This is a genomic window from Salegentibacter sp. UBA1130 (assembly GCF_002311535.1).
Taxonomy (GTDB): domain Bacteria; phylum Bacteroidota; class Bacteroidia; order Flavobacteriales; family Flavobacteriaceae; genus Salegentibacter; species Salegentibacter agarivorans.
In genome coordinates this window covers 1-57,671 of the sequence record NZ_DCAP01000018.1, presented here as the reverse complement: position 1 = coordinate 57,671, position 57,671 = coordinate 1, and the positions used below count along the sequence as shown (strand labels likewise).

At 36.9% G+C, this 57,671-nt stretch carries 38 protein-coding genes (1 of these 38 running past the window's edge); 21 read left to right on the top strand and 17 right to left on the bottom strand.

Annotated features, from left to right (window positions below):
• Positions 1–1,367 carry the 3' portion of a histidine ammonia-lyase gene (gene hutH, locus B4F31_RS05340; RefSeq protein ID WP_286760797.1) on the top strand. It extends 142 nt beyond the left edge of the window, so only the last 1,367 of its 1,509 coding nucleotides appear in the window; its start codon lies beyond the left edge, outside the window; the stop codon is at positions 1,365–1,367.
• Here hutH and B4F31_RS05335 read toward each other — a convergent pair.
• Positions 1,364–1,738 carry a hypothetical protein gene (locus B4F31_RS05335; RefSeq protein WP_286760796.1) on the bottom strand — a complete coding sequence of 125 codons (375 nt, stop codon included), beginning with the start codon at positions 1,736–1,738 and terminating at the stop codon, positions 1,364–1,366. The two genes, hutH and B4F31_RS05335, sit on opposite strands and share 4 nt — an antisense overlap.
• Before the next feature lie 117 nt (positions 1,739–1,855).
• The gene (locus tag B4F31_RS05330) at positions 1,856–4,417 is read right to left on the bottom strand and encodes an ATP-dependent Clp protease ATP-binding subunit (RefSeq protein ID WP_286760795.1); all 2,562 of its coding nucleotides are present in this window, start codon (positions 4,415–4,417) and stop codon (positions 1,856–1,858) included.
• Between the two features lie 251 nt (positions 4,418–4,668).
• Here B4F31_RS05330 and gyrA point away from each other — a divergent pair, with 251 nt between their 5' ends.
• The 3 genes from gyrA (at position 4,669) to B4F31_RS05315 (ending at position 9,931) form a co-directional block, all read left to right on the top strand.
• Entirely contained in the window at positions 4,669–7,200 is a 2,532-nt protein-coding gene (gyrA, locus tag B4F31_RS05325; RefSeq protein WP_093306582.1) for a DNA gyrase subunit A, read from the top strand.
• A gap of 22 nt (positions 7,201–7,222) precedes the next feature.
• Complete coding sequence (locus B4F31_RS05320) at positions 7,223–8,461, top strand: tetratricopeptide repeat protein (protein ID WP_286760794.1); 1,239 nt, start codon at positions 7,223–7,225, stop codon at positions 8,459–8,461.
• A gap of 252 nt (positions 8,462–8,713) precedes the next feature.
• On the top strand, positions 8,714–9,931 hold the full coding sequence (locus tag B4F31_RS05315) for a cation:proton antiporter (protein ID WP_286760793.1): 1,218 nt from the start codon (positions 8,714–8,716) through the stop codon (positions 9,929–9,931).
• Positions 9,932–9,968: 37 nt separating this feature from the next.
• Here the strand turns inward: B4F31_RS05315 and B4F31_RS05310 are convergent, their stop codons facing one another.
• Positions 9,969–10,970 carry a PAS domain S-box protein gene (locus B4F31_RS05310; protein WP_286760792.1) on the bottom strand — a complete coding sequence of 334 codons (1,002 nt, stop codon included), beginning with the start codon at positions 10,968–10,970 and terminating at the stop codon, positions 9,969–9,971.
• Between the two features lie 560 nt (positions 10,971–11,530).
• On the opposite strand from B4F31_RS05310, the gene cobA reads away from it, so the two are divergent.
• Positions 11,531–12,343 carry a uroporphyrinogen-III C-methyltransferase gene (gene cobA, locus B4F31_RS05305; protein ID WP_286760791.1) on the top strand — a complete coding sequence of 271 codons (813 nt, stop codon included), beginning with the start codon at positions 11,531–11,533 and terminating at the stop codon, positions 12,341–12,343.
• Positions 12,344–12,357: 14 nt separating this feature from the next.
• Here cobA and B4F31_RS05300 read toward each other — a convergent pair whose 3' ends face one another.
• The 10 genes from B4F31_RS05300 to B4F31_RS05255 all read right to left on the bottom strand — a co-directional run bounded on the left by B4F31_RS05300 (position 12,358) and on the right by B4F31_RS05255 (position 27,495).
• Positions 12,358–13,806, bottom strand: a complete 1,449-nt coding sequence (locus tag B4F31_RS05300; RefSeq protein ID WP_286760790.1) for a rubredoxin — start codon at positions 13,804–13,806, stop codon at positions 12,358–12,360.
• A 44-nt stretch (positions 13,807–13,850) separates the two neighbouring features.
• Positions 13,851–17,375 (bottom strand): nitrate reductase, encoded by a 3,525-nt coding sequence (locus B4F31_RS05295; protein ID WP_286760789.1) that lies wholly within the window; start codon positions 17,373–17,375, stop codon positions 13,851–13,853.
• A 114-nt stretch (positions 17,376–17,489) separates the two neighbouring features.
• Positions 17,490–18,890, bottom strand: a complete 1,401-nt coding sequence (locus B4F31_RS05290) for an MFS transporter (protein WP_286760788.1) — start codon at positions 18,888–18,890, stop codon at positions 17,490–17,492.
• Positions 18,891–19,107: 217 nt separating this feature from the next.
• A complete protein-coding gene (locus B4F31_RS05285; protein WP_286760802.1) occupies positions 19,108–19,776 on the bottom strand; it encodes a response regulator in 669 nt (222 codons plus the stop codon).
• Positions 19,777–19,824: 48 nt separating this feature from the next.
• Positions 19,825–21,642 carry an ATP-binding protein gene (locus B4F31_RS05280; RefSeq protein ID WP_286760787.1) on the bottom strand — a complete coding sequence of 606 codons (1,818 nt, stop codon included), beginning with the start codon at positions 21,640–21,642 and terminating at the stop codon, positions 19,825–19,827.
• Positions 21,643–21,645: 3 nt separating this feature from the next.
• A complete protein-coding gene (locus tag B4F31_RS05275) occupies positions 21,646–22,224 on the bottom strand; it encodes a DUF4202 domain-containing protein (protein WP_286760786.1) in 579 nt (192 codons plus the stop codon).
• An 11-nt stretch (positions 22,225–22,235) separates the two neighbouring features.
• Positions 22,236–22,613 carry a nitrite reductase small subunit NirD gene (gene nirD, locus B4F31_RS05270; protein WP_286760785.1) on the bottom strand — a complete coding sequence of 126 codons (378 nt, stop codon included), beginning with the start codon at positions 22,611–22,613 and terminating at the stop codon, positions 22,236–22,238.
• Positions 22,614–22,658: 45 nt separating this feature from the next.
• A complete protein-coding gene (nirB, locus tag B4F31_RS05265; RefSeq protein WP_286760784.1) occupies positions 22,659–25,169 on the bottom strand; it encodes a nitrite reductase large subunit NirB in 2,511 nt (836 codons plus the stop codon).
• A gap of 418 nt (positions 25,170–25,587) precedes the next feature.
• Positions 25,588–26,364, bottom strand: coding sequence for an NIPSNAP family protein (locus B4F31_RS05260; protein WP_286760783.1), 777 nt, complete (start codon positions 26,362–26,364; stop codon positions 25,588–25,590).
• Between the two features lie 165 nt (positions 26,365–26,529).
• Positions 26,530–27,495: a DUF438 domain-containing protein gene (locus tag B4F31_RS05255; RefSeq protein WP_075326662.1), complete on the bottom strand. Its 966-nt coding sequence runs from the start codon at positions 27,493–27,495 to the stop codon at positions 26,530–26,532.
• Positions 27,496–27,861: 366 nt separating this feature from the next.
• Between B4F31_RS05255 and nadA the strand changes: the two genes are divergently transcribed.
• Both nadA and nadB read left to right on the top strand, forming a co-directional pair.
• Positions 27,862–28,806, top strand: a complete 945-nt coding sequence (nadA, locus tag B4F31_RS05250; RefSeq protein WP_286760782.1) for a quinolinate synthase NadA — start codon at positions 27,862–27,864, stop codon at positions 28,804–28,806.
• Positions 28,807–28,809: 3 nt separating this feature from the next.
• The gene (gene nadB, locus B4F31_RS05245; RefSeq protein WP_286760781.1) at positions 28,810–30,342 is read left to right on the top strand and encodes an L-aspartate oxidase; all 1,533 of its coding nucleotides are present in this window, start codon (positions 28,810–28,812) and stop codon (positions 30,340–30,342) included.
• Positions 30,343–30,377: 35 nt separating this feature from the next.
• On the opposite strand, the gene B4F31_RS05240 is transcribed toward nadB, so the two are convergent.
• From B4F31_RS05240 to B4F31_RS05230, 3 genes are all read right to left on the bottom strand, one after another.
• On the bottom strand, positions 30,378–31,616 hold the full coding sequence (locus B4F31_RS05240) for an APC family permease (RefSeq protein ID WP_286760780.1): 1,239 nt from the start codon (positions 31,614–31,616) through the stop codon (positions 30,378–30,380).
• Between the two features lie 213 nt (positions 31,617–31,829).
• Complete coding sequence (locus B4F31_RS05235) at positions 31,830–32,498, bottom strand: LytR/AlgR family response regulator transcription factor (RefSeq protein ID WP_286760779.1); 669 nt, start codon at positions 32,496–32,498, stop codon at positions 31,830–31,832.
• Complete coding sequence (locus tag B4F31_RS05230; protein ID WP_286760778.1) at positions 32,491–35,532, bottom strand: histidine kinase dimerization/phosphoacceptor domain -containing protein; 3,042 nt, start codon at positions 35,530–35,532, stop codon at positions 32,491–32,493. The genes B4F31_RS05235 and B4F31_RS05230 overlap by 8 nt, the downstream gene beginning before the upstream one ends.
• Positions 35,533–36,927: 1,395 nt before the next feature.
• Here B4F31_RS05230 and B4F31_RS05225 point away from each other — a divergent pair.
• The 14 genes from B4F31_RS05225 to B4F31_RS05160 all read left to right on the top strand — a co-directional run bounded on the left by B4F31_RS05225 (position 36,928) and on the right by B4F31_RS05160 (position 56,757).
• Positions 36,928–37,746 carry a 3-keto-disaccharide hydrolase gene (locus B4F31_RS05225; RefSeq protein WP_286760777.1) on the top strand — a complete coding sequence of 273 codons (819 nt, stop codon included), beginning with the start codon at positions 36,928–36,930 and terminating at the stop codon, positions 37,744–37,746.
• A 30-nt stretch (positions 37,747–37,776) separates the two neighbouring features.
• Positions 37,777–41,163 carry a VCBS repeat-containing protein gene (locus B4F31_RS05220; protein WP_286760776.1) on the top strand — a complete coding sequence of 1,129 codons (3,387 nt, stop codon included), beginning with the start codon at positions 37,777–37,779 and terminating at the stop codon, positions 41,161–41,163.
• Positions 41,164–41,454: 291 nt separating this feature from the next.
• Positions 41,455–44,715 (top strand): SusC/RagA family TonB-linked outer membrane protein, encoded by a 3,261-nt coding sequence (locus B4F31_RS05215; RefSeq protein ID WP_245764382.1) that lies wholly within the window; start codon positions 41,455–41,457, stop codon positions 44,713–44,715.
• A 28-nt stretch (positions 44,716–44,743) separates the two neighbouring features.
• Positions 44,744–46,600, top strand: a complete 1,857-nt coding sequence (locus B4F31_RS05210) for a RagB/SusD family nutrient uptake outer membrane protein (protein WP_245764381.1) — start codon at positions 44,744–44,746, stop codon at positions 46,598–46,600.
• Between the two features lie 88 nt (positions 46,601–46,688).
• Positions 46,689–47,375 carry a 3-keto-disaccharide hydrolase gene (locus tag B4F31_RS05205; RefSeq protein ID WP_093305593.1) on the top strand — a complete coding sequence of 229 codons (687 nt, stop codon included), beginning with the start codon at positions 46,689–46,691 and terminating at the stop codon, positions 47,373–47,375.
• A gap of 54 nt (positions 47,376–47,429) precedes the next feature.
• The gene (locus tag B4F31_RS05200; protein WP_075326672.1) at positions 47,430–48,413 is read left to right on the top strand and encodes a formylglycine-generating enzyme family protein; all 984 of its coding nucleotides are present in this window, start codon (positions 47,430–47,432) and stop codon (positions 48,411–48,413) included.
• A gap of 18 nt (positions 48,414–48,431) precedes the next feature.
• A complete protein-coding gene (locus B4F31_RS05195) occupies positions 48,432–49,775 on the top strand; it encodes a Gfo/Idh/MocA family protein (RefSeq protein WP_286760775.1) in 1,344 nt (447 codons plus the stop codon).
• Positions 49,776–50,408: 633 nt separating this feature from the next.
• On the top strand, positions 50,409–50,540 hold the full coding sequence (locus B4F31_RS05190) for a hypothetical protein (protein WP_286760774.1): 132 nt from the start codon (positions 50,409–50,411) through the stop codon (positions 50,538–50,540).
• A gap of 138 nt (positions 50,541–50,678) precedes the next feature.
• Positions 50,679–51,137: a (2Fe-2S)-binding protein gene (locus tag B4F31_RS05185; protein ID WP_286760773.1), complete on the top strand. Its 459-nt coding sequence runs from the start codon at positions 50,679–50,681 to the stop codon at positions 51,135–51,137.
• 15 nt (positions 51,138–51,152) lie between these two features.
• Positions 51,153–53,429, top strand: coding sequence for a xanthine dehydrogenase family protein molybdopterin-binding subunit (locus B4F31_RS05180; protein WP_286760772.1), 2,277 nt, complete (start codon positions 51,153–51,155; stop codon positions 53,427–53,429).
• A gap of 16 nt (positions 53,430–53,445) precedes the next feature.
• Complete coding sequence (locus B4F31_RS05175; protein WP_286760771.1) at positions 53,446–53,784, top strand: winged helix-turn-helix domain-containing protein; 339 nt, start codon at positions 53,446–53,448, stop codon at positions 53,782–53,784.
• Between the two features lie 65 nt (positions 53,785–53,849).
• Positions 53,850–55,007 (top strand): cysteine desulfurase family protein, encoded by a 1,158-nt coding sequence (locus B4F31_RS05170; RefSeq protein ID WP_286760770.1) that lies wholly within the window; start codon positions 53,850–53,852, stop codon positions 55,005–55,007.
• Positions 55,004–56,158: an XdhC family protein gene (locus tag B4F31_RS05165; protein ID WP_286760769.1), complete on the top strand. Its 1,155-nt coding sequence runs from the start codon at positions 55,004–55,006 to the stop codon at positions 56,156–56,158. The genes B4F31_RS05170 and B4F31_RS05165 overlap by 4 nt, the downstream gene beginning before the upstream one ends.
• Positions 56,155–56,757 (top strand): nucleotidyltransferase family protein, encoded by a 603-nt coding sequence (locus B4F31_RS05160; RefSeq protein ID WP_286760768.1) that lies wholly within the window; start codon positions 56,155–56,157, stop codon positions 56,755–56,757. Before B4F31_RS05165 ends, B4F31_RS05160 begins: the two co-directional genes overlap by 4 nt.
• A 615-nt stretch (positions 56,758–57,372) precedes the next feature.
• Here B4F31_RS05160 and B4F31_RS05155 read toward each other — a convergent pair.
• On the bottom strand, positions 57,373–57,671 hold a 299-nt coding region (locus B4F31_RS05155), incomplete at its 5' end, for a VIT1/CCC1 transporter family protein (protein ID WP_286760767.1).

Here is a 57,671-nt window from a genome sequence, read left to right as displayed (position 1 = left end):
TTACAGAAAGTGATACCCCGGTGTATGGAATAAATACCGGTTTTGGAGCTTTATGTAATGTAAAAATAAGTCCGGGCAAATTAACCGAGCTTCAGGAAAACCTGGTAAAATCTCACGCCTGCGGAACCGGCGATAAAGTAAATAAAGAGATTGTAAGGTTGATGCTTTTACTAAAAATTCAGTCTTTAAGCTATGGAAATTCCGGGATTGCCCTGGAAACTGTTTTAAGACTTTTAGATTTTTACAATCAGGATATTTTGCCGGTGGTATATGAGCAGGGTTCGTTGGGAGCTTCGGGCGATCTCGCTCCATTGGCGCATTTGGCCTTACCTTTAATTGGTGAAGGAGAGGTTTATTTTGAAGATAAAATAATTAGTGGGGAAGAATTACTGAAAAACCAAAATTGGGAAGCTTTAAAATTGCAATCTAAAGAGGGTTTAGCTTTGCTAAATGGAACGCAATTTATGAGCGCTCACGCCGTTTATGCCTTACTAAAATCTTATAAATTATCTTACTTGGCCGACCTTATTGGTTCGGTTTCCATAGATGCTTTTGATTGTAACTTATCTCCATTTGATGAGTTGGTTCATCTGGCAAGGCCCCATCGCGGACAAATAAAAACTGCCGAACGTATTCGTAGATTTTTAGAAGATAGCCAAATTGCTAAGAGCGAAAAGGAAAATGTACAGGACCCTTATAGTTTTAGATGTATCCCGCAGGTGCACGGTGCAAGTAAGGACACCTTGAGTTTCGTTAGAAAAACCATTAAAACCGAAATCAATTCGGTTACCGATAATCCTAATATTTTTATTGAAGAAGATAAGATTATTTCTGGAGGTAATTTTCACGGTCAGCCTCTGGCCCTGGCAGTAGATTATTTAGCAATTGCATTGGCAGAACTTGCCAATATTTCAGAAAGAAGAACTTATCAATTGGTTTCGGGGCTTCGCGGATTACCGGCATTTCTGGTTGAAAATCCAGGTTTAAATAGCGGTTTTATGATTCCGCAGTACACCGCAGCAAGTATAGTAAGCCAGAATAAACAACTTGCAGTACCGGCTTCGGTAGATTCCATTGTTTCTTCTAACGGGCAGGAAGATCACGTAAGTATGGGTGCAAACGGCGCAACAAAGCTCTTAAAAGTTGTAGAAAATTTAAATAGTGTACTGGCCATTGAACTTTTTAACGCTTCTCAAGCTATGCACTTTAGAGAGCCGGCAAAAACTTCGGCAATTCTAAGTGATGTTTTAAATGAATTTAGAGCCGAAGTTCCAATATTACATACCGATGTAACGATGGCGCCTTATATAAAGTCGGCTAAATCTTTTCTTGAAAATTTTAATTTTACTGAAAATTTCTTCGATTAAATTTCGAATTGAATCCAATTTATTGCCTGGTCTAAATTATCAAAAACCTCAAAAGAATTCTGAGTTTTATAAAACTGGCGTTCTACTTTGTGCGCATTTAACCGAATAAGTTCATTTTCACTTACTACGGCAATAGCTTTTAAATTTTGGGCCTGGGCAGATTCCCGGTAAACCATAGGATCTACTGCATAAGAATTTTTTCGGAAAGAAATATATCCATAGTCTTTCCCTTTAAATACCTCTTTTCCAATAGCTAATAATTCTTTGTTATTTTCGGCGGTAAAGAGAAGACCTTCGTTTAATTCGGCAATTAGGATATTTTGAAAAATGCGCACCTGCCCAAATTTCAATTCCATTATATCAGTAGTCATTAATGTAGGGATTAATTCTGTGCAAATTTAATATATTTCAGGGAATATATTAAAAAAAGGCTATTTGAAATGATTCTTTCAAATAGCCTCTTATAAAACTAAAAATTATTTAAAGCTCTAAGATTCAGTTTCTTTAACTGCTTTATCAATTTTTATAGTTAATTCATTTTTCTCTTCATCGAGATCCATAAAAATCTTATCACCTTCAGCTAATTTTGAAGTTATGATTTCTTCAGCAAGAGCATCTTCTATATATTTCTGAATCGCTCTGTTTAACGGTCTTGCGCCATATTGTTTATCGAATCCTTTTTCAGCAATAAAATCTTTTGCCTTATCACTTAAAGTTAATTTATAACCAAGGCTTCCAATTCTACTGAATAATTTCACTAATTCAATATCAATAATCTTATGAATATCTTCCCGTTCAAGACTGTTGAAGATCACAACATCATCAATCCTGTTTAAGAATTCTGGAGCAAATGCTTTTTTAAGCGCGTTTTCAATTACACTTCTTGCATTTTCATCGGCTTGAGAACGCTGGGAAGCGGTACCAAATCCAACTCCCTGGCCAAAATCTTTAAGTTTTCTTGCTCCAATATTAGAAGTCATGATGATTATAGTATTTCTAAAATCTATCTTTCTTCCAAGGCTATCGGTTAAATATCCGTCATCTAAAACCTGAAGCAGCATATTGAAAACATCTGGATGGGCTTTTTCTACCTCGTCCAGCAGAATAACCGCGTAAGGTTTTCTGCGTACTTTTTCGGTAAGCTGGCCACCTTCTTCGTAACCTACGTATCCGGGAGGTGCTCCCACTAATCTAGAAATGGCGAATTTCTCCATATATTCACTCATATCTATTCGAATAAGTGAATCGTCATTATCAAATAACTCGCGAGCAAGTACTTTAGCCAACTGTGTTTTTCCAACCCCGGTTTGACCTAAAAATATAAACGATCCAATGGGTTTGTTTGGATCTTTTAGACCCGCACGGTTTCTTTGAATGGCTTTTACCACTTTTCCAACCGCATCGTCCTGGCCAATAACTTTTCCTTTAATTTTCTTAGGAAGTTCAACCAGTTTATTGCTTTCGGTTTGGGCAATACGGTTAACAGGAACTCCGGTCATCATAGAAACAACATCAGCCACGCTATCTTCATCAACCGTTTCCTTATGTTTCTTAGATTCTTCTTCCCATTTTTCCTGGGCTATTTGTAGTTCTTTTTCAAGATTTTTCTCATCGTCCCTAAGTTTAGCAGCTTCTTCGTATTTCTGCTTTTTAACTACAGAATTTTTCTTTTCGCGCACTTCTTCCAGTTTACGCTCAAGGTCTAAAATCTGTTTTGGAACATCAATATTGGTGATATGTACACGGGCACCTGCTTCATCCAGCGCATCAATAGCTTTATCTGGAAGAAAACGATCGGTTAAATACCTGTTGGTTAAATTTACACAGGCTTCAATCGCTTCATCTGTATAAGATACGTTGTGGTGCTCTTCGTATTTATCTTTAATATTATTTAGAATTTCAATAGTTTCTTCAACTGAAGTAGGCTCAACAATAACCTTTTGGAACCTTCTTTCTAAAGCTCCATCCTTCTCAATATACTGCCTGTACTCATCTAAAGTAGTAGCACCTATACATTGAATTTCTCCTCTTGCAAGGGCGGGTTTAAACATATTGCTGGCATCCAGACTTCCGGTGGCGCCGCCAGCACCTACAATGGTATGAATCTCATCTATAAAAAGAATAATATCGTCATTCTTTTCAAGCTCGTTCATCACGGCTTTCATACGCTCCTCAAACTGGCCACGGTATTTGGTTCCTGCTACTAAACTGGCAAGATCCAGGGTTACCACACGTTTGTCAAACAATATTCTTGAAACTTTGCGTTGAATAATTCTAAGCGCTAAACCTTCTGCAATAGCCGATTTACCAACTCCGGGTTCACCAATTAGCAATGGGTTGTTTTTCTTTCTTCTACTTAAAATTTGAGAAACCCTTTCAATTTCCTTCTCACGCCCAACAACGGGATCAAGTTTATCATTTTCGGCCATCGCGGTTAAATCCCTTCCGAAGTTATCTAAAACGGGAGTTTTAGACTTTTTGGAAGTTTTGCCGGGGCCGCTGCCTCCTCCGCTAAACGGATTGTCTTTAGTAGCGTCATCGGTATTGCTATCGTCGTCAGAAAATGATTCGGCAGTAGGACTATCCTGAAAATCAGTTTCATCACTGGCAATCATATACTTAAATTGATCTTTAACCCCATCATAATCTATCTTAAGCTTATTAAGTAGTTTGGTGGTGGGATCGTTCTCATTTCTTAAAATACATAGCAATAGATGCGCAGTATTTATATTAGAACTTTGAAAAAGCTTTGCTTCTAAAAAAGTTGTTTTCAGGGCTCGCTCTGCCTGGCGGGTAAGGTGCAGGTTTCTTTTTTCGTTAGAAACCGCAGTAGACTCGGGATTGGCCGGGCTAAGTATTTCTACTTTGCGTCTTAAATGACTTAAATCTATATCTAAAGCATTTAAAATATCTATGGCTTTACCATCTCCATCTCGCAGCAAACCAAGCATAAGGTGTTCAGTTCCAATAAAATCGTGACCTAAACGCAATGCTTCTTCCTTGCTATATGCAATTACATCTTTTACTCTTGGTGAAAAATTATCATCCATCTTTATCTTCCTTTCTCTCTAATGATTTATTCAGTACAAAACTTTCAAAAATTGTACCTAATCCTATGATATTAGCTAATTGACAAAATTACTTTCAATATTCAAAGGGTAAAATAAGGAACTTATTAACGATAGCACACTAAATATTTGTTAATAAAATTTGGGTAAACAATACGCCAAACAGGGCTTGAACATCTATAAAATATGTAAATTGGCTCGTTAGATTAGAGAACTAAAATAAACTTTACAATATGGCTGAAGGAGAAAAGCTTATTCCTATAAATATTGAAGATGAAATGAAATCGGCCTACATTGATTATTCAATGTCGGTCATTGTGTCACGTGCTTTACCAGATGTTCGTGACGGGTTAAAACCGGTGCATCGCCGGGTATTGTACGGTATGTATGAACTTGGTGTGCTCTCTAACCGGTCTTATAAAAAATCGGCTAGGATTGTAGGGGAAGTGCTTGGTAAGTATCACCCTCACGGTGATTCTTCTGTTTACGATACTATGGTAAGGATGGCCCAGCACTGGAGCATGCGTTATATGCTTGTAGACGGGCAGGGTAACTTTGGGTCTGTAGATGGCGATAGCCCTGCAGCAATGCGTTATACCGAGGCCAGAATGCGAAAAATTAGTGAGGATATGCTCGCTGATATAGATAAGGAAACGGTAGATACCCAGCTAAACTTTGACGACTCTTTAAACGAGCCGGTGGTGATGCCAACGCGTATTCCCAACCTTCTTGTAAATGGTGCCAGCGGTATTGCTGTAGGTATGGCTACCAACATGGCACCTCATAATATTTCTGAAGTAATAGACGGAACCGTTGCATATATTGAAAACCACGATATTGAAGTAGAAGAGTTGATGGAGCATATAAAAGCTCCAGATTTTCCTACCGGCGGAATTATATATGGTTATGATGGTGTTCGTGAAGCTTTTAAAACCGGAAGAGGCCGTATTGTTATGCGCGCTAAATCTTCATTAGAAGAAATCAACGGAAAAGAGTTTTTAGTAGTTACTGAAATTCCTTACCAGGTGAACAAGGCAGATATGATCAAGAAAACTGCCGATCTTGTTAACGAAAAGAAAATTGAAGGGATTAGTCTTATTAGAGATGAATCTGATAGAAACGGGATGAGAATCGTTTATCAATTAAAACGAGATGCAATCCCCAATATAGTTTTAAATACCCTTTATAAACATACAGCTTTACAAACTTCTTTTAGTGTAAATAATATTGCCCTTGTAAAGGGAAGGCCAGAAATGCTTAACCTAAAAGATATTATTTATCATTTTGTAGAGCATAGACACGAGGTTGTTGTAAGAAGAACAGAATTTGAACTTAAAAAGGCCGAAGATAGGGCTCATATCCTTGAAGGTTTAATTATCGCTTCAGATAATATAGATGAGGTAATTGCATTAATTCGTTCTTCCAGCAATGCTGAAGAAGCCAGGAATAAATTAATTGAGCGCTTTGAATTAAGCGAATTGCAGGCAAAGGCCATTGTAGAAATGCGTTTACGCCAGCTTACCGGCCTGGAACAGGACAAACTTCGTGCAGAGTATGAAGAGATAATGAAAACCATAGAAGACCTTAAAGACATTTTGGCGCGAAAAGAACGCAGAATGCAGGTTATTAAGGACGAACTTCTTGAGATTAAAGAAAAATATGGCGACGAAAGACGTTCTACCATAGAATATTCTGGTGGCGATCTAAGTATAGAAGATATGATCCCAGATGAACGTGTGGTAATTACAATTTCTCACGCTGGTTACATAAAAAGGACTTCTTTAAACGAATATAAAACCCAAAACAGGGGAGGAGTTGGCCAAAAAGGTTCTAATACACGAAATGAAGATTTCTTAGAATATTTATTTTCTGGAACCAACCACCAGTATATGTTATTCTTTACTCAAAAAGGAAAATGTTTCTGGATGCGGGTTTACGAAATTCCTGAAGGCAGTAAAGCTTCAAAAGGTAGAGCGATTCAAAATCTTATAAATATAGATCCAGACGATCGCGTAAAAGCATTTATCTGTACTCAAGATCTTAAAGATGAAGAGTATATCAATAAGCATTATGTAATTATGGCCACTAAAAAAGGCCAGGTAAAGAAAACTTCTTTAGAGCAATATTCAAGACCTCGAACTAATGGTATTAACGCAATTACCATTAAAGAAGATGACGAATTGCTTGAAGCAAAGTTAACCAACGGGGATAGCCAGGTTATGCTTGCCGTAAGAAGTGGTAAAGCCATTAGGTTTGAAGAAGGAAAAACCAGGCCAATGGGAAGAAACGCTTCAGGGGTAAGAGGAATTACACTTGCCGACGATAAAGACGAAGTGGTAGGAATGATCTCAGTAGAAGATTTTAATTCTGATATTCTTGTAGTTTCTGAAAATGGATACGGGAAAAGATCAAGTCTTGAAGATTACAGAATTACCAACAGGGGAGGAAAAGGTGTCAAAACAATTTCCATTACCGAAAAAACCGGAAGTCTTGTTGCAATTAAAAATGTTTCAGATGATGAGGATATAATGATCATCAATAAATCTGGAATAGTAATACGAATGGAAGTTGCAAATCTTAGAGTTATGGGACGTGCAACTCAGGGTGTTAGATTAATCAATCTAAAAGGAAACGATGCCATTGCAGCTGTTGCAAAAGTACTGCACGATGAAGATGATGTTGAGTTGATGGAAGACGCCGAGAAGGCCGAAGATGCTGAAGAAAACCCAAATGGCACAACTATTGTAGACGATAGTGAAGAATAACTATAATAAAAACCAAAACAAGATGAAAACTAATATTTTTACTGTTGCGTTGTCATTATTATCGGTGGCTGCCGTTGCACAAAAAAGTGAGATTAGAGATGCAGGCGATGCCGTAGAAGATGGCAACTATGCAGAAGCCAAAACGCAATTACAAACTGCCGAGTCTATGCTCTCTGAAGCAAATGATAAATGGACAGAGAGATTCTACCTTTATAAAGGCCAGGCTTACTTAGGAAACGGAGAAAATGCTTCTCTGGAAGACCTGGAAGTTGCTGCAGAAGCTTTTCAGAAAGCCCAGGAAATGGGAAATGATGATGAAGCTGTACAGGGTTTTGACCAGGTAAGAAATGCTTTAGTACAAAGCGCGATTAACGATCAAAATACAGAGAATTACGAAAGTGCTTCAGATAAATTATATTACAGCTACCAGTTAAATAAGCAGGATACTCTTTATTTATACTATGCTGCGGCTAACTCGTTGAACGCTCAGGATTATACCACAGCTTTAGGTTACTATGAAGATCTAAAAGAATTAGGTTTTGATGGTTCTGGTGTAGAATATCTTGCCACCAATGTAGAAACTGGTGAACAGGAAGTAATGCAAAAAGAGCAACGTGATTTAATGATTAAAACGGGCGAGTACGAAAATCCTCAAGACCGTAAAATTCCTACTAAAAAAGGAGAGATTGCTAAAAATATTGCTTTAATCTATATCCAGGAAGGACAGGACGAAAAAGCAATTGAAGCTATCCAGGATGCTAAAGCAGAAAATCCTGACAATATTGCATTAATCCAGGCAGAAGCCGATGTTTATTACAGAATGGGTGATAAGGAAAAGTACAATGAGCTAATGCAGGAAATTGTAAAGAAAAATCCTAACGATCCTAACGTATATTACAACTTAGGTGTAACAGCTGCAGATTTAGGCAATAACGAACAGGCTATTGAATATTACGAAAAAGCTCTTGAAATTGATCCCGAAATGACCAATGCAAGAATGAATATTGTAGTGGCAATTTTAGCAAAAGAACGTGAGCTAATTGATGAGATGAATCAGCTTGGAATGAGTAAGGAAGATAACAAACGTTATGAGGAGCTGGAAGAAGAGCGTAAAGAGATTTACGAGGAAGCTGTTCCATACCTTGAAAAGGTAATTGAAAATGATCCTGAGAATGTTAACGCAATTAGAACTACTATTAATATCTATACCCAATTAGGTGAAGATGAAAAAGCTGCAGAGCTTAAAGCTCGTTTAGAGTAATTAAATCTTCTTAATTTATATTTTAAACCACCGGACTTCCGGTGGTTTTTTTATGCCGTATTTCTATTAAAAGACTGAAATTACATTAATTAAATTTCAGTATTCATTCAGGAAAAATTAAATCTACAGGAGATGAAACCAAATTTTTGATGGGATAAAAGCAACGATTTTCATTTAGCATAAATAATTTGATAACTTAGTTATAAGATAAAAATTATAATAGTATAAACTGCAGCCACTAAGCCGTGTGATATGTTATTAATCTTTACCATTAGTGCTTTAATTATTTTATCTGGCACTTTTTATAAAAAGCTGGAGAATCATTATATAACCGATCCCTTAATTGCATTAATTTTTGGAGTGATCCTGGGACCCAATTTATTTAACTTAATTTCCCTGGAGAATAGTAAATCTATGGATATTCTCAAAACCGCTACAGAATTTACCATGGCAGTTGCTCTTATGGCTACAGCATTACGAATCCCTTCTAACTACTTTAGAAAGCATTTCAAAACACAATCTATGGTTATTGTCTTTGGAATTTTAGGAATGTTCTTATGTAGTTCGTTACTTTTATTTTGGTTGTTGCCTTTATCGTTACCAGAAAGCTGCCTTATAGGAGCAATAATAACTCCTACAGACCCTGTGGTTGCATCTACAATGGTATCTGGTGAAAATGCAAAGAGATTTTTACCGGCAAGGATAAGAAATACAATTTCATTTGAATCTGGGGTGAATGATGGTTTGGTCTATCCGTTAATTCTATTAGTTTTCGCTTTAATATTTCCCGCGCAAAATTTACAAAACTGGATTTTAAAAGAATTCCTTTTTGCTACGGTTCTATGTGGTTTTGGTGCATTTGTTTTGGGTAAATTATTTGGGAAACTAATGCATAAGGCCCACGGGAAAGGCTGGATGTCTAATAAAGCAGTATTGCCTTTTTCTCTGGCGCTTGCATTCTTGCTATTATCTGGTTTTAATGCTGTAGATATGAATGGAATTTTTAGCGTCTTTATAGGAGGTTTTGCGTTTTCTTCTGAAATTTCTCAAAACGAAACCATCCAGGAGGAACGCGTTCAGGAATCTATGGATCGCGTTTTTACTATCCCGGTTTTCTTTATTTTTGGTTTACTTCTGCCCTGGAAAGATTGGATTGATTTAGGAATATGGACCTCAGTAAGCATAATATTGGTTATAATTTTATTCCGAAGAATTCCCAGTTTTCTTTTATTTCTTAGGCTAACTCCTCAATTTAAATCTAAGTTTAAAGATCAGCTATTAATTGGCTGGTTTGGTCCTATTGGCGTAGCTGCGCTTTATTATGCTATTGTAACTTTAGAAAAAACTAAGGATGATACTGCCTGGATTATTACTAGTTTAGTGGTAATGGCCTCTACGCTAATTCACGGTCTAAGCAGTTTGGCCTTTTCTAAGTGGTATGCTAAATTGGTTAATAAATCAAATAAATAATAGCCCGGTTTTTCCCCCATACCTTATTTAATTTCTTTTATAACTGAAGAATAGCTTCAGATTTTCCAATTATTTGCCGGGTAATTCCGTCTAATTCAGTAGCCGATTCATTTAAACCTTTAAATAAAAAATTACGTTCATCCTTATTTAGCTCTTCCCATGAAGTTTCTTTTACAATACTTAGAATTTTGGCCACCGGCGCCCTAACTAAATGAGACTGGATCCAGGTAATATTCTTTAATTCTTCGTTTTGTTTTTCAATTATTTTCTGGTGTTCAATTTCTTCCGTTATATCTGTAGCTACAATTATTGCGGCCCTTCGATTCATATAAGTAATTATTTTACTATCAATCTTCACCTGGATCTCTGCACCATTTCGTTTTAAATGGATAAAAATTCTATTTCCCGCCAACTTTTTTTCAGCTTTAAAATCTCGTAAAGAAGCCTCCATATTTAGAATTTGTTCTTTTGGCCTAATATCTTTTATGGTCATATTTAAGAATTCATCCTTAGAATATCCATAATGATTTATAGCCTTCTCGTTTACATCTAAAAACTGTAAGGTCTCTAAATCGTAGACCCAGGTAGGTTGGGGATTAAACTCAAATAAATCGAAATATAGTTGTTGCGATTTTTTTAGCATTTGCAAATTTGCTTTTCGCTCTACACTGTAAAGTATACTTTTATATAAAATATCAGGGTTTAGATTATCTTTAATTAAATAGTCTGAAGCACCTAAAGAAATAGCATCTAACGCAAATTCTTCAAAAACTTCTCCAGTTAATACAATAATAGGAATTTCAGTAAAAAGATGGCAAACTGTGTTTACAAGGTTATTTCCTTTATTATCGGGAAGGTTAAGATCTAGTAGAATAGCATCATATTCTGCACTTAACTCGTTCTCCTTTAATGCTGAAAATTTACTATACCGGGTTAGAGAATGCTCTGGTAATTTTTCTTTTAAATACTCAGAGATTAAATAATAATCTCCATCATTGTCCTCTATTAAGAGGAAATGGTAAGGTTTATTCTTAAACATAGTTGGAGTAGGGATAGATTTTCGGTTTAATTTTCTGATAATTCTAAGTACTAAATATCAAATATTTCTGAATAAATAAAAAGCTAAATATTTTAAAATCAGCAAAACTTATAAATAGTACAAGACATTAAAAATAATAAATTTTTAAACAGGATATTAATTGAATTTTTAAAGTAAGTAAATAACTTCAGAGCAAGCTCACGAAGCATTGTTATTGATTTCGATGCAAGCCTGGGAGTTTAGTCTCGATTATCGAGTAAATCTTATTTAAATGAAGTTATATAAGTTTTCTATGGATGAAAAGATTTCATTTTCATATTAAAATTGGATTATTAAGCGATTTGATTCATTTATTTTGAATATACAGAAAGCTATTTATTGAAGCTTTCTTATTATTTTTTTGATCAAAATACTATAATTTAAATTTTAGTCCGCAAAATTACTAAGCTCATAAAAACACTTTCCTTTCATCTATTTTTTACGTAAAAGTACTTAGTTTTAAGAAGGGTTTTATAAATTGTGTTTTCTAAGAATTAGAATTAAGATTAATCGTAATTGAAATGAAAACACTAATCAATATCCCAAAATGTACAATCGTTGGGGCTGGTCCTGGAGACCCAGACTTGCTGACTTTAAAAGCGATAAAAGTACTCAATAATGCAGGTGTAATACTTTACGACGCATTGGTAAATCCCGAAATTCTGGAACACGCACCCGGCGCTATAAAAATTTTTGTAGGAAAGAGGAAAGGGTGTCACGCTTATACCCAGGATCAGATAAACGAACTTATCGTGAAATTTGCCAAAGAAAATGGGAGCGTAGTGAGGTTAAAAGGAGGAGACCCATTTGTATTTGGACGCGGGAGCGAAGAAAAAAGATATGCCTGTGCACACGGGGTAGAAGTAGAAGTAATTCCTGGAATTTCTTCCGCTATTTCGGTTCCGGCATCTGTAGGAATTCCTGTTACAAAAAGACATATAGCCGAAAGTTTTTGGGTAATTACCGGGACTACTTCAGGGTATAAACTTTCTAAAGATGTGGCTCTGGCAGCTAAAACTTCTGCAACGGTGGTGATTTTGATGGGAGTGAGTAAACTCGCCCAAATTGTAGCTTTATATAAAAAAGAAGCTAAAGCAGAATTGCCAATTGCAATAGTCCAAAACGGTACGCGGAAAGATCAAAAGCTCGTTGCCGGAAATATTGCCAATATTGAAAACCTGGTAAAAAAATATAAAATAGGAACCCCGGCCATTATAATTATTGGGGAAGTGGTTAAGGAATGTGAGGCTTATAAAACAGGAGTGAACAATACAGAAATTGATGAATTTATCTTTCAGAATCTTAATTATCTCAATTTACCCCAAACTGCATAAATTATAGTTGATATTTAACTAAGCTTTTCCTGGATACGTTTTTCAAATGCTGACTTTGGAGCTTCACAAAGTGAACAAACGTAGGTTTCAGGAAGTTGATCAAAGCTGGTGCCGGCTGGTATTTCCTGAGTAATATCACCAAACTTTGCTTCGTAAATACTGAGACAGGCCGCACATTGCCAGATTTCTTTTTTCAATTTCTCTTTCTCTGGTTTTGATTCTGGTATATTTCTGGCCTTTTCTTCTTTCTCACCCAATTGGCTAAAGTACATTTTACTCAATTCTATGAGCAAACCGGGTAATTCAATTTTGTCTACATCCTGAACATGAATCACATAATTATGGGTATTAGGATCAAAATTTTGAGCATAAAGTAAATTGTAGGTGTCCCGTACTCCAATCTCATTTAGAATTTCTGGTGCTTGATTTTTTTCAATTACCACAGCAGTAAAATAGTTGCTTTTTTTGGTTGAATCAAAAATCCCGAAAGTCAATCCATAGGTGCTAATATCCTTTTGATCAAAATTTGAAACCAGGTATTTTTTTAGGTTTGCGGCTTCTTCGTTATCTACCGGAATATGCCAGTTTAGCTCTAACATAGAATGCCTCACATTAATTCCGTTTTTTCCCAGAAATTTCTCCCATTCAAGTTTGGTGTTTATTGGGATTCCTTTTACAATCAAAGATTTCCAGGGAGTAATTGATATTTTTCCAATTTTAGACTCAGCACATAAATCACACATTTCTTTGAGGAAACTGGTGTAATATTTATTATTTCGCCAATATAGTCCCAGCCAATAACTATCCATTCCAATCTTATTCATTCCCTCGTAATACGGAAAAGGTTGATATGGGATTTCAAGAGATTTATCAATTGTTCTATTATTGGTTTCAAGGGAATCACTTAACAAATTGAAGATCATTTCAACCTCCTCTGGTTCTTCCTGAAGCAATTCTTCAATTCCATACACAATTTCTCCCACGTCCCAGGTATAAATAAGCGCAGGATATACCTGCATTTTTGTCCATTCTGGTAGCCTAATGTACAGGTGCCAATAATCTTCGTGTTCTGATGCAATAAAATTTAGATGACCGGTAAATAAGGGAACCAGGCGTTGTTTGGGATCTGTAATATTTACTTTTAAATTGGGTGGATTTCTAAATTGTTCCAGCACATATAAATACCGGTCACCGGTAAGCCAATGTGTTCCCGAAAAAATGTCTGCAGCTACATAAGAAGAAACTATATTTTCAGCTCCCTCAGTTTTTGGCGGGATTATTTGATATTTATTTTCAGCAGAAAAATTTTCAACCTCAACATCTTTGGTAATCAAAATATCCTGGCGGGATCCCAGCGAAATAGAATCTGAACCCGATGCCTCAGCCAATTCTACAATTTCCTTTAATTCTGCAGGTGATAAAACTCCTCCTTTTATAATTATTCTTGAGAATGATTTTTTCATAAATATTCTAATTTATTTAAACTGAAGCCAGAGCTAAGCGAAAACTACCCGGCCACCAAAAGTTCCCTAACCTCGGTTTTACAACTTCCGCAGCCTAAACCGGCACCGGTTTCTTTGCAAAGTGTTGTAAAATCTTTATTTCCATTTTTAATGGCTTCCTGTAAGTTTCCGGCACCAACCTGGCTGCAGGAGCAAACCAGTTTTCCCTTTACCGGTTTACTGTTTCCTGAACCACGTAATAGAGTATCGCGCTTATCTGCCAATTCCATTTTACTTTCAATAAGCGTTTTAAATTGAGCAAATTCATTTTTATCACCCATTAAAATAGCGCCAACGAGTAGGTCATTTTTTACAATGCATTTTTTATAATATCGCTTACTAACATCGGTAAATACAATTTCCTCGTAAGCAGGGTCGTTCTCGTGGACATTTATATCTCCCACACTACAGAGGTCCAGGTTTTTAAATTTCAGGATATTCATTAGTATCGAGCCCCTGTAAATACTGCCAACATCGCCAGCTAAAAAGTTAGAAAGAACCTCGGCTTGCTCTTCGGCAGCAGAAGTGATCCCAAATAGTTGGCCTTTATACTCAGCAATTTCACCAATAGCAAATATATCTGGATTAGAGGTTTGTAAATGCTCATTTACTTTTACACCTCTCCCACAAGTGAGCCCGCTTTCCTTAGCAATTTCAATATTTGGCCGTGTGCCAATGGCATAGGCAATGGCGTGTGCATTAAGGATTTTCCCACTTTTGAGACTAATAGTTAATTCTCCGGGATTTTCTTTATCATCAAAAACAGTACTTACTTCGTTATCAAAATAAATATTAATTCCACGTTCCTGGACGTCCCTGGCCAGGAGCCTGCTAGAGAGTATATCAAGCTGACGCTCCATAAGGCGGGATGAACGTTGTACTATGGTAATATTTACATGCTCTTTTTGCAATGCAGCCGCGAGCTCTAACCCAAGCAAGCCACCGCCCACAATCACCACATGTTGTTCCTCTGGTGGTAAACCGGTATTTTCCAGATAGGTTTTAAAATCATCGGCATCTGCTTTACTTCTCATGGTAAATCTTCCCGGTGAATCCAGCTGAGCATCTTTTGGAACAAATGCCCTACTACCTGTAGCAATAATCAATTTATCAAAATGATGTTTATTCCCCCGGTGGTCTGTTACCGATTTTTCGTTTTTATCTATTTTAGAAATAGAACAGGCTTTATGAAGTTGAAGATTTAATTTTCCCAATTCAACTTCCTTAATTTTTAAAAGTTTTTCCCAGCTGAGTTCTTCCGTCACATATTCAGGTAGTAAAACACGATTGTAAAACGGATGTGCTTCTTCAGAAAATATGTACAACTCATCATCACTATTATGATACCGATAATTTTGAACAAACCTGAATGCTGCCGCTCCTGCACCGATAATTATTATTTTTTCTACCGGTTTTTTATATTTTGAAACCGAAACCCTGGTAAATTTGAAATCGGGTTCTTTTGATTGCGGATCAACGTGATTAAAAGTAAGGTTATTCGCCCGGTTAAGGTCACTTTGTAATTGTTTACCCCAATGCATTGGTAAAAACAAAACGCCAGGTCTTACGTCTTTAGTGATTTTTGCGCGTAGCCTAACATTTCCATTCTCACTTTCTACTTCCACGACCTCGCCATTTTTGATAAAATTCTTAATCCCATCTACCGGATTTATCTCTAATACCGGGGAAGAATAATGGGTTCTAAGTCGGGAAACCTTTCCGGTTTTGGTCATACTATGCCATTGATCCCGAACTCTTCCCGTTGTAAGGATTAATGGGAATTCTTCATCTGGTTGTGTAGAGGTGTTATTAATTGAAGCGGGAATATTAAAAATCGCTTTTTTAGATGCTGTGTAAAATTGGTGGTCTTCAAATAGCCTCTTAGTGCCGGGATGGCGATATTCAGGTACTGGCCATTGAAGACTCCCTTCGTTTTTGAGACGATCATAATTAAGATGGGAAATATCAATATTGGTACCTTTAGTCATTTCGCAATATTCCGCGTAAATTTCTTCTGTGGAATTATAGTTAAATTCAGAAAAGCCCATCCTTTGCGCGAAATCACAAAAAATTTCCACATCGGCGCGGGCTTCTCCGGGTGGGGTGAGGGCCTTTGGTAGATAAGAAATTCGTCTTTCAGAATTGGTCATTGTGCCTTCTTTCTCCATCCAGCCCGCGGCAGGTAATACTAAATCGGCATATTCCAGGGTGTCAGACTTATGTGAAATTTCCTGAACCACCACAAATTTGGCTTTTTTTAGTGCTGCTTCAGCTTTGCGAACATCGGGCAGGCTTACCATAGGATTTGTACAGGCAATCCAAACCGCTTTTAATTTTCCGTTTTCCAGGGCATCAAACATTTCAGTTGCTGTATATCCCGGTTTTTCTGAAATTTCATCAACTCCCCAAAAATCAGCCACTTCCTGCCTGTGATCAGGATTATTTAAATTTTTATGAACTGCTAATAAACTCGCCATTCCACCAACTTCCCGGCCACCCATGGCATTAGGTTGCCCTGTAAGAGAAAAAGGGCCATTACCGGGTTTTCCAACTTTTCCGGATATAAGAGAAAGGTTAAGCAGTGCAAAATTTTTATCGGTTCCCACAGAACTTTGATTAAGCCCCATAGCCCACATACTAATAAAGCCTTTAGAGCGACCTATCATTTCAGCTGCTTCTTTAATTTCTTCCACAGGAACGCCACATTCTTGAGCTGCTTTTTTAAGAGAAAGGGAATAGGCCTGTTTTTTATAATCCGGGAAATTTTCAGTATGCGTTTTTATAAATTTTTTATCGATATAACCTCTTTCAATTAAGCGGCGGCCAATGGCATTAAACAGAATAATATCTGTGCCGGGTATAAGTTGTAAGTGAAGGTCCGCGAAACGTGCAGAATCGGTTCTACGTGGGTCTACCACAATCACTTTCACTTCATCGGGGTTTTCTTCTTTATGCTTTTCAAGTCTTCGAAAGAGAATAGGATGGCACCAGGCAGGGTTTGCACCGGCGATTAAAAAACAATCGGCCAGTTCAATATCATCATAAGAAATCGGCACTGAATCTTCCCCGAATGTTTTTTTATAAGCTACTACCGCCGAGCTCATACATAAACGGGAATTGGTATCAATATTATTTGTACCCAGAAAACCTTTAGTGAGTTTATTGGCTATATAATACTCTTCAGTTAAGCATTGTCCCGAAACGTAGAATCCCACACTATCAGGTCCATATTTTTGGATAAGGGTTTTGAAAACGCGGGCAGCGCGATCAAGGCCCGTGTCCCAGCTTACCCGTTCGCGTGGATGGGATTTGCTCCAACGCATTTCGGGATGCATAATCCTGTCAGAAACATTGTTCGCAACATAATCAAGGTTCATCCCTTTAGAACAAAGCATTCCGCGGTTTACGGGATGGTCTTTATCACCTTTAACCGTAATTTTATTATCGAAGCTTTTTTGGGCTATAATACCACAGCCTACGCCGCAATAAGAGCAGGTGGTTTTAAATTCTTCTTTTTGTATTTTTTTCATAAACTCAGCGACAAAATATACTTAAACGCTGGTTACTAAGCGCTTATAATTTATTAAAAGAATGGATTATTTCTGCTAAATCCTTATAAAACAGAGGTGATTATTATAGGATTTTTAAGCGTTTTGATGCCTTAATTCTAATGCAGCTTCTTTTTCATCTTCCTTAGAAAACCGAATGGCTAAACTAATAAGACCTGCGGCCAGGATACTAAAACCAATCCAAAGAAATGCGTCTGAAATGGCTGCTGAAGATGCCGAAGCCCTTGCTGCTTCAACAATTTCATTATTTCGGCCTTCGTTAGCAGCAATTGCTGCTTCTTCGGCAGCAACCGATTTAATTTTTAGGAATAAAGCTGCGAAAAATGCTCCTACATTTCCGCCGGCCCCTACGATTCCAGAAATTGAACCTATAGCTTTTTTATTAATAAAAGGCACCACGGCGAAAGTAGCGCCCTCAGCCATTTGCACCGCTAAACTGAATGCAGTAAGGAGAACAATGGCTATAATAAGGCTACCGGCCATGGAGAATAACGAAAGTATAATACCTTCAGCAATTAGAATTAGGGTGAGAAAAAATACCCGGCCTTTTAATCCGCCTTTTTCTCCCGATTTATCGCCAAAATATCCGCCCAGGGTCCTGGCAAAAAGATTCATAAGTGCAAAGCCTAAAATAATGTTTCCGGCCGTTACCCGTTCAAGGTTAAAGGTATCTTGTAAATAACTGTCCATGGTACCGTAAACCGTAAGCTCAATACCAAAACACACACCGTAAACTACAAAGAGTATCCAGACGCGATAATCCTTAATAGCGGTTAAAAAGCCATTTTGATCTTTCTTAACGGGAATTCTTTTTCCCGATTTTTTTAGGGCTGAAAAATTTCCTTCTGGGGTGTCCTGGGTAAAGAAATAATAAACAAAGCCCATACTGAAACATGCCAGCCCTGCAACGATCATGGCATACCGCCAAACTTCGGCTTCTGCCACTCCAAAAGCAACGAGTGCAGCTGCAATTAAAGGCATTCCCAACCTGTTTGCACCACCACCCAGGTTGCCCCAACCGGCAGAAGTAGCATTGGCAGTCCCCACTACATTAGAGGCGAACATTAAGGAAGTATGCACTTGTGTAATTACAAATGAAGCTCCAATGAACCCCATAAATAAGCGACAAAGTTGAAATTGAAATGGCGTTTGAACCAGGCCGCAGAGTATGGTGGGAATGGCTCCCAACATTAATAACCAGGTATAGCAGAGCCTGGGCCCGTATTTATCACATAACTTACCAATTAACAGGCGGGCAAAGACTGTTCCCGATACCGCGAGAATAATAGCATTCCATTTTTGGGATGGGCTAAGGCCTAAATCTTTTTCTACCTGGGGCATAAAAGGCACTATTCCAAACCAGGAAAAAAAACAGATAAAAAAGGCAAATGCCGAAATCCAAAAGGTTCTTATTGGAATACTTTTTAAATTTCTTAAATCTAATTTTGTTGCTTTACCAGTGATCACATCATTCATAATACTTAGTTTTATGATTTAAAAATAAGTATAAATACTTAAAAAAATAAGTTAAGATGAATTAATACGAAAATTAAAAAATAGAGCCTTTAGAATTATAAATTTTTAAAAATAGGATGTTTAAAATATTAATCTTCAGGTAATAGAAGTGTTCCTGGAGGTGAGAACAGTAAAGAAGTTTAAATTTCGGGATAATTATTTGGAGAGGGGAATTTCCTTAAATTAATTTTAGCTCCCTGGATTTATGAGTAAGTTCCATAAGGTTTTTTACTTCTAATTTTTTCATCAAATTAAAGCGGTGAGCTTCTGCAGTTCGTTTACTTATTTTAAGCTCATCGCCAATTTCTTGGTTATTTTTTCCTTCTAAAATAAGTTCCAGGATTTGTTTCTCTCTTTTAGTGAGAATATTAAGTGCAGGATCCTGTTTTTGGGAACTTGTGTCTAAAGGCTTTTCCGAATTTCCATTCACAAAATTGTTCACAATTATTGCAGAAATATCGCCACTAAAATATTTTCCACCGTCGGCAATCTTATTAATGGCTTTAAGAAATTCTTCTTTGCTGGAGCCTTTAAGTAAATAACCATCTGCGCCGGCTTCTACGCATTGTACTACGTATTCGGTAGAATCGTGCATGGAAAGAACCAATGTTTTTACTTCAGGAAAATCTTTTTTTACTCTTTTCACTACTTCAATCCCGTTTAGCTCGGGCATTCTAATATCAACGATTAGTAAATCGGGAGCCTCTTTCTCAATAATTTCAAGGGCTTTTTTACCATTCGCTGCTTCATTCACCACACTTAGGTTTTCTTCATTTTCCAGTAAGGCAATAATACCATCGCGTACCAGTTCGTGATCATCGGCTAAAATAATTTTGGTATTACCCATCATATTTGTGTTTTATACGTACGAAAATACGCATTTTTAAATAGAAGTCTAATCTTGTTTTAGGGGAAGATTCAGCGTTACCCGTGTGCCTTCCCCGGGAGAGGAATTAATAAACAATCGGCTGTCTATAAATTTTACACGTTCTTTCATAAAAGTAAGTCCCATCCCACGATTGCCGCTTTTTTCTGAAGCAATACTTTCTGGATCAAAACCTTTACCATTATCCTCAATACTAATACTTAAAATTTCTTTGCTATGGCTTACACTTACAATAATATGGGTAGATTCGGCATATTTTATGGCATTATTTACGGCTTCCTGAGTAATGCGATAAAGGTTAATTTCAGTAATATTTCCCAGGCGCTGTGAAAAACCGGTTTTATTGAATAGAATAATATTTTTCCCGGTTAGTTTTGAGAGCTCTTCGGTGAGTTTTTGAAGCGCCGGTACTATTCCATGGTCTGTGAGTTCCGGTGGGGTGAGGTTGAAAGTAGCAGCGCGAACTCCCTGAATAATTCTTGTACTTAATTCCTTTAAACTTTCAATTTTGCTTTCGGCTTTTTCGGGATATTTAAAATCTATGCTTTCAAGGTTATATTTAAGTCCGGTTAGCATTTGGCCAATTCCGTCGTGAATATCTTTTGCAATTCGGTTCTGCTCGTTTTCCTGGTTTTCAATGATTTTTTTAGCAATTAAACCCTGTTGCCGCATTTTTTCTTCGTAACTCTTTCTCGTAAGTTCTTCAATTTTTAGCTGGGCTTCTTTATTTTTGGTGATATCTACGCCAATAATGGTAAGTTCGGTTTTATCTTTTTCGGGTTGAAAAGGAACGATAGATAATTCAAGCCAAATATCTTTTTTGTTTTTGGTAGTAGCTTTTACTTCTCCCTGCCAGCCAGATTTTTTATGAGCTGAAATGAGTTTTTCAATATTGAGTTGTTCATTTTCTTTAGGTGATAAAATTTCGGAGAATTTAGTCTTCATATTAAATTTTTTATACTGAAATAGCTTCGAAAACCGATCGCCTATATGTAAAACATCGCCGTTTGGGGTAATTCGGGCAAAAATTAAAATTTGATCCATTGCCTGCCCAAGTGCACGTAATTCTTTTACCGATTTTTCACGAGCTTCGCTTATGGCATCAGCATCACGCGCCATTTTTACGGCCCGGGATTCAGCGTGCATCAGGTTTTTAATATTGTTTTTAACCCCTTTAGCTGTTGGTAAGAAGATGAAGAAAAATTCAAGTAATAAAATTGAAAGCGTAATAATTGTTAAAAATAATTCCAGGTTTTGCAATTGTTCCACCCGGGTTTGTGCTTCTTCATCATATTGGTTTACTATAGCATCCATAAGACCAAGAAAATCCTCCTCATTTTCTTTGATTTCAGTAGTTTCAGCTGAAAAATCTTCTCCAGGACGTCCCGGATTTTCATCTATTTTCAGCAGTAAATTTTGCGATGCTGCCCTAATTCTCTCATAATAAGGCTGAATTTCACTGAATTTTTCTTCAATTTCATCACTCTGTGCTGAAGCGATATTTAAACTGTCGCTACCACGTTTTAAAACTTCATGAGAATGCGTCCAGCGAGTAAGACTTTCTTCGAGGTTTTGTGCAATTTTTTTACGCTTGTTTATGCTTTCGGTTTCAAGGAGTAAAAGGCTCTCTTTCGTGAGCTTTTGGCTCAACATTCTTTGGCGCCCCGAGATATTGATAAGTTTAGAATCTCCTTCCTGTTCTTCAAGGAATTTCCCGATAAATAACTGACTTATAATTACCGAAAGCGCAATGGCTGTTAGGGCCAGAATGTATAGCTTTTTAAGTTTTATAAAGGTATGTTGGTCTAGAGAGCTATGTGACGCCATTATTTATTTTAAAGCTTCTTGTATTAAAGTTTCACTATGTGCAGAAAGCGGAAGTTTTAGGGCGGCTTTATGCCCTTCAGGAGACATTTTAGCCCAGGTTTTCTTTACAATGTCTATTATTTTATCATCATTATGTTTTGCCGCAAAATTTTCAAAATAATGTTCAAGAAAAACCAGGCACACCACATCTTCCATAATTTGAGAACCTTTGTCTTTTTTAATCTGCTTTTTCTTGATTAAAAATGAAACCCGATCCCGAAAATCTTTATCATAACCCACTTCTTCCAAAATTTCATCTGTAATTTTAGCGTGGGTTTTTTTAAGACCTTCGCGCCATTTTAAATATCCAATTCTATTTTTTGGATAGGTGTCTCGTGGAACTGTCCACCGACAAATATGCTGCGCACGTACTGCAATTTGTAATTCTTCGGAAGCCTGCGGATAAAAATCCAATAACTTATCTGTCATTCGTTGTGAATACAATAATTCTTTCGGAAATTCTTTTCCGTTTGCTATTTCCAAATTAGGATCTTGAGCATTTTTATTGTCTATACGTTGTATGGCTTCCTGGAATTTACTCATTGGGAGGTATCTTAATCTATAAAACCAATATAGACATTTTCTGCTTCAATTTTTACCGGATAGACTGCAATTTTGTAATCTTCACCATTAAGATTATTCCCGTTTTTTAAGGAAAATGTTTTTTTGTGCATAGGGCAGGCCACTTTGGGAATTCCCTCTTTATCGCCTATCATTCCACGAGAAAGAACCATTTCCAATTTATGCGGACAAAGATTTTGGCAGGCATACCATTTGGATTCCCGGGCAAAATTAAACACCGCAATTTGCTTGTTTTTATATTTTATACAGGCTCCGCCATTTTCGGGAAAATCTTTGGCTTTCCCCACATTCACCCATTTGAGCACTTCTGGTTCAGATACACTTTGATACTGAGCTAATAATTCTTGCATTGCTTTTATAGTTTGAAATTAGAAGTTGATTTAAAAAAGGAAAATTTAAGTCCAGGCCTTAGGCATTTTTTGGTCTCGAAGCGGGACATAACTAATATTATCATCACCTTCATCTGAATTGACAAAGTGTTTAAAACGCTTCATCATTTCAGGATCTTCAATTGCCTGCTTCCATTCGCATTCGTAATTGGTTATTAGACTCTGCATTTCTTTTTCAAGATCTTCGGCAATTCCTAAAGAATCTTCAACTACTACTTTTTTGAGATGTGCAATTCCACCGTCTAATTTCTCCAACCAGGGCGCAGTTCGCATAAGTGGCGCGGCGGTACGTATATAATACATCAAAAATCTATCAAGGTATTTTATAGTGGTTTCATCGTCTAAACCTTCAGCGAGTAAAATTGCGTGTTTTGGGGTGGCGCCTCCATTTCCGCATACGTATAAATTCCAACCAGATTCTACAGCAATGATTCCAAAATCTTTTCCGCGAGCTTCAGCACATTCCCTAATACAGCCCGAAACACCACCTTTTAATTTATGAGGAGAACGTAAACCGCGATAGCGTTCTTCAATTTGAATGGCGAAACTTACGCTTTCATGCATCCCAAAGCGACACCAGGTAGAACCTACACAGCTTTTAACGGTTCTTAGCGATTTTCCGTAGGCGTGGCCGCTCTCAAAACCGGCATCAATTAATTCTTTCCATATTTCAGGCAGTTGATGCAATTCGGCGCCAAAAAGATCTATTCGTTGCCCACCGGTAATTTTTGTGTAAAGGTCAAATTTCTTGGCTACGGCGCCTATAGTCATTAATTTATCGGGTGTAATTTCTCCGCCCGGAATCCGTGGAACTATAGAATAGGTTCCATTTCGCTGAATATTGGCTAAAAATTTATCATTACTATCCTGGATAGTCACTTGTTTATTGGCAGTTTCCATAGTAATACTCGCAAAAATTGAAGCCAGAACCGGCTTACATTTTTCGCAACCATGTCCTCTTCCAAAAAGATTTAGTGCTTCATCAAAATCTTTGACTTTATTGATCTTTACCAAATCAAAAAGTTCCTGTCGGTTAAAATCAAAATGTTCACAAATCACCTCTTTTACTTCTTTTCCAAGGGATTTCATGGTAGCATTAAAGAGATCTGTTACCATAGGTTTGCAACCGCCACAGCCTGTAGATGCTTTTGTTTTGCCCACCACATCTTCCATAGAGCAGCATTCTCCAGCTTCCAGCGGTTTACAAATATCTCCTTTTGAAATAGCTTCGCAGGAGCAAATTTGTGCAGAATCTGGTAACTCGGTTACCGAACCAAGGCTTGAGTTTTCGCCCCCGCGAGTTCCCAAAATTAGATCCTCTGGGTTATCGGGGAGTTTCATTGCGTTGATGTATATCTGAAATAGATTCTGATAATCTGAAGCATCGCCAACTAAAATTCCACCAAGCAGTTTTGTGCCATCACGGGTTACGTTGATACGTTTGTAAATTCCACTTTGTTTGTTTTCATACGTAATAGCAGAAACTTCTTCATTTTCAATAAACGGATCGCCAAAACTGGCTACATCGGTGCCAATTAATTTTAGCTGGGTAGACATATCTATATGAGCTGCCATAGTTTTATCGCCCCCGCAAATTTGAGAAACGGCAACCTCGGCCATATTATATCCCGGGGCAACAAGACCGTAGATAGCATTATTATAAAGCGCAGCTTCCCCAATGGCATAAACGTTTTTTGCCGAAGTTTCCATCCTATTATTAACAAATATGCCCCCGCGCTCGCCAGTTTTAAGTCCTCCAGATTTTGCAAGTTCATCCCGGGGCCTAATTCCGGCAGAAATAATAAGCATGTGTGTGTCGTGCCTGGAGCCATCGGAAAACGTAAGTGCATCAATTTCATCTTTACCGCTAATTTCTGAAGTAGCTTTATTGGTTAAAATTTTTATACCTAAACTTTCTATTTTACGAATAAGGGTATTACTACCAGCTTCGTCTAATTGTCTTGGCATTAAACGGGGTGCAAATTCTACCACGCTGGTTTCAAGACCAAGTTCTTTGGCTGCATTTGCCGCTTCCAGGCCTAAAAGTCCGCCGCCTAATACGGTGGCTTTAGATTTATTGCTTTTCTGAAGTTTTTTTGCATAGGTTTTTATTGCATCTAGATCTTCTGTAGTACGATACACAAAAACCCCGGCTTTTTCTGAACCTTTTATAGGCGGAATAAATGGAGAAGAACCCGTGGCAAGTACAAGATAATCGTAGCTTATTTTTTCGCCTTTATAGGTGATAACTTCCTTTTCTTTGGTATTAATTTCTGAAATAAGCGAAGAAGTACGTAGTTTAATTCCATGATCTTTATACCAGCTTGTGGACGCCAGAAGTAATTCATCTTTTCCTTTCTCAGAAAAATATTCGCTAAGGTGAACACGATCGTAAGCCGGACTCGGTTCTTCCCCAAACACCTCTATTTGATAGTTTTCTCTATCAGATCTGGCTACCAGTTTTTCACAAAATTTATAACCAACCATCCCGTTTCCTACTACAACTATTTTCTTCATAACTACGTAAGTTTAATTCAAATTTAAGTAAAAATACGTATTAATACGTATTGAAATGAGTTTTCTTCGTAGAAAAATGGTATTGTGAAAAATAGAAGCTTATAAATAAAAAATCGGTATTATTTGAAGTTTATTATGGGTTTTCCTGAAATCTAATTATTTGGTAGTGGCTTAGTATTTCTATCATTGCCCATTTTTTTAAATGAATCTTTTGGAATTGGCTAATAGTTTAACTGAGAATTGAGATTTAAATGCTTCACTATAAATGCTTCGTGAACTTGTTTCGAGGGAGTTTACTTATTTTTTGATAGAGAAAGAACTATAAAAAAATGAGCTTGGTAAAATACCGGGCTCATTCAAAAAAATATTTTAAGTCATCCAGGGTTGATGTGTTACTCCCTGTACTATGATCTTTTTACTAATAATCGGAATATTCGGTAGGATATAAATAGTGAATATCTATTTTAGACACGTTGCCCTGGTATTCGGGTATAGCTTCCATTTTCTTCCATACAGGAGAGTTGCCAAAGCTTTCCCAGTGCTCATTTCTTGAAGTTTGGTCACTAAATGTTGTGAGGTACATTAGATTTGGCATATCGGGTCCTGCTATAACTTCACCATAAAAAACAGCATTAAAACCCAATTCATCGAAAAGTTTTATTTCCCCTCCTTCATTAAACATTTTTATTTTATTCTTGAGCAAAGCTTCGGTTGAAGACTGATAACTTCTTAGTTCATAAACCCGGTCTTCTTTTGGTCCCTCTATGGCTGAAGGTTTCATTACCGGCATATCTTTAAAGGCTTTGAGCAGAATGGTACTCATTCTTTTATAAGGGGGATTATCATTTGATCCCGATATATCTTCACCGCCCTTTTGCTGAAAAATTTCTGAATCTTGAAAGTCTTTATTTTTTGACGCAAATTCCTCTAAAGAAGTATAAGGAATCAGCACATACAGTTTATCTAGGCTGTCGGCCTTTGGTTTGAAAACGCCAATATTTTCCACTCCTAAATCCTTTAGGCCGGGGAGTAGTGCGTTTTGAACGTAATCTTCGGTCTTTTCTACCTGATCGTAGTTTTCAAATTCATAAACCTTGAGTTCATAATATTCCTGTTCTTGAGCCTGGTTCACCAAAGGAGCGATAATTAAAAGGAACAGGGGAAGTAAAGTTTTAAAATTGGAAGAATATTTCATAATGATATATTTAAAAAGTCAGGAAATGGATTTTAGCAAAGTAAAGGTTTTTAAAATTATCAAAAAAAGCGGCTGCTATCTTGTTTCCTAATACACAGGCATAAGCTTATTGTTTTCGAGTTTCTTCCTGGGTATTCTTTTAATCACTTGGTAATTACCTAATTTTTAATCCCAATCCAATAGGCGTTTTTCCCCTTCTATATTCTTAATATCTGTAATATCCTGAGACATTTCAATTACACCTTTATAATTTTTCTGAGCATCACGAACAGCAAAATACCTGATGTAGATAAGTCGACCTTTAAAATTAATCCAGAAAGATGATTCACTTTTAGTTCCTTTTCTAAATTCTTCCAAAATTTTTAAAACAGTACCTACACTTTTTGGAGGATGACAAAATTTTACTTCACGGCCAATAATACCCGCACTTCTGGGAAATACACGTTCTTCTCCACGATTGTAAAATATCACTTTATCATTCTCATCTACATAAGTAAGGTCTAACGGCATAGTTTTAAGAAGCAGGTTTACCTGTTCTACCGTCATATAACCTTCATCGTAATGGGCGGTATTCTCTAGCGAAAATGAAAGCTCTCTTTTGGTGAAATCCTGGCTGGGATGTATATATTCCTTATTAGGAAAGGCTGGTGGAATCTGCGGTAGCATCCAACCTATTTCTTCTTCGCCCGCACGTACTTTGGTCCAATCTTCTTCCGTTAGTATTTTTAGAGCGTTTGGAAATAATGTTGTTTCTTCAATTAATAACAATCTAAAAATTCCGCTGATAAGATATTGTACGTCCTGATCTATTTCTTCTATTTCCCTTGCTTCAATTTTTTTTCGCAATAATCTAAACTGCTCTCTTAAAGTGTCGTGAAAAGACCACATTCCCTGTGATGGGCCGTTCCATCCTTTTTGTTCCAGGAAAGGAAATAGTTGGTTCTCTTTTCTCTCAAAACGTCTTTCTATAGATTGCAACTGATTGAAAATATTATAGAACTTTTGATATTCAGCCGTGGGATTTGTATTTTTTAATTCTTCAGTAAGTAATTTTATCAATTCTTTTTCCTGAAAATATACACTTACCGGGTGTCCTGCAGCGAGTTTAGAAGTATCAATCGTATCATTCATTTTTGTAAAATTTAATTTTTACAAAGAAAGATTTTAAGGCATACACAAATTTATGATCGCAATCACATTGCAGAAATTTGTATAAATAGCTGTAATAGCTGAATTTTTCACTGTAGAAAAATTCAGAAATGATAAGAAATTCCTTTTTCCTGATTAGGGTCATAAATCGCAGAATAAAATCCTATTAATTTTACTCTATAATCGAGATTAAATGCTTCGGGGTTTACTTTGCAAATTTCTTAACCGTTTACGGTGAGTGCCTGGGTTTGCTGGGAGGTAGCTTAATTCAATTATATTCTTCTGATAGTTTCAGAAGATTAGATTTTCAAAAGTTTCTGAATTCTTTTTTCTCTAAAAACCATCATAATGAGTGTGTTAACGGAAAATAAATTATCACTACAAGAAGAGATTTCAATATTAAAAAAAACGAAAAATTCCGTTATCCTGGCTCATTATTATCAGGAACCGGAAATCCAGGAGATCGCTGATTTTGTCGGAGATAGTCTGGAGCTGGCCAAAAAAGCTGCTACCACAAATGCTGATATTATTGTTTTTGCTGGCGTACATTTTATGGCTGAAACTGCCAAGATCCTGAATCCGTCCAGAAAAGTTCTTTTACCCGATCTTAACGCGGGTTGTTCTTTAGCTGAAAGTTGTCCTCCTGAAGCTTTTCAGCAATTAAAAGATCAATATCCCAATTACGTGGTGGTCACTTATATTAATTGTTCTGCTGAAATTAAGGCAATGAGTGATGTGGTTTGTACCTCCTCTAATGCCGAAAGAGTGATAAACTCCATTCCTTTAGATAAGCCCATTATTTTTGCACCCGATAAGAATCTTGGCCGGTATTTAATAGAAAAAACCGGCAGGAAAATGTTACTCTGGGATGGCGCGTGTATTGTTCATGAAGCTTTTTCTATAGATAAATTGTTGGAATTGTACGCAAAGTATCCTTCGGCTAAAATTATAGCTCATCCGGAATCCGAAGAACATATTCTTAAAATTGCAAATTACATAGGGTCTACTTCTGGAATGCTCAATTTCGTAAAATCCAGTAAGCAGGATACTTTTATTGTAGCTACAGAGGCAGGAATTCTTTATCAAATGCAAATGGATGTACCTGATAAAACCTTGATACCGGCACCCGCAAAAGAAGATAATAGCTGTGCTTGCAGTGAATGTGCTTTTATGAAAATGAACACGCTACAAAAATTATACAACTGTTTAAAGGATGAATCGCCCGAAATAGTACTGGCTGAGAGCCTGATGAAAGCTGCTCACAGACCAATAAAACGTATGATGGAACTGTAAATTATGAAAACAGATGTTTTAGTTATAGGTTCAGGAATTGCCGGGTTATCATTTGCAATTAAGGTAGCTGCAGCAAAACCTGATGCCATTATTCACGTGCTTACAAAGAGTAATAATGATGTTGGTAATACTACTAAAGCGCAAGGAGGGATTGCGGTAGTACTCGATAAAATAAGGGATAGTTTTGAGCAACATATAGAGGACACCATGAAAGCCGGTAAAGGCATAAATGATCCCGAAGTCGTAAAAATGGTAATTTCTCAGGCTCCGGAGAGATTGTACGAACTTATTAATTGGGGGACCAGCTTTGACGCAAATGAACTGGGAGAACTTGAACTTGGACTGGAAGGCGGACATTCACAAAAACGAATTGTTCATCACCAGGATCTTACAGGGAAGGAAATGGAGACTAAATTGCTTCAAAAAGCAGCATCTTATTCAAATATTATTTTTTGCGATCATTATTTTGTGACCGATTTAATTCTGAAAAAAGAAAAATCTATTACAACCTGCATAGGAGTAAGGGCGATAGACAGGCAAAAGGCTGCAGTGGTAAGCATAAGCTCTCGCGTTACATTTTTGGCCACCGGCGGAAGTGGAAGAATATTTCAAAATACTACAAATCCTTCAGTTGCAACAGGAGACGGAATTGCAATGGCGTACAGAGCGGGCGCAGCAATATCAAACATGAATTTTATTCAATTTCACCCCACAGCCCTTTATACTAAAAACCAGCATTCTTTGTTCCTTATTTCTGAAGCGGTTAGAGGTTTTGGAGCATACGTAATTGACAGTGCCGGAAATAGATTCCTTTTTAAATATGATGTTAACGGAGAACTGGCAACCCGCGATATAGTTTCTGAAGCAATTATGAGAGAGCTGCAACAATCTGGTAAAGAATCGGTATTTCTTGATTGCCGACACCTTGAAGCAGAAGCTTTCAAAAGTCATTTTCCAACCATTGTACAATATTGCCTGGATGAAGGGATAGATTTTAAAAAAGATCTTCTCCCTATTGTGCCGGCCGCTCATTACCAGTGCGGTGGAATTCAGGTAGATAAATTTGCCAGGACTAGCATTAATAAACTTTATGCCTCGGGGGAATGTGCACACACCGGTTTGCATGGCGCCAACAGGTTGGCTTCAAATTCTTTGCTGGAAGCTCTTGTATTCTCTCATCAGGCCGCAGGTAATGTGGTAGAAAAATTGGATTCAATCCCGTTAGAGGAATGTGAACAGGAGGTGATTTTTCAAATTGATGGAAGCAAAGAAGAAAATGATATTCTAAATAATTTCGAAAAAGAGCTAAATCGACTCATGAGCTATAATTTGCTTTATACTTCCGAAGAAAATGAAAAGAAGAGAGTATTTTCGAAATTGAAATTTTTAGATGAAAAACTTGAAAAATTATATAAGAATAGTAATCCGGAATTTTTTGAGCTAAAAAATATGATTCAAACAGCCATCATCGTGATTCAACATGCAATTAGAAGTAAGTTTTTTTATAAAAAGGAAACTGAAAAATTTTCTAATTGATATTAACCTATCCATAATTTTCAAAAAATTTCAACTTACATACTGCCCTGGGTTAGGTTGTATAGGTTATAGCCAAATAAAATGAGGATGGTAAGCAAGGCAATAACAGTAGGAATGGGAATATTATTTACATTTAGAGGAATATGAAAAGGAGCTTTTTTCTTATTTTTTCTGTTTTTATAACGAAACATTAATAATGAAAAATTCACCATTCCAAAAACAATAAAAATAAAAATATTACTGATACTGGCTACCATTTTTAAATCTCCTAACAGTCCGAAAGCAATAGCTAGAATTGCGATGGCAATAATGGCGTAATTTGGAGCATTTCCTATACCTGATATGGTTGTAAACTTTTTTAACCAGGTTACCCCGCTATCCCGGGCAACATCATAAAGTAATCTGGAAGTTCCCAATATATTGCTTAAAATGGTTTTGCTCGTGGCAAAAAGAGCCACTACAACCAGCCCTGTAGCGCCAAGCCTGCCCCATTTAGTTTCTATTACAGCAGCCAGCGGTCCTTCAGATTCTGCAAGTTTTTGCCATTCTAATACACTTACGGAACTTATGGCAATTAGAACATACAAAATAAGTACAGCCAAACCACTTAGAAGTACCCCTTTGGGCATATTCTTTTCAGGATTTTTAGTTTCTTCAGCCATTTTTACCAGATCTTCGAAACCTATATAACTAAAGAAAATTAAAGCACTACCGGCTATAATTCCATTCCAGCCAGAATCATTAAGCTTGGTAAGATCTGTAGAACCAAACTCGGGAATACAAACTGCAATAACGGCGGCAAGTCCCGCCAGGGTTATTACAGTAGCAACCGAATTATAATAAGAACTGTATTTAGCGCCAAAAATATTGAAGAGGGCCATTAACGCAACTATGCCTATTACAATTATCCATGCCGGGAAATCCCATAATCTATTTAAGTAACTGGCAAAGCTAATAGCTATGGCAGCGGCGGCTACCACACCGGTAAATACCATAAAAATAGACATAAAAAAAGCCGGCTTTTTACCCAGGCTTTGTTTAATATATTCAAAACTCCCACCGGAATCTGGAAACCGACTAACAAATTCGGCGTAAGACAATCCCGTTAAAAGAGCTACTGTTGCAGCTATAATAAAACTTAGCCAAAGCATATTGCCGCCAAGCGCTGCTGCTTCTCCTATAATTGCATAAATACCGGCACCTACAATACCACCAATCCCGAACATTAATATGTCCCATAATCCCAGGGACCTTTTTAGTTTCTTTTTTCCCATACTTACAATTTATATTTATTGTAAGAAATGACTAAATGTTTTAACGTCATCTAAGGAAAAAATAACATTCTATTTCAATTTTATGATATTTTGGAAATGTAATGATTTATGAGCCTTTTATAAAAACCAGTATTGGAGTAAATTAAGGTTACTGCATGATAGTCAATAACGTCTATAGATAAATGAAAAGTGAAAACCAGGGCTGGATAATAATTAAGAAATTTCTTCTAAAATCTCTTTAGCATAGCTTTTTGATATGGGAATGCGGCTGTTATTAATAATTATTTCTTTGCTATTAAATGCAGTAACGCAATCTTTATTGATTACATAGGAACGATGTACTTGCAAAAATGATGGAGAATTCATTTGTTCCAAAAAATCTTTAATACTGGACCTTATTAATTTTTCAGAATCTTTTAAATGTAATATTAGATATTGATCTTCTTTTTTTGCATATAAAATCTGATCCTCAGAAAGGATGATTTTTTTGTTTTTATCCTTCACTATTATTTGCGCCTTATTTTTTATTTTACTTACAGCTAATTCAACAGCAATATATAAATCCTTATTATTAAGGGGTTTTACCAGGTAACTTGTTGGTGTTGTAGCAATTGCTTTCTTTATGGTGTCTACATCATTAAAAGCTGTTAAATAGATGAGGGGAATATCTAACTGATTTCCCAGCCAGATCCCGGTCTGCGGGCCTTCTACTCTAATATCTAAAATAGCAATGTCTGGTTTTAAAAAGGCAATCTCGCCAAGCGCAGTTTCTGCATTTGTTGCCATTCCGCAAATTGTAAAACCTAGATCCTCCAGCGTCTGTTTTAGAAGCTCCTGGGTTATTATTTCGTCTTCTAAAATATAGATCTTTATGCTATTCATTTGTGGGAAAAAGTAAAGTTAATTTAAAATTAGTAGCGTTTTCGATCTTTAAATCTCCTTTTAATTGCTTGTTCATCATTTCTATTATTTTCATACCCATAGACTCTTTCTGGCTCTCTTGTTCTTTAAAACTACCATTGTCAGAATATACAAATACATACTTGTTATCCCGCTTTTCAAATTTTATAAAAATTTCCGGATGCTCTGTTTCCTGGAAAGCATGTTTATTTGAGTTATTTATTAGTTCATTTAGTAAAAGTGAAAAAGGGGTGGCTTGAGTTACGCTTAAGATGGAACTGTCTATATCTAGATGATACGTAACATTAGTAGGAAAAAGTTTTTGGTAATAGGCAACACAGCTTTCTATATTTTCTTTAACAGAAATAAGATCCTGGTTGCTTGAATTATATAACAGGTTATGAATACCCGCGATAGACTCAATCCTACTTTGGCTATCCTGTAATTTTACTTTTAATTCTTCATTTTTACTGTTTGCCATTTGTAAACCTAATAGCCCGGAAACAATTTGAAGATTATTCTTAATTCTATGATGAATTTCTAACATCATAGTATTTTTAATTTGGGCTTCTTTCAATGCAATTTTATTTTTTGCAAATAATTTCTGTTTTGCTTTATATTGATAAAATAGGAACAAAACAGAAATGACAACAAAAAAGAGAATCAATAAAATAAACCACCAGGTTTTATAAAAAACTTCTTTAGAAATTACTTTTAGAACTATCGTTTCTCCTATCTTTTCTTTAGAGGCACTGTAGGCTTCAACTTCTAAATTATAAACTCCTGCTGCCAGGTTTGCGAATAAAATTTCTTTACCAGCGTAGGTGGTAAACCAGTCTGAGTTACTTCCGATATTTAATAAGCGATACCGGTACTTAATATCCTGAGGGTTTATCTGTCCAAAAACAGAGAGTGTTGCAGAAAATCTTCTGTATTCTGAAGGCAAATCAATCTTACGAGTATTATTTAAAAAGTCTGGAGAAGTGTTAACTTCCCAGCGATCGTTTTCTGAATTAAAAAATGAGATTGACGTAAATTGAGGTTGTGCTTTTAAATTATTCTCAACTAATTCTTCTGGCTTAAAATAGCTAAGACCTTTATTACTTCCCATTAAAATACTACCATTCTGTTCATCTTTATAGGTACTAAACCTATTGCCTTCTAGCTCATAAACGCCATCTTTAGTAGTATATCTAATTATTTTTTTTGAAGATGGATTTAAGGATACAATCCCGGCATAGGTATTTAACCATAAAGTACCGTTGTCATCTGCAACCATCCCAACAATGGATGCATTTAATGCATCTTTATAAAGCAGATTTAATTTTTTAGTTGTGGTATTGAATGTATAAATCTCCCCGAACTTTGTGGAAACCAGAATGCCATAATCTTGCAGATAGTTTATAGATAGCAAGTGATCTGTTTCTATATTTTCAAATGAATGGGTATTAAATTTTCCGTTCTCGTATTCAAAAATTCCCTGGGCAGTGTTTGCAAAGAGGGCGGTACCATCTGTAGCAAATTCCTTTACTTGTATAGCCTCGGTATTTGCAATTTTAGTATAGCTATTTTCTTTAAGACTATATTTATAAATTCCACCTCCTGGATCTGCCGTAAATATGGTGTCTTTTAGTTTTATAATTATTCCGCTATATATTTCTATAGTTTTGTCCTGAATTACCTCATAATTTGAATTCAGGGTATATAGATAATCGGAGTCCGCAATTATAAGATTGTTGTCTTTTGCATTGAAGATACCCCTGGAGTAATTAATGTTTAACTCATTAGAATCGGATAGAATTTTTATTCGTTCTTCTGTATTTTCTTTTACGTCGATTATATAAAGCCCCTCTGTATCGGTTGCTATGATATACTTGTTTTCCTTTAGCTTTTTAATTGAACGGATGCTATTATCTTTTAAAAAAGTCTTGATTTTACTTTTAATAAAAGAATAAGATTCTAAGTTGTTTCCGTCGAGTATTACCAGGTCTTTTCCAAAATCCCTGTAAGCAATTCCTGATATATTTTTTACTTTAATTGTAGTAAATAACTCCTTTTGAAAATCTTTAAGGCGATATAACTCCATTGCTGTGAAGTCTCCATCAATTTCAGTGGAAAAGGCATAGTTGAAACCTGAAGTAAACTGGAGTTTTTTATTGCCGCTTAGAACACTATCAGATTGAGGTATTTCTAAGAATTTTTTAAATTCTTTATTGAATTTGAAAGCATTCTTATAGTTATCAATATAGGTGTAAAAGGCATCACTGACTTTAAAAGGGGGCTGTATTATCGTTGGATAAAAATTAATTCCATTTGTGGCTTCAAAATCGCTTTCTGCTATTTTTTTTATGAACTTTCCCTTTTTATTCAAAAAAACGCCCTCTTTTTCGGTTTGTAGTTTTATCAGGGTAAAATCATCCATTGTGATTGGATCAGCCAAAACCGGTTGAGCAACCGGTTTTTCAAAAGGAATAGAATCAATAAACCTTAAACTTAATTTATCAAGGGTGGCACTATGAAATTTATTATTTGACGTAAGAACAATAGGGCTTGAATCTTGAGCAGTGTAGGCTTTTGAAAATAAAAAGTTTTCGTTAAGATTATTATATTCTTTGACAGCTTTAAGCGCTAAGGTTTCTGTGTTGATATAAAATAATTCAGCTCGAGCAGCCTGGTAATATAATTTTAAATAAAGTCCGTGGTCCTGACTTTTAAAGAAATGGCCTTCTTTAATCTTTTTATTAAAGGTATCAGGTAATTTTAATGTGAATAAATTAGCCCCATCAAAACGTTGAATAATAATTTCTTGCTCTCCTAAAATATATTCGTTTGAAAGTTTGTTCTCGCCTAAAATCCATAGCCATCCGTTAGTATCGTAGATAGAGTGGTAGGGATTGGAGATGAAATAACCATCTCTAAATGAAAAGGTATTTTTACTAACTAATAGAGAATTATCTTCCTGGCACCAAAGTGTTACTGAAAAGAGGAAAATGAATACAGCAAATAATTTTTTCAAATTTTGATTTAAAGAATATTAGATCAAATGTAAAGAAGCATTATAGTTTTTTAAGTAAAATATATAATTATTTAAAAGAGCTATAGCAGCCAGCTATAACACTTCAATATTAAATCAATTAAAATTCTTTGTGAAGAACTTATCTGTTTTAAAGATGTAAAAAATACGTTCATTATGTTTAAAATACTCGTTCACGACAAAAAAGTGGCCGTTCACGACATTTTTATTAATCCTTTCTGCATCTTTTCTACTTTTGACGGGAAGCGTAAATATTCAACTAAAAATAGTCATTGATAAAATAAGTAATACCTGGGATATTCGAAAAGTTACTCAAATTATTATGAGCATTGTTTAGGATCAAATTAGAAGATGTTGAGTAAAGACTTCACATCTATTGAAGGTATAGAGAAGATATTCTCTAATTAATAATGAATCTTAAAAAAATGGGGCGAAGTAACGAATTACCAAATTCTCTCACAGAGAGAGAAGGCTCTTTTAGAGGAGCAGGTATATTTAATTAATTATAACAAATATGAAAAATCACTAAAAGATAAGTTTAGAAGCATAGTTAAGTAGATAGAGCTAGCAACTTTTTGACGATATAATTTGGGGATTAATTCGATGCATGTTTTTTCAGTATTTTTATTTGGGGATAGGAATACTTAGGTGTTAAGCATAAAGAATATGTTTTCGGATTAATTTTAAAACCTTTCCGTTCGCGGAAAGGTTTTTATTTTTCATATACTTTATGAATTTAATATTACCAGAAGATGGTGAATCAAAAAACCCTTTTTTTTGACTAACTAATAGCCTTCCTCAATTGTCAAATTTTTTAAGTTTGGAGCAGTGAACAGCGCTAAATCTGATTTGAACCTACAAGCAAATTTTGTAATTCACATTAAAAGCGGTTAGAATTAGGTTGGAAAACAATCTATCGCTTTATATTATTACCAGAACTAATTTTCGTTTTTCTTCCAAAACTTGAGTTTTATAAATTTCTCTTTATTCCCTGACAACAGAATGAAATTTCGGTAAAGCTATCCTGTTTTTTTTATTAAAAATTTTTTAGGTGAAATTTGATTATAGTAAGAATTTTCTAAAAAAATGAAAAAAAATGTATGAGGTACATTTATTTAGAAATAATATTTATATATTCATTTCCTAATAAATCTGTTAACTTAATATTAAATATTGTTTAATGTGATTTCCCACTGTTTATCTAAGCTAAATTTTTTACAAAATTTAGCTTATCCAATAAAAGATCACAAGCTATAAAACTAATTTTTTAATAACTATTTCATTCTTGTTTTTACCTACAAGTAAGCTAGACTTGAATGTAATAGGAGGAATCGGATTGGAGAATTCTGGTTATCGTTTTCAACTAAATAAATATATATGTTTAAGCCCCTCATAAACGTAGCATTTGGAATTATTTTAGGAAGTTTTATATGTACTTCACAAAAATCACCTCAATGGCAACCCCTCTTTAATGGAGAGAACTTAGATAATTGGGAAGTTAAAATTCGCGGATATGATCTTGGTGAGAACTTCGGTAATACTTTCAGAGTAGAAGATGGGAACTTACAAATTAGATACGATCAATATGACGGGGGGTTTGATAATAAGTTCGGACATATATTTTATAAGGAGTCTTTCTCCTCTTATCTCATAGGAGTGGAATATCGCTTTATAGGCGACCAGGTTACTAACAATCCAGGTGGTTGGGCCTATAGAAATAATGGAATTATGTTACATGGACAGGAGCCGACAACTATGGGCAAAGATCAGGACTTTCCTAATTCAATAGAAGTCCAATTACTTGGGGGTAACGGAGAAAATGAACGATCTACTGCTAATCTTTGTACTCCTGGAACCCAATATATAATGAAAGACAAACTCATAAAAACTCATTGCAAAGAATCTTCTTCTCATACCTATCATGGAGATCAGTGGGTTCGGGTAGAAGTGCTGGTGCTAAGAGATTCATTAATGGTTCACTATGTAAACGGGGAAGAGGTAATGCGTTATAGTAAGCCACAAAGAGATGATGGGGAGCTTTTAAAAGAAGGTACAATTTCGTTACAAAGTGAAAGTCATCCTACTGACTTCCGAAAAGTAGAAATTATTGACTTAAGTGAGTATGAAAATAAGCCAGATAAACTTCAAAAAGTGGTAAAAACACTTATCAGTGAAAAGCGAGTAGCAGGTAAGTAGTAGTAACCGTTATAGTGTTCCTCTAAGTTTATGAAATTAGAAAAGTTTTTACGAAATATAGCGTCGGGTCTTACTCTGGGATTAATCATTATAATCCAGGGATGTGAGAAACCTGGTATGTTTACAGAAATGTCTTCTGATGAAACAGGAATAGTGTTTTCTAATGATATTACAGAAGATGGACATAATAATATAATGACTTATGAATATACCTATAATGGAGCGGGGGTAGCAGTTGGAGATCTAAATAATGACGGCTTGACTGATATTTATTTTATAGGTAACCAGGTGCCAAATAAATTATTCCTTAATCTTGGAGACTGGAAATTTGAGGAGGTTACTCTTCAAGCAGGTCTTCAGGGTAGAAATGACTGGAACACAGGGGTAAGCCTGGTGGATATAAATGGAGATGGCTGGTTGGATATTTACGTTTCCTATTCTGGAAATTCCCCTTCTGAAGGATACAACAAGGCCATTGTAAAGGAGTACTCTTCCAGATCAAACCAACTCTTTATTAATGACGGAGGAAAAAAAGGTGGAACTCCTACTTTTACGGAAAGTGCTCGTGAATATGGAGTCGATGCTCGGGGTACCTTTACTTCTCAAGCCTATTTTTTTGACTACGATCTGGATGGAGATCTTGATATGTTTTTATTGAACCACGCGAATATGTTTTATTCGGCATTTTTTAATGTGCAAAAATTAAGGAGTTTAAGACATCCCTACTTCGGTAATAAATTATACAGAAATGACAATAATAAATTCACGGAAGTAACCGAAACAACCGGGATACATGGCAGCGGGCTTAATTTTGGATTAAGTGCATCAATTTCAGATATTAACAAAGATGGCTGGCCAGATATATATGTAACTAACGATTACGAAGAGCAGGATTTTTGCTATTTGAATAATAGAGATGGGACTTTTAAGGAAATTTCTCATCTCGCCATGGGACAGCTTTCAAAATACGGTATGGGATCAGATATTGCTGATGTTAATAATGATGGTCTCCCTGATATTTTTGTGGCTGATATGCTTCCTGAAGATAATTACAGACAAAAAATTCTGAAAGGACCCGATGAATACAATAAATTCTCCAAAGCGGTAGATAGCGGCTATCACCATCAATATATGAGAAATACATTTCAGCTTAATCGTGGGCTTGCCGAAGATTCAATTCCGCGTTTTAGCGAAATTGCCCAATTTTCGGGGATTTCTAATACAGATTGGAGCTGGGCCACACTGTTTGCCGATTTTGATAATGATGGTTTAAAAGATCTTTTTATAACCAATGGCTATCTACGGGACGTGACCAATCTCGATTTTGTGAACTTCACTACAAGTAAGGAAATATCCGAAGCTAATGCCAGGAATCAAACAGTTGATTTATTACCGTTAATTAGTAAAATGCCTTCTACTAAAATTTCAAATTACTCCTTTCGAAACACTAATGGAATAAAATTTGAAAACCACGCTACAAAATGGGGCCTGGATAAACCCTCTGTTTCTACTGGCGCGGCCTATGCAGACCTGGATAATGATGGAGACCTTGATCTTGTAGTTAGTAATTTAAATGATCCTGTTACCATATATCAAAACAACCAGCAGGAGTCTCATAAGAATAATTATATTAAAATAAAGCTGAAGGGGGAAGGCCATAATACATTTGGTCTGGGAGCAAAAGTCATCACAACACTAGGAGATCAAAAGAAGCTTTATCATGAAGCCTATTATACGCGAGGATATTTATCTTATGTTGAACCTCAATTGACAATAGGGATAGGTAAAGAAAAAAACTTAAAAAAGTTGGAGGTGGTTTGGCCAGATGGAAGAGTATCTATTCTTGAAAATATAGATTCTAATCAAGTTTTGACTATTAATCAAACTGATGCGGTCAATAAGTACCAATCACCAATAGACATCGAAACACCTTTATTTAAAGAGGTGACAAAATCATCAGGATTAGATTTTGAGCATAAGGAAAACGATTATGTAGATTTTCTTCATCAGGGATTAGTACCATATCAATTATCCCGTTTAGGAGGTAGAATGGCTGTTGGAGACGTTAATGGAGATGGTAATGATGATGTTTTTTTTGGAGGAGCTTCCGGTCAGTCAGGGCAGATGTATTTGGGAAAAGATAATGGAACTTTAGAGAAAGGGCCAAAAGGGCAGCCCTGGACGGCACCAGAAGATGTTTACAGTGAGGATGTAGGAATACACTTTTTTGATGCTGATACTGACGGTGATCTTGATATGTATGTATTGAGTGGGGGAAATGAAAAACCTGTAGGATCTTCTTTTTATGAGGATAGGCTTTATATTAATGATGGAGCTGGGAACTTTGAAAAAGCAGTAAACTCCCTACCTAATACTTCTTTCAGTGGGGGAGTGGTGGTTTCTACAGACTATGATAAGGACGGAGATCTTGACCTCTTCGTAGGAGGACGCCATAAAGCAAAGAATTATCCTTTCGCCTCGCAGAGTATATTGTTAAGAAATGACAGCCGGGATAGTATTGTGAAATTCACAAATACCAAAGAAATAGCTTTGGAAAAACTAGGAATGGTAACAGATGCCGTTTGGACAGATATTGACAATGATTCCTGGCCAGATCTCTTTATAGTTGGGGAGTGGATGCCCTTAACGGTACTTAAAAACAACAATGGTATTCTTACAGATAAGACCACAGAATTGAACCTGGATAAGACGAAGGGTTGGTGGAGTAGCATAGATGCACAGGATTATGATCTTGATGGAGATATAGATTTTCTTCTTGGAAATGCGGGGCTCAATACTCAATTTTATGCTTCCGCGACAGAACCAATGGTATACTATGTTCAGGATATAAATAAAGACGGGAATTTTGATCCGGTATTGTCATACTATATAGACGGGGAGAGTTACCCTCTCCCAGGAAGAGATGAAATGCTTGGGCAGGTAGCTTCACTACGAAAGAAATATACTTCTTATGATGACTATGCCAGTGCAACTATGAAGGATTTGCTAAAAGCAGCAAATGTAACATCTACTTCAATCCTTGAGATTAATGAACTAAGCTCGAAGTATGTAGATAATCTTGGTAATGGTAAGTTTAATTTAACCTCCCTGCCAGAGATGTCTCAATTATCAATGATCAATGCTTTTGCCTTTGATGATTTTACTGGTAATGGGAAGAATGATATCGTAGCTCTTGGAAATTTTTTCCCTTATAGAGTGAATTTAGGAAAATCTGATGCATCAAAGGGAGTTCTTTTGAATGTAATTGATAAAGAAGTTACCACTAATAACCAATTTTCGAGTTTATGGTTATCCGGAGATATTCGAGATGCTAATCTTATGCGCTTCAATAATGGAGCAAAAAGGTTAGTCATTTCCCGGAATAACGATAAGGCCAGTATATATAAATACAATTAAGAAGCACGAATTTAATATATCGTGATAGAATTAAGACCTAATAAATTATGGATGCATATTACGTATTTACTAAAACGTTTAATTAAAATTCTTCCTTATAGATGGATTTAAACATAAATGACCACATTCTAAAATAAGTATTAATTAAATCTGCCCCGCCAATGAAATAAACCAATTTAAACAGAATGCACAAAACAAAAAAAGCTTATGAAAAGAGAAAATTCATTCATTTAATTAACCAGAAACGTGGTCTTATAGAACACTGGATGCGTTTTGAAATTTAAATTTAATATGAATAAATTAATATTTTTTTACTTACCATTTATTATCTGTCCGATGGTAGTTTCCGCCACAGGAAATAGTCCAGGTGAAGAAACGCTATTTTCGGAAGAATTCGTTCCGGACTTAAAACTTCCAGATAAAAATGAATTAATATCACTGGGATATTCCCCTAAAAAATCAACTTCGGAAACCCAACAGACCGTAAGGGGTGTCGTAACAGATCCCACCGGGATGCCTATACCGGGTGCGAATGTAATAGAAAAAGGAACTACTAATGGAGTAGTCACAGACTTTGATGGAAATTATGAAATAACCGTAGGATCGGATGCGGTATTACTTTTTTCCTATTTAGGTTTTTTGACTCAGGAAGTGAGTGTAGATGGACAAGCTACTTTGGAGATAGTACTTCAGGAAGATCAGGCTCAATTGGATGAGGTTGTTGTAGTGGGCTATGGTACTCAAAAACGAGAGAATATAGTTGGATCAGTTGCTACGGTCGGTGGGGAAGAAATTCAAAAATCTGCGAACCTAAATGTATCTAACGCATTAACAGGTAGAATTCCGGGAGTTGTTGCTACCCAGGGAAGTGGTGAGCCAGGCTATGATGGCTCTAATATTAGAATTAGGGGAACCAATACTTTAGGAGATAGTAGTCCCTTAGTTGTAATTGACGGTATTCCTGCCAGAGCTGGGGGTTTTGAACGATTAAACCCAGCAGATATTGCAGATATTTCTGTTCTTAAAGATGCTTCTGGAGCTATTTATGGAGCTCGAGCAGCAAACGGAGTTATTTTGGTTACCACCAAAAGAGGAAGGGAAGGAAAGGCCCAATTATCATATAATTATAATATGGGATTCACGCAGCCTACAGTAATTCCAGATCTGGCTGATGCCGTTCAATACGCTGAGATGAGAAATGACCTGGAAGTTTATAAACTTCCTGTTAATGAATGGGAACCTGCAAATAGTGCCTTTCAGTCCACAGGTGTCTATACCCGACCTGATGGAAATGAAGTATTGGCGCCATTTACGCCAGAGGAATTTGCACTCTTTCGAAGTGGAGAAGATCCCTGGAATTATCCCAATACCGACTGGTTTGGAGAAACTCTAAAAGATTGGTCTACCCAGCAAAAACATAATTTACAAATTAGTGGGGGAAGTGAAGACGTTAACCTAATAGCCTCCATTGATTATCAGGATCAAGATGCCTTTTACAAAAATTCGGCGACAAATTATCAGCAATATGGAATTCGTGTTAATATGGATGCGGAAATTAGTGATTATATAAGCACACAAATTGGAGTATTGGGAAGAGAAGAAGACAGAAATTTTCCCACCCAGGCCGCTTCAGATATTTTCCGGATGTTAATGAGAGGTAGTCCCGTTTCCAATGCCTATTGGCCAAATGGTATGCCAGGTCCTGATATTGAGAATGGTCAAAACCCTGTGGTAATCACAACAGACCAAACCGGATATAACCGGGATAAAAGATATTATTTTCAGACCAACGGGAAGGTAGTAATTGAAGCACCCTGGGTAGAAGGGCTGAAATTTACAGGTACCGCTGCTGTAGATAAATATGTTAGGCAAACTAAAACCTGGCAAACGCCTTGGTATTTATACACGTGGCAGGGGGATTATGAAGATGATGGGGAAACTCCTGCACTCATAAGAGGTCAAAGAGGGCCGGCTGAGCCAAACTTAAATCAGGGAAATGAAGATCAATTGAATATTCTCTTGGGTGGCGTATTGAGCTATGATAGAGATTTTGGAGATCATGAGATTAACTTGCTCGCAGGGGTAAACCGTGAAACCATCAACAATGAAACTTTTGGAGCTTTTCGAAGGTATTTCTTGTCAACTACAGTAGATCAAATGTTCGCGGGTGGTAGAGAAGAACTCAACAACTCAGGAAGCGCCTGGGAGCGAGCAAGGTTAAATTATTTTGGCAGAGTTGGATATAATTACAAACAAAAATATCTAGCTGAATTCTTGTGGAGATATGATGGTTCTTATATGTTTCCATCAGAGAACCGCTACGGCTTCTTTCCAGGTTTTATGCTTGGATGGCGTATCTCTGAAGAAAATTTTTGGAAAGAGAATGTTTCTGTAGTTAACTTCTTGAAATTAAGAGCTTCCTGGGGGCAAATGGGTAATGATAATGTATATTACGATGATGTGCTTCAGGAATACCAGTACTTTGCTACCTATGGACTTGGTTCATACGTTGCCGGCGGGGCTGTAAACCAAACTCTCTTCGAAAGTAGAGTCCCAAATCCACTAATAACTTGGGAGGTTGCAAATAACTATAATATAGGATTGGATGGACAGATGTTTGAGGGAGCGATTAATTTTGAATTTGATGTATTCTTAAACAAACGTTCTAATATTCTCTGGAGAAGAAACGCTTCTATACCGCAATCAGCGGGGATGACACTTCCGGCTGAAAATATTGGTGAAATTGAAAACAGAGGATTTGACTTTAATATTGGGCACAGCGGCAAGGCTGGCGAAGTTACTTACAATGTAAATGTTAATGGAGGATATGCCAAGAACAAAATTATTTTCTGGGACGAGGCGCCGGGTGCGCCAGAATGGCAACGAACTACAGGAAGAACAATAAATTCCGGTTTGTATTATATCTATGATGGAGTTTTTGTAGATGAAGAAGATATAGCCAGTAATACTCTTGATTATAGTGATATTACTAATACCATCCGGCCTGGGGATATGAAGTACCGGGATTATGATGGAGATGGTTATATTACACCAGATGACAGAGTACGTCGGGATAAAAACACCACCCCTACCTTCCAGGGCGGGCTTAACTTTGGAGCCCAATATAAAGGCTTTGATCTTTCTGTCCTTTTTCAGGGTGCAGCCGGAGGAGAAATAAGAGTTGGTACTGATGAGGCCGGATCTATTGGAAATTACCTGGAGGAACATTACGATAATCGTTGGACCGTAGAGAATCCCAGTTCGGTTCATCCTCGTATCACCGATCGTGGTAATCAATATTATTCTTATAATAATACCTATTGGCTTCAGAGTACAGACTATATCCGTTTAAAAAATGTGGAATTAGGATATACACTTCCAGTTGAAATAGGGGAAAAGATTGGAATGAGTAGTCTAAGGGTTTACACAAGCGGTTTTAATCTTATTACCTGGAGTGGCATGACTGCCTATGACCCCGAAGTGACCAACTCCATTGGACATTATTATCCACAATCTCGAATTTTGAATTTGGGAGTAGCAGTAACTTTTTAAATATTCTCGAAATATGAAAAATTATAGAATGAAAAATATAGGATATTTCCTGCTCTTACTTTTTGCAGTAGTAGGTTGTAATGACGATTTTGTAGATACCCAACCTTTAGATGAATTCTCGCAATCAGATGTTTGGGTGGATGCAGCCCTGGCAGAGGCCTTTGTACTCGAAATATACAATGGTTTAGGACAGGGAGGATTTGATGAACAAATGATGGCTTCACTATCAGATGAAGCTTTGTTTACGCACCCTGGTAGAGGGATTAATACCATCACCGAATCGCGATCTGGACCTGCGGAAAGAGGATTTATAAATTATACGTATAACTGGGGAGACCTATATGGTCGAATTCGTGCGGCTAATATCGCTTTAGAGAATTTGGAAGAGCCTGGTTTTGATGATCCAGATATGGTTAATCAGCTTAGAGGAGAAGCATTGTTTTTACGAGCTTATTACTACCATAACCTTTTAAGGATGCATGGAGGAGTACCTATCGTTGACAAGGTTTATACGTTAGATTCCGAAGACCTGGAGATTCCTAGAAATACATTTGAAGAAACTGTAGAATTTATTGTTTCAGACTTAGATAGTGCCAAACCTTTATTGGAAGGCTTAAATGTAGATGGGAGGGCTAGTATGGAAGCTGCGCTTGCTCTTAAAGCAAGGGTATTATTATACGCAGCGAGTGATCTTCACGATATTCCAACAGCCTCGGCTAACTCGTCTGATATTGCCGGTTATTCTAATCCCGAATATCTTGGTTATGTAAGTGGAAATCAACAAGACCGTTGGAGAAGAGCACAAGCTGCAGCCAAAGAGGTTGTAGATTTAAATAGAGGATATAAAATGGATCTAATTGAACCTATTTCTGCAGAAGAAGGCAAAGAAAACTATATGGCCCTTTCCCTTGGAGGTGGCAGTGTTATGGCAGATCCTGCAGCAGCTACCGAACTACTTTTTGCAAGGTATTTCGTAGCTGCAAAAAATGAATCGGGACAACAGATAGGACTTTATAATGGTCCAAATGGTTATCATAATTGGGCGGGGAATGCTCCTACCCAAAATTTAGTAGACCACTATGAGCTCATAGATGGAAATGAGTTTAACTGGAATAATTCTGAACATGCTAATAATCCATATGATAATCGGGATCCACGATTTTATGCTACTATTTTATACGATGGTGCAGACTGGAAACCCCGAACCGCAGATGTGGCTGGTAGTGATCCATTTGACCAAATCCAGACGGGAACTTATGAAGTAAAATCTGGTACCGGAGAAACCATAACACATAATGGTTTAGATACACGTAGTAGTGCCATAGAAGACTGGAATGGAACTCATACTGGATATTATGTAAGAAAATTTACCGATCCAGATCCTGCTATCGTGGATCAGAATGTTCGTCAGCAGATTCCTTTTCCCTTTCTTAAATATACAGAAGCCGTACTTAACTATGTTGAAGCTTCTATAGAACTAGGGGAAGAAGATATGGCTAAAGAATGGCTTAATAAAATTCGTTATAGAGCTGGTATGCCAGCTATTACAGCATCTGGACAGGATTTGATGGAGCAATATAGACAAGAACGTCTGGTGGAGTTGGTTTATGAGGAACATCGTTTTCATGATGCCCGGAGATGGATGATAGCACCCCAAACCCTTGGGCAACAGGTTCGTATTATTGACGTAGAAGGGTTTCTTAAACCGGGAGCCAATATCCAGATATATAGATATGACCCTTCCAGTTATAATTACGAATATGAAGTCAGAGATCTCTCACCGGGAATAGAAAACCGTGAATGGCTCGATAAGATGTATTTCATTGCAATACCAAGGGATGAGATGAATAGAAATGATCAATTGATTCAAAACCCTGGATATTAAACTAAGTGAAAATAAACGTCGGGAATTTAAGATGATAAAATCTTTTCCTGGCGTTTTATTTAAACATATTTAATTTTAAAAGATTTAGATGAAAAATTATATAGCAATTTATATATTATCCTTTTTAATATTCTCCTGTAAAAGCCACGAAACAAAACGGAGTGACACAATCAATCTATTTAATGGGAAAGATCTTTCAGGATGGCATGTGGATGTACCTAAAATGGATGAAGATCCTGGTGCTAAAAGTCCATTTATAATTAGGGACGGCTTATTGGTTAGTTTGGGTGAACCGCAGGGGCATCTAATTACAGATTCAGTATATCAAAACTATAAACTGGACGTGGATTATCGCTTTCCGGGAGAACCAGGAAATTGTGGAGTGTTAGTACATGCATCTACCCCGCGTGCTTTGTATGGTATGTTTCCAAAATCAATAGAAGTGCAAATGATGCACGAAAATGCAGGTGATTTTTGGTGTATAGTAGAAAATGTTGAAGTTCCTAACATGGAAGAGCGTAGAGGGCCCAAGGAAAACTGGGGTATAACAGAAGGAAAAGAACGCAGGATTAAAAATTTAACCGACGATTCTGAGAATGCTTTGGGAGAATGGAATAATATGGTAATTGAAAGCCGTGCAGATACTATTAAAGTATGGGTGAATGGCGATCTGGTAAATGAAGGATTTAATTCTACAGCAAAAAAAGGACATATCGCCTTACAGGCTGAAGGTGCCGAAGTAGAATTTAGCAAAGTAGAACTTACTCATTTATAAACTCAATCCCATTTTCAACCAGTATTTATTTAAGAAGTCAGAAAATTTATAAAGATGAAAAGTAGACAAAACCTGTTTATTTTACTGTTTCTTTTAGTTGTTACAATAGCTTCTTCCCAGGAAAAGCAACTTGAAGATTATACTCAGCAAATAGCAGGATCAGATTTGGTAATTGAAATGGTAGCAATCCCTGCCGGAACCTTTACAATGGGAAGTCCGGAAGGTGAAGAAAACCGCTATATGGACGAAGGTCCTGTACATGAAGTGAAAGTAGACGCTTTCTGGATGGCCAAACATGAAATTACCTGGGAGTTATATAATTTGTTTGTGAACAGGGCAATAGATGGAGTTCCACCAACTGCCAAAGCGGGGGAGGTAGATATAGTAGTAGATGCAGTCTCGGGAGCTACTATTCCTTATGTAGATATGAGCCTGGGGATGGGTACCGGTGAAGGTTTACCGGTAGGAAATGTAACCCATCATGCGGCTTCTAAATTTTGCGAATGGTTATCTGCCAAAACAGGCCATTTTTATCGGTTGCCTACAGAAGCCGAATGGGAATATGCAGCTCGTGCGGGTACTACTACAGCGTTTCATTTTGGAGATAATATAGAAGATTTGGACGAATATGCCTGGTTTTATGGCAATAGCGAAAATTCTTATCATAGAGTAGGTCAAAAAAAGCCGAATCCCTGGGGGCTTTATGATATGTATGGAAATGTAGCAGAATGGACACTAGATCAATACCTGCCAGAAGTTTATAGAACCAGGAAATCTGTAACAATAAACCCTATAGAATTTCCTGAAACTGAATATCCACGCTCGGTTAGAGGAGGCTCTTATTATGATGATGCCGAGTATTTAAGAAGTGCCGCCCGATTGGGCTCACTAGAAAATTGGAAAATGCGGGATCCGCAATTTCCTAAAAGTAGATGGTGGAATACAGATGCCCCATTTGTAGGATTTAGAATTGTAAGGACTCCAAATCCACCATCAGAAACCGATTATGAAAAATATTGGGGTTCACAAACCCCGTAACTTTAAAACAATAGAATAATGAATAACTCTAAAAAGAACCAGAAACCTGATTTGCAATCTTCAAGAAGAACTTTTTGCAAGAATACAGCTCTTTTCACAGCCGGAATGATGCTACCCGCTATGGAAATGGGGGCTATGGCAAATGTTTTTAATGATAAAACCTTAAAGATAGCAGTGGTAGGCTGTGGAGGTAGAGGTACAGGAGCAGCAAACCAGGCATTGAAGGCTGATGAAAATGTGGAATTAGTAGCAATGGCTGATGCCTTTGAAGATAGGTTGAACGGAAGCCTACAAAGCCTTCAAAAAGAATTTGAAGGAACAAAAAAAGTAAATGTTAAGGAGAAAAATAAATTTGTTGGTTTTGATGCTTATAAAAAAGCCATAGACCAGGCAGATGTGGTTATCCTGGCAACTCCGCCGGGCTTCAGGCCCTATCATTTTGAGTATGCTATAAATGCAGGCAAGCATGTGTTTATGGAAAAACCCGTGGCTACCGATGTACCTGGAATAAGAAAAGTACTCGAAATGGCCAAAGTTGCGAAAGCGAATAAACTAAATGTGGTTGTTGGTCTTCAGCGGCATTACCAAAACAATTACATCGCAATGGAAGAAAAAATTAATCAAAATGCGATTGGAAAAATAATTTCGGGCCAGGTATATTGGAACAGCGGCGGAGTATGGGTAAATCCCAGAAAAGCAGGCCAGAGCGAAATGGAGTACCAAATGCGGAATTGGTATTATTTTAATTGGCTGTGTGGAGATCATATCCTTGAACAGCACATTCATAATATAGATGTTGCAAACTGGTTTATTGGAGAATATCCCGTTTCTGCTCAGGGTATGGGAGGACGCCTTGTAAGAACAGGTTCTGAACATGGGGAGATTTTTGATCATCATTTTGTAGAATTTAAATATCCTGGGGGTGCAGTAATTTCAAGTCAATGTCGTCATCAACCTGGGACCTGGTCTAAGGTGGGAGAGGATTTTCAGGGTACAAAAGGATCTGTTCATATGAATGATGCAGGTGCTGCTAGTATTACAGATATTGAAGGTAATAATATCTTTGAATACAGAAACCGAAGGGATCCAAACCCCTATCAGGTAGAGCACGATAAACTCTTTGCTTCCATAAGAAATAAGGAGGTTATAAGTGATGCGGAAAATGGAGCAAAAAGTACCATGACTGCCATCATGGGAAGAATGGCTACCTATTCAGGTCAAATAATTAACTGGGATGAAGCTTTAAAATCAGATAAAGTTTTAATGCCAGAAGAGGTAACCTGGGAGTCTACTCCTCCAACTGTACCGGGTAAAGATGGACTATATCCAATTCCAACCCCAGGTAAAACAGAGATAATTTAAAATTTGCAAAATATATTTTTAATAACGAGCATATGGAAATTTCTGTATGCTCGTTTTTTTTTATTTTCCCGTACTAAATAGCGATATACCTATTAAAGAAATTAAATATAGGATTTTGATAATTTTTGTGATATTTTGATATCTTAAAAAGTCGGGATGACAGGGCTATTAGACCCTTCCCAGTATACCTTTAAATTCAGTACTTTTCTTAATTTTCTTTCCTTCAGGTAACCGATTAGGTAACTTTAAGGTTGATATTAATCAAATGTAAAGAAAATTAATAAGTTTTTTAAACATTTTATTTGAAAAAAATTGGATCGTTTTGTTAATCCTACTCGGTTGAAAAATTTTAGTGACTGCTTAGAAAATTATGATGACAGGTTTTTATGCTGAAAATGAAAAACCTAAATAGCTTAATCCTAAACTTTACAAATTTGATATAAAATTTAATGGCGATTGTTCTGCCTATGCAAAATCCACTATAATCTTGTGGAGGAAAAAATTGTTACTTCAATTAAATTGGAACCGGGAGTAATATGTATTGATCCGATGTATCAAAAAGAAAACCCTAATGAGATAAGATTACTGGAAATCTAAGCTAAAAATAATAATGAAAAAAGAAGATGTAGCAAAATGCCCGGAGATAGGTCTCACTGGCACGGGGCTGCTCCGAATGACGACTTTGTGCAAATAGCCATTACCAGTAGAGTTGATGGCCCAACTGAATGGGAAGATGAGGTTTCAGATTCTCAGTATAAGAATTAGAGCAATAAAATTAAATGGAGGTAAATTTTTATAAAATGCTTTAATATTTCTAAGCTTAAGTCTCAATTTATTAAGTTTTACAAGTTAGAAGGATTATTTTTTATACTTTAATAGGCTTTCAACTAAATATACATAACTATGGCGCAATTCGATTTAAATATTAACGGTAAGAAACACTCGGTAGATGTAGACCCGGAAACTCCCTTACTTTGGGTGCTACGGGATAATTTAAAATTGGTTGGTACAAAATATGGCTGTGGAATTGCTCAATGTGGCGCATGTACCGTACACTTTAATGGTTCTGCTGTAAGATCCTGCCAGGTTCCAATTTCTGCTGCCCAAAAAAATGAAATAACTACTATAGAAGGCTTATCCGAAAGCGGAGACCATCCTGTTCAAAAGGCCTGGTTGGAGCACGATGTTCCACAATGCGGATATTGCCAGGCGGGGCAGATTATGGCAGCTACGGCCCTTTTAAAGAATAATCCCAGTCCCAGTGATGCAGAAATAGAAGATGTAATGAACGGGAATATTTGCCGCTGCGGAACTTATAACCGAATAAAAGCTGCTATCAAATCAGCGTCCCAAACCGTATAAGTAAAACCTGAAAAAATGAAAAAAGTAAAAACAGGAATGGGCAGAAGATCATTCATCAAGAATGTATCGCTTGCCGGAGGTGGATTATTAATCGGTTTTAATTGGTTGGCCTGTAAGCGTGCGGCTGAAGAGAACGGAGAGGAAGTAGCGATGCAAATGCCCGATGAGTGGTTTGAACTCAATGGATATTTGAAAATAGGGGATAATGGTATTGTAACGATCTACTCTCCCAATCCGGAGATAGGACAAAATGTGAAAACAGCGATGCCTATGATTGTGGCCGAGGAGCTGGACGTAGATTGGAACAATGTCATTGTAGAACAGGCACCACTTAACCTTGATGTTTTTACTCGTCAACTTGCCGGTGGTAGCCAATCTATTCGCCAGGGATGGGAGCCGCTAAGAATGGCAGGGGCCACCGCCAAACAAATGTTGCTGAGTGCTGCGGCAAAAGAGTGGGAGGTACCTGTTACTGAACTTTCTGTGGAGAAGGGAGTTATTAGTCATAAAGCTAGCGATAGATTTATAGGTTATGGTGAAATCGCTAAGGCGGCCACAAAGATTGAAGTACCTGATGAAATTGAACTAAAAGATAATAGTGACTTTAAAATTATCGGTACTTCCCGAAAAAATGTAGATGCTAAAAAAATAGTAACAGGAAAACCCTTATACGGGTTGGATATTTATGAAGATGATATGCTTATTGCAATGATAGTCCAACCTCCGGCTTTTGGGATGGAGTTTAAATCTATGGATGCAGCTAAAGCAAAAGAAATGCCCGGAATAAAAGATATTTTTACCATAGATACATATCCTGAAGATATGGAGCGGGAATGGAGTGATGTGGCTGCATTTTCCAAATTGGTAGTTGTCGTTGGGGAAACAACCTGGCAGGTCATGCAGGCAAAAAAGGCCTTAAATGTGGAATGGGATTTAAAACCTGATTTAACACATCAAGTGCAAATTCTCGAAAAGTCTCCGGGTATGGAAGATACAGGTGGCCTGGAAAATTCCGACATGCATACAGCCCTAATGAGCGATGCCGGGCCTGCAAAATCAGAAGTTGTTCGGAAAGATGGTGATCCTGAATCAGCCTTTAGCAATGCAGCAAGGGTTATTGAGCGTTCGTATTCCTGTCCGTTCCTTGCCCACAATTGTATGGAACCGATGAATTTTTATGCCAATGTAACTGATGAAAAGGCAGAATTATTAGGGCCAATTCAAACCCCGGAATTTGCTGAAAAAAGTGTAAATAAACGATTAGGGTTCGAGCTAGATAAGATCGATGTCCAAATGACCCGAATGGGCGGGGGATTTGGTCGTCGGCTTTATGGAAACTTCCTTGTGGAAGCCGCTGTAATTTCACAAAAAATGAAAAAGCCGATAAAATTAGTATATACCCGGGAAGACGATATGACCAACGGTGTTTATCGTCCGGCTTACAGGGTGTCCTACCGTGCTGCACTTGATGCGAATAATAATATTACCGCATTTCACGTAAATGCCGGGGGGATTACCGAAAGCCCCCTTTTTGCGAATCGTTTTCCGGCAGGAGCAATTGATAATTACCTTGCCGAGAGTTGGACGATAGATTCGAGTATTTCCACCGGAGCCTTTAGGGCACCACGTTCTAATTTTATTGCCGGGGCAGAACAATCTTTTTTAGATGAACTTGCTGAGGAAGTTGGAAAAGATCCGATCCAGTTCCGCTTGGATATGCTAAAGCGGGCGAAAAATGATCCGGTAGGGGAAGAAAATGATTATGATCCCACGCGATATGCCGGGGTTCTGGAACTTGTCAGGGATAAAGCCGGTTGGAATAATGGTAATTCTACTTCCAGTAAAGGAGTAGCTGCATATTATTGCCATAATTCCTACGTCGCACAAATTTTAGAAATGGATTTAAAAGATAACGAGCCGGTCATCGATAGAGTAACCTGTGCCGTAGACTGTGGTATTGTGGTAAATCCTGATGCCGCCAAAAATATGGTGGAAGGTGGAACTATCGATGGGATTGGACATGCTTTATACAGTGAGTTGTCATTTATAGATGGCGGCGTTCAACAAAATAATTTTGATTTCTACCGTCTAATTCGGCATCGTGAAGCTCCAAAAAAGATTGATGTACATTTTGTAGAAAACGGTATTGATCCTACAGGACTAGGAGAGCCGCCTTTCCCACCGGTGCAGGGAGCATTAGCCAATGCTCTTTATAAAGCAACAGGAAAAAGAATTTACAAGCAACCCTTTCTACCGGAAATAAGCGCAGAAAGCAGGGAATTAAAAACTTAATAGCAGCTGGCTGCCAATGAAAAAAATTAAGTTTAAATATTGGGTAGAAAATGAAGGTGAAAAATTCTATGGACCAGGACCCAATGAATTGGTAAAAAGGATTCACAAGGAAGGATCCCTTTCCAGGGTAGCCGCGAAAATGAATATATCCTATAAAAAAGCCTGGGATTTGGTCCAGCGATTAAATATATATTCTGCCGAGTCCTTAGTGATTTTAAAGAAAGGAGGATCCCATGGTGGTGGAGCAGAAATAACCCCCTATGCCTTAAACGTCATGCGGGAATACGAGCAATTGGAACAGAAGTTAAGTGAGCTTCTAGAGCAGGAAAATAATTTGCTAAAAATTATAAAATAACGGAGAATAGGGGGCAGTGAAATTCCCTTTATTTTAAAAACCGATATATACAGCAATATATAACGATGAAGTCAAAAGATAAAACTATATACCTCGATTACAACGCAAGTACTCCGTTAGCCCAGGAAGTAGTCGATACAATGCTGCCGTATTTTACTGAAAAGTTTGGTAATGCTGGTAGTGACCATTTTTTTGGATGGGATAGCCAAGAAGCCGTGGAACTTGCCAGGGAACAAATAAGCGGATTGTTGAACTGTAAACCCACGGCGCTAACCTTTACTTCAGGGGCTACCGAAGCTGCCAATCTTGCCCTTATCGGGTTTTGCGAGAAGAATAAGGTAAAAGGGAAGCATATTATCACCTGTGATACCGAACATAAAGCGGTGCTGGATTCTATGCAGGCTTTAGAGAAAAAGGGTTTTGAGGTGACTTATCTTAAGGTGGATCGAACTGGGAATATTGATATGGAAGATTTGGAAGAGGCTATTTCACCTGAAACAATATTGGTTTGTCTGATGCTGGCAAATAATGAAACCGGGCTCATCCATCCTTTGGCTGAAATTGAGAAGATTGTGCATTCAAAAGGTGTCAAACTTATGAGTGATATTACCCAGGCAGTGGGTAAGATTCCGGTGGATTTGGAAGAATTGAATTTAGATATGGCCATTTTCTCCTCCCATAAGATTTATGGGCCTAAAGGTATTGGAGCGTTGTATATAAATAAAAAGAATAAAGTAGCAATTGATCCTTATGTTTATGGGGGCGGACAGGAAAAAGGATTGAGGCCTGGAACTTTAAATGTTCCCGGAATTGTAGGCTTTGGAAAAGCTGCTGAAATAGCAACTTCCAAAATGTCAGTGGAATCAGAAAGCATGTTGAAATTAAAGAATAAACTAGAAAACGCCCTGGCAAAAATAGATGGGGCTATTATCAATTGTAAGCATGCTAACCGGCTTCCAAATACCACCAATATCTCTTTTAAAGATATCACCGGAAATTTATTGCTAAGGAAGCTAAAACATTTAGCCGTTTCACGTGGTTCGGCATGTACTTCCAATCTTGTCAAGCCTTCTCATGTGCTAATGGCTATGGGCTTAAGCGATGAACTGGCCTTATCATCAATAAGGATAAGCCTGGGAAGGGAAACAAGTGACCAGGATATTGAATTTGCTGTTAATGAGATCGAGAAAGCGGTAAATAGTTTAAAAACTGCGTCTGTATGAGAGAACTGGATGTCATAATTTCAAAATATGATTTTCTGCGGGAAAACAGTGTGGAATGCGTTCTGGCTACAATGGTTCATGTACAGGGTTCCTCGTACAGAAAAGCCGGTGCACGAATGCTGGTGGATGAATATGGAAATATCACAGGGGCAATTAGTGGTGGCTGCCTGGAAGGCGATGCCTTGCGCAAAGCGCTTCACGCCCTGCACAGGCAAAAAAATAAATTGGTAACGTATGACACCAGTGATGAAGACGATGCTATTATCGGTGCACAATTGGGATGTAACGGTATCATCCAGGTGTTATTTGAACCCATTGATTATTTGGATGATTTAAACCCGTGCGAACTCTTGAAAAAAGTTATCAATCAAAATAGTCCTTTGGCAATTGTGGTGCAATTTAACTTAAACAAACAGAAAGAGCAGACCGGAACAAAATTGGTAATTACCAAGGACTTAAAAACTTTTGGACAAAAACCAGAAAAGGAGTTATTTCATTATATAGAAGAACAAGCAAGTTTTACACTAAAATATAATCATCCCCATTTTGCTGAATTTACAACGGAAAAAGAATCCACTCATATTTTTATTCAGAATTATCAGCCCCCGGTGAAACTTATTATTGTTGGTGCCGGAAATGATGCTCAAATTCTTGCACAACAAGCTGATTTACTGGGATGGGATGTAATAGTGACCGATGGAAGGCCAACCCATGCAAATAAAGACCGTTTTACCTCCTCCTGCCAGGTGATCGTTTCCAAACCGGAAGAAACCCTAAAAAATATTGTAATAGACCATCGCAGCTGCTTTGTCCTGATGAGTCATAATTACAATTATGATTTGGCGGTTTTAAAGTTGCTTATTGGGAAAAATATAATCCCCTACATTGGAATTCTGGGCCCATTAAAGAAATACCAGCGAATGCTTAACGATTTAAAAGAAGTAAATTTTGATTTGGTAGATGAAAAATTGAAGAAAATATATGCACCGGTAGGATTGGAAATAGGTGCGGAGACATCTGCAGAAATAGGGCTTTCTATTCTGGCTGAAATTCAAATGGTTTTAAACGGTAAAAGTGCTAAGCCGCTACGAGAGAAAGTGACGCCCATTCATGACAAAAAGCTTAATCATTTTACCAAAGTTGCGATATGATGGGAAGAGCAAAAATCGGAGTTATTATTTTGGCAGCAGGAGCTTCTAGAAGGCTTGGTTTTCCAAAACAACTCGTGGAATTTAAAGGCAAAACTTTGCTACAGCATAGTATAGATGTAGCGGAATTATTTGAATTCGATTGCAGGATTTTAATGTTGGGTTCAAATGCAAAAAAGATTGAAAAGGGGCTGGACATTGGGAACTTTACCATCATCATTAATGAAGAATGGGAACTTGGAATGGGCACGAGCATAAGCAAAGGGGTTTCCGCTGCGCTAAACGCTAAAAGTGATCTGGAGCATATTTTAATATTACTTTCAGATCAACCTTTTGTTACCAAAGAAAAAATTCAGGAATTAATTCGGGAACAGTTAGAAAATAAAAAGCCTGCTACATTTTCAGAATATGCCGGGGAGGTCGGGGTACCTGCTATTTTTTCAAAGGAAACTTTTTCGGAATTAATGTCCCTAAAAAAAGATCAGGGCGCTAAAAAACTAATATTAGATGAAAAGATAAGCTTTGAAACCATAAAATTTGAAGGAGGAAATTTTGATGTGGATACCGCTGAAGATGTGGAACTATTAAAACAGATGGAATAAAGATAAATATTAAATATTTTGGAATGATTGCCAAAACCGCGGGCAAAAATGAAGAAATCCTGAAATTGCAGGAGGGGGATTTCTGCCATTGAGTTGAAATCCCGGAAACTCAAAACTTACTAGATCGCCGATCCTAAACCTGTATAACAGACGATGGACCAAAATTTAAATACTGAAATTGAACTAAAAGAAGGAGATGAAGTGGCAATTTAAAGAAGGACTATCCTATCGTAGTCTTTTTCCAAAAACTACACATCAAAATGTAAGCTGTCAAGCTACGGGTGTTCTGGGAGGTGCCCCCAAACCTAGTAATACTCTAGGCTACCGAGGTTCTTAAAATCATTCTTGGAAGCGGTAATGTGCTTTCGGGGAAATTAAATCTTATAAACATCCTTTCTGACATTGAGCAGCTATTGAATATTCGACAAAGGCTTGAAGAGATAGAAAGAATCAGGAATACTGGCATCATCCCAGTTAAAATAACACGTGAGCTTAAGGAGAAATCAAAGACCTTCCTTGACATACGTGAGTTTTTTTACAATCAAAAGTTGCTTCAGAAAATATAATTCAAAACCTCCTGAACAATTGATGAGCATATTTTAAATTTATAAAAAACTATAGAAATATTTTTTCCAAAACATCTCCTACAAAATATGCTAGAAATGCAGCAATTCCACCTAATAAAAGTGTTTCCAGGATTCCTATAATTACATTTTTTTCGGTAACCAAACTTTTTAAAGCTCCGACAATTGAAAGTGCAACTGCCGTTAAAATACATGAGTAAAGAAAAAGTTGAGAATTTAAATTGAACGTATCATTACTCATAAAAACATAGGAAAGTAATGGAACGGCTCCTACCATTATAAAACTTATAAACGTTACTCCTGCTGTTTTAGCATCAATGAAAAAGCAGT

Bases quoted from the DNA above. Each gene is read 5' to 3' on its own strand.
- B4F31_RS05335 (WP_286760796.1), bottom strand. From the start codon at position 1,738: ATGACTACTGATATAATGGAATTGAAATTTGGGCAGGTGCGCATTTTT.
- B4F31_RS05330 (WP_286760795.1), bottom strand. From the start codon at position 4,417: ATGGATGATAATTTTTCACCAAGAGTAAAAGATGTAATTGCATATAGC.
- gyrA (WP_093306582.1), top strand. From the start codon at position 4,669: ATGGCTGAAGGAGAAAAGCTTATTCCTATAAATATTGAAGATGAAATG.
- B4F31_RS05320 (WP_286760794.1), top strand. From the start codon at position 7,223: ATGAAAACTAATATTTTTACTGTTGCGTTGTCATTATTATCGGTGGCT.
- B4F31_RS05315 (WP_286760793.1), top strand. From the start codon at position 8,714: ATGTTATTAATCTTTACCATTAGTGCTTTAATTATTTTATCTGGCACT.
- B4F31_RS05310 (WP_286760792.1), bottom strand. From the start codon at position 10,970: ATGTTTAAGAATAAACCTTACCATTTCCTCTTAATAGAGGACAATGAT.
- cobA (WP_286760791.1), top strand. From the start codon at position 11,531: ATGAAAACACTAATCAATATCCCAAAATGTACAATCGTTGGGGCTGGT.
- B4F31_RS05300 (WP_286760790.1), bottom strand. From the start codon at position 13,806: ATGAAAAAATCATTCTCAAGAATAATTATAAAAGGAGGAGTTTTATCA.
- B4F31_RS05295 (WP_286760789.1), bottom strand. From the start codon at position 17,375: ATGAAAAAAATACAAAAAGAAGAATTTAAAACCACCTGCTCTTATTGC.
- B4F31_RS05290 (WP_286760788.1), bottom strand. From the start codon at position 18,890: ATGAATGATGTGATCACTGGTAAAGCAACAAAATTAGATTTAAGAAAT.
- B4F31_RS05285 (WP_286760802.1), bottom strand. From the start codon at position 19,776: ATGGGTAATACCAAAATTATTTTAGCCGATGATCACGAACTGGTACGC.
- B4F31_RS05280 (WP_286760787.1), bottom strand. From the start codon at position 21,642: ATGGCGTCACATAGCTCTCTAGACCAACATACCTTTATAAAACTTAAA.
- B4F31_RS05275 (WP_286760786.1), bottom strand. From the start codon at position 22,224: ATGAGTAAATTCCAGGAAGCCATACAACGTATAGACAATAAAAATGCT.
- nirD (WP_286760785.1), bottom strand. From the start codon at position 22,613: ATGCAAGAATTATTAGCTCAGTATCAAAGTGTATCTGAACCAGAAGTG.
- nirB (WP_286760784.1), bottom strand. From the start codon at position 25,169: ATGAAGAAAATAGTTGTAGTAGGAAACGGGATGGTTGGTTATAAATTT.
- B4F31_RS05260 (WP_286760783.1), bottom strand. From the start codon at position 26,364: ATGAAATATTCTTCCAATTTTAAAACTTTACTTCCCCTGTTCCTTTTA.
- B4F31_RS05255 (WP_075326662.1), bottom strand. From the start codon at position 27,495: ATGAATGATACGATTGATACTTCTAAACTCGCTGCAGGACACCCGGTA.
- nadA (WP_286760782.1), top strand. From the start codon at position 27,862: ATGAGTGTGTTAACGGAAAATAAATTATCACTACAAGAAGAGATTTCA.
- nadB (WP_286760781.1), top strand. From the start codon at position 28,810: ATGAAAACAGATGTTTTAGTTATAGGTTCAGGAATTGCCGGGTTATCA.
- B4F31_RS05240 (WP_286760780.1), bottom strand. From the start codon at position 31,616: ATGGGAAAAAAGAAACTAAAAAGGTCCCTGGGATTATGGGACATATTA.
- B4F31_RS05235 (WP_286760779.1), bottom strand. From the start codon at position 32,498: ATGAATAGCATAAAGATCTATATTTTAGAAGACGAAATAATAACCCAG.
- B4F31_RS05225 (WP_286760777.1), top strand. From the start codon at position 36,928: ATGTTTAAGCCCCTCATAAACGTAGCATTTGGAATTATTTTAGGAAGT.
- B4F31_RS05220 (WP_286760776.1), top strand. From the start codon at position 37,777: ATGAAATTAGAAAAGTTTTTACGAAATATAGCGTCGGGTCTTACTCTG.
- B4F31_RS05215 (WP_245764382.1), top strand. From the start codon at position 41,455: ATGAATAAATTAATATTTTTTTACTTACCATTTATTATCTGTCCGATG.
- B4F31_RS05210 (WP_245764381.1), top strand. From the start codon at position 44,744: ATGAAAAATATAGGATATTTCCTGCTCTTACTTTTTGCAGTAGTAGGT.
- B4F31_RS05205 (WP_093305593.1), top strand. From the start codon at position 46,689: ATGAAAAATTATATAGCAATTTATATATTATCCTTTTTAATATTCTCC.
- B4F31_RS05200 (WP_075326672.1), top strand. From the start codon at position 47,430: ATGAAAAGTAGACAAAACCTGTTTATTTTACTGTTTCTTTTAGTTGTT.
- B4F31_RS05195 (WP_286760775.1), top strand. From the start codon at position 48,432: ATGAATAACTCTAAAAAGAACCAGAAACCTGATTTGCAATCTTCAAGA.
- B4F31_RS05190 (WP_286760774.1), top strand. From the start codon at position 50,409: ATGCCCGGAGATAGGTCTCACTGGCACGGGGCTGCTCCGAATGACGAC.
- B4F31_RS05185 (WP_286760773.1), top strand. From the start codon at position 50,679: ATGGCGCAATTCGATTTAAATATTAACGGTAAGAAACACTCGGTAGAT.
- B4F31_RS05180 (WP_286760772.1), top strand. From the start codon at position 51,153: ATGAAAAAAGTAAAAACAGGAATGGGCAGAAGATCATTCATCAAGAAT.
- B4F31_RS05175 (WP_286760771.1), top strand. From the start codon at position 53,446: ATGAAAAAAATTAAGTTTAAATATTGGGTAGAAAATGAAGGTGAAAAA.
- B4F31_RS05170 (WP_286760770.1), top strand. From the start codon at position 53,850: ATGAAGTCAAAAGATAAAACTATATACCTCGATTACAACGCAAGTACT.
- B4F31_RS05165 (WP_286760769.1), top strand. From the start codon at position 55,004: ATGAGAGAACTGGATGTCATAATTTCAAAATATGATTTTCTGCGGGAA.
- B4F31_RS05160 (WP_286760768.1), top strand. From the start codon at position 56,155: ATGATGGGAAGAGCAAAAATCGGAGTTATTATTTTGGCAGCAGGAGCT.